This window comes from bacterium (assembly GCA_016703265.1).
In the GTDB taxonomy this organism is placed as follows: domain Bacteria; phylum Krumholzibacteriota; class Krumholzibacteriia; order LZORAL124-64-63; family LZORAL124-64-63; genus CAINDZ01.
This window is the reverse complement of sequence record JADJCK010000001.1, coordinates 230,687-287,155: the sequence shown is the minus strand read 5'-3', so window position 1 is coordinate 287,155 and position 56,469 is coordinate 230,687. Positions and strand designations below refer to the sequence as shown.

Sequence of the window (56,469 nt, the reverse complement as noted above, 5' to 3'; positions counted from 1 at the left end):
ACCCTGAAGCTGCCCGACGGCCAGTGCCTGACCCTCGAGGCCGGCCGCCCCTACGCCGACGCTGTTCGCCAGATCGGCGAAGGCCTGCTGCGCAACGCGCTGGCCGTTTCCGTGGACGGCGTCAACCACTCCCTGGCGGAGCCCGCGACCACCGGTGGCGCGCTGACGGTGATCACGCGTTCGGGCAAGGGCGGCGTCGAGACGCTGCGCCACTCGACGGCCCACCTGCTCGCGTGGGCGGTCCAGGACCTGTTTCCCGGCGTGAAGTTCGCGTTCGGGCCGGACATCGAGAACGGGTTCTACTACGACTTCGACCGCGACGAGGCGTTCTCGGAAGAGGACCTCGCGCGCATCGAGGAACGCATGCGCGAACTGGCTGCCGGCAAGGTGGCCATCGAACGCGCCGAGGTCAGCGCCGAAGAGGCGAGCGCGCTGTTCAGCGACCAGCCCTACAAACTGGAACAGATCGCCGAGCTGGGCGAGAAGCAGCTCTCGATCTACCGCATGGGCGGCTTCACCGACCTTTGCGAAGGCCCGCACGTGCCGGACACCACCGAACTGAAGGCGTTCAAGCTGCTGAACGTGGCCGGCGCCTACTGGCGCGGCGACAGCAAGCGGCCGATGCTGCAGCGCATCTACGGCACCAGCTTCTTCAAGAAGAAGGAGCTGGACGAGCACCTGGTGATGCTGGAAGAGGCTAAGAAGCGCGACCATCGCAAGCTGGGCCGCGAGCTCGACCTCTTCGGCATCATGGAGGAGGCCGGCCCCGGGTTGTCGTTCTGGTTCCCGCGCGGCGACCTGCTGCGGGAACAGATCATCGACTACTGGAAGGCCGTGCATCGTCGGCGCGGGTACCAGACCGTGACGACGCCGCACATCTCGCAGGCCGGCCTGTGGGAGACCTCCGGGCACATGCAGTTCTACAAGGAGAACATGTACGTGTTCGAGCAGGACGATCGGCCCTACGTAGTCAAGCCGATGAACTGCCCCGGACACATCCTGATGTACAAGCGGAAGACCCGCGGCTACCGCAACCTGCCGGTGCGCCTGGCGGAGCTGGGAACCGTCTACCGCGCCGAGCTGAAGGGCGCGCTGCACGGGCTCATGCGCGTGCGCGGCTTCACGCAGGACGACGGCCACATCTTCTGCACGCCCGAGCAGCTCGAGAGCGAGGTCAGCGACTGCCTGGACCTGGTCAAGGAGATCCTCGGCACGTTCGGCTTCGACGATTTCAAGGTCGAGCTGTCGGTGCGCGACCCGCTGAACAAGGACAAGTACGCCGGCACGGACGAGGAATGGGATGCCGCGGAGCGGTCGCTGGTCAATGCGCTCGAGAAGCACGGACTGGCCTACACCCGCGAGGAGGGCGAGGCCGTCTTCTACGGTCCGAAGATCGACGTCAAGCTGATCGACGCCATCGGCCGCCGCTGGCAGGCCAGCACGATCCAGTTCGACTTCAACCTGCCCCGGCGGTTCGACGTCCGGTACACCGACCACGACGGCCAGGAGCAGTACGTCTACATGGTGCACCGCGCGATCATGGGGTCGCTGGAGCGGTTCATCGGCATCCTGACCGAGCATTTCGCGGGCGACTTCCCGGTGTGGCTGGCGCCCGAGCAGGCCCGCGTGCTGTCGGTCAGCCGCGACCAGCACGCCTACGCCGAGGAAGTGGCCAACGCGTTGCGGGAAAAAGGCTTGCGTGTCGAATCGGATGTCCGGGAAGAGAAGATCGGGTTCAAGATCCGCGAGGCCGAGGTCATGCGCGTGCCCTGGATGCTGATCGTGGGCGGGCGTGAGGCGGAGACCGGACAGGTTTCGGTCCGGGTGCGGCACCAGGGCGACCTGGGCTCGCGTCCGGTGGCCGCGGTGGCGGACGATCTCCTTGACTTGGTCCGCAAACGGCAGTAGTTTTCACGATTGCAAAGCCGCCGCGGTACCGGTTGACCCCAGCCGGTACTTTGCGGAGGCACGCCAAGCAGAGGTCCGCCCTCTCACCGTTGCCGTCCTGTGAGCTGACCGCTGGTCCTTGCGACCAGAATGCGCCCCAAGGGGCGCCGGCCGGCCGGGAGCGGAGCGGTTGCCGAATCCGGATCCCCTTTCCAGGGGGGCCGGTGGCGGACCATTGTGTCCGCCTTTTTTTGTGTGTGATTCGCGGTGCTATTCTCGCCGCGAGGTTCACCGCAGGGCAGGTGGAAGCCAGGAGGTCAGGCTTATCAAGCAAGTCAAGGTGACCCGGGTCAACCGGATGATCAGGATCCCGCGTGTGATGGTCGTCGGTGAGGATGGGGAGCAGCTCGGTATCCTCGACACCACCGAAGCACTGACCATCGCCGAGGAGCGGGGTCTGGACCTGGTGGAAGTGGCGCCGGCCGCCCGCCCGCCCGTCTGCAAGATCATGGACTATGGCAAGTTCAAGTATGAGCAGGCGAAGAAGGCGAAGAAGGCGAAGCAGGCGTCGCACACGGTCAAGGTCAAGACGATCCAGTTCCGGCCCAAGACGGACGACCACGATTACGACTTCAAGAAGAAGCACATCGTGACCTTCCTGCAGGCCGGCAACAAGGTGAAGGTCGTCATGCGGTTCCGGGGACGCGAGATCTCCCACGTGGACCTGGCGCTGGATTTTCTCCGGCAGCTGGTCATTGAAGTTTCGGAATACGGGAGCCCCGAGTCCGAGCCGCAGCGCGAGGGGCGGCTGATCACGTTCGTGATGTCGCCCAAGCGGACGGTCACGCCTTCCTGACGGCGACGGTGCGGATCGAAGAGCCGGATTGCACACCGGAAAGAGAGAGTCGAGACATGGCCAAGGGCAACAAGATGAAGACCAACCGTTCGGCGGCAAAGCGTTTGCGGCTGACCGGCAACGGACGGGTCAAGCGGAGCAAGGCGTTCCAGGGTCACCTCTTCACCGCGAAGAGCCCCAAGCGCCTGCGCAACCTGCGCAAGGGAACCATGGTGGCCCCGAGCGACGAAGCGCGCGCCCGCCGGATGCTGGGCAAGGCATAAACGAACCTCCGCCTGCGGCCGGAACGGCCGGGCGGGGACCTGACGGGAGGCCGAACGATGCCAAGGGCAACAAATAATCCTGCCGCGAAACAGCGGCGGAAGAAGTATCTCAAGCGGGCGAAGGGCTTTGTCAGCGGGCGCCGCCGGCAGGCAATCACCGCCCGCGAGGCCGTGGACCGCGCTCTGGTCTACGCCTACCGCGACCGGCGCACGAAGAAGCGCGACTTCCGCAAGCTGTGGATCACGCGCATCAACGCGGCCGCGCGCATCAACGGGCTGAGCTACAGCCACTTCATCAACGGGCTGAAGAAGGCCCAGATCGACATCGACCGCAAGGTGCTCGCCGACCTGGCCGTCCACGACGCCGGGGCGTTCGCCAAGCTGGCCGAGGCTGCCAAGAGCGCTCTCTGACCGCCGTCGGGGTGCCCGGACCACATGTCTCCGGGCACCCGCTGACGCGCCGCAACTGCCGGCCTCGCCCGGCGAAGGGGACCTCCCATGCAGGAGACGATCGAACGCCTGCGCACCGAGGCGCTCGCCGCGATCCATGCTGCGGCAGACGATGCGGCGCTGGAGGCGGTGCGCGTCGGCGTGCTGGGACGCAAGGGCAGCCTGACCGGGCTGCTGCGCGGCCTGAAGGACCTGGACGCCGAAGCCCGGCGTGATGCCGGCGCGGCGCTCAACGCGGCCAAGGACGAGTTGACGGCGGCCCTCGAGGTTCGCCAGGCGTCGATCGGGAGCAGCCGGCCGGTTGTCTCGTCGGGTTACGACCTGACGCTGCCCGGGCGCGCACCGGCGCCGACCGGTTCGCGGCACCCGTTGCTGACCGTGCTCGAGAGCATCTGCGACATCTTCCATGGCATGGGCTTCAGCCGCGACGACGGTCCGGAGGTGGAGCTCGACTACTACAACTTCACCGCGCTGAACTTCCCGGACGACCACCCGGCCCGCGACATCCAGGACACGTTCTACATCAGCGACAAGGTGCTCCTGCGCACGCAGACCTCGCCGGTGCAGGTGCGCATGATGGAACGCAACGAGCCGCCTCTGGCGTGTGTGTTCCCCGGTCGCGTCTACCGCAACGAGAATGCGGACGCCTCGCACAGTTCCGAGTTCTTCCAGATCGAAGGCCTGGTTGTCGACCGCGCCGTGAGCATGTCCGACCTCAAGGACACCGTCGATACCTTCGTCATGAACTTCTTCGGCGGCTCGGCGGCCACGCGATTCCGCCCGCACTACTTCCCGTTCACCGAGCCTTCGGTGGAAGTGGACATGCAGTGCATCATGTGCGGCGGGAAGGGCTGCGGCGTCTGCAAGCAGAGCGGCTGGCTGGAGATCATGGGCGCCGGCATGGTGCACCCGAACGTGTTCCGCGCGGCAGGCTATCCTGACGACCGCTACACCGGCTTCGCCTTCGGCATGGGCATCGACCGTATCGCGATGCTCAAGTACGGCATCAGCGACATCCGCCTGCTGTACGAGAACGACCTGCGCTTCCTGAACCAGTTCCGAGGTGTGCAGTGAAGATCAGCCTCGATTGGCTCCGCGATTTCGTCACCTGGGACGACGAGCCGGCGCAGCTCGCAGCGCGCCTGACGGCGGCGGGTCTCAATGTCGAGGGCATCGAGACGATCAGCCGCACGTTCCCGGGCGTGGTCGTGGCCCGTGTGCTCGAACGCGAGAAGCATCCCGACGCCGACCGGCTCAGCCTGTGCCAGGTTGACGACGGTACGGGAGAACCGGTGCAGGTCGTCTGCGGAGCGCCGAACGTGCGCGCGGGCCTGGCGGTCCTCTTCGCGCGCGTGGGCGCGCAGCTGCCGGGCGATTTCCAGATCAAGAAGTCGAAGATCCGCGGCGTCGAGAGCTGCGGCATGATCTGTTCGGCGACCGAGCTCGGGCTGGGGTTGGACGGGTCCGGGATCATCGAACTGGACACGACCGAGCCGAACGGCACGCCGGCCGACGACCTGTACGGATTCCAGGACACGGTGCTCGAGGTCGAGGTCACGCCCAACCGGCCGGACTGGCTCAGCCATGTCGGCGTGGCGCGTGAAGTCGCGGCCATCTACGGCACGAAGATGTCGCTGCCTCCGCTGTGGAACGCCGTCGACGGCGGCGAGAACCTGGGCGTGAAGGTGCGCGTCGAGGACTACTCCGAGTGCGGGCGCTACACGGCGTGGGGCGTGCAGAACGTGAAGATCGGCCCGTCGCCGCGCTGGATGCAGGACCGCCTGCGCGCGATCGGCGCGAGGCCGATCAACAACGTCGTCGACATCACCAACTACGTGATGTTCGAGATGGGGCAGCCGCTGCATGCCTTCGATCGCGGGCAGCTGGCGGGCAGCGCCATCATCGTGCGACGCGCGCCCGAGAAGATGACCGTGACGACGCTCGACGGCCAGGAACGCGAGATCGAGGCCGGGACGCTGCTGATCTGCGACGAGAAGGGGCCGGTGGCGCTGGCCGGGGTCATGGGACTGGGCAACAGCGAGGTCACGGCGCAGACGACCGAGATCCTGCTCGAGAGCGCCTTCTTCAATCCGCAGCGCGTGCGCCGGGCCAGCCGGCGGCTGGGCCTCATCAGCGAGAGCTCGTACCGCTTCGAGCGTGGCGCCGACTGGGACATGGTCGAGCGGGCTGCCCTGCGCGCCCTGCACCTGTTGCAGGAGTATGCCGGCGCGCGGATCATCCCCGACTGGGCCGATCGCCACGACCCCGACCATCGCGCGGCCGATGCGCTGCCCCTTCGTGTCTGGCAGGTCAATCGCGTGCTCGGCACGTCGGTGACCACCGACCAGGTCGCTCAGATCCTGCAGCGCCTCGGGCTGAAGGTGCAGCCGATGGGCAATGCCGAGTCGATCAGTGCCGGCGCCGTCAACATGATGGTGCACGTGCCCAGCCACCGGCGCGACCTGGCGCTGGAGGTGGATCTGATCGAGGAGATCGCCCGCATCCACGGGCTGGACCAGCTGGCCGGGCGCGGCGGCTACCGGGTGCCCGGCGGCGCCGTGCGGCGGCCGCAGGACGTGGCCCGCGAGCGCCTGCGGGGCTGGCTCAGCGATTGCGGCTACGCGGAGATCGTCACGTCGAGCTTCATGGAAGTCACCGATCATGACCGGCTGGGGCTGCCGGCCGACGATGCGCGCCGCAAGACGCTGTCGGTGATCAATCCGCGGCACGGCGGCGACACCCAGCTGCGCACGCTCCTGGCGCCGTCGGCGTTGGACGTGGCCCGCCGCAACCTGAACGCGGGTGCGACGCCGCCCCTGCGGTTCTTCCAGGTGAACCGGGTGTTCCGGCCGGGCCTGCCGCTCGACCGCGAAGTCCGGCACGCCGATGAGGCGCTGCTGCCTGCCGAGCCCGAGTTCGTGCAGCTGGTGGTGGCCGGGTGGCGCGAGACCGGCCTGGGCGGCGTGCCCGCCGACCTGCTGGAATTGCGGGGCTCCGTCGAGGCGCTGGCCGCCCACCTGCGCGTGCCGCTGAGCCTGGAGCCGGGCTGCGATGAAGTCTGGCTGGACGCCGGAGCCTCGTGGCGCGTCCTGGACGGCGACGGGAAGGTGGTCGGTTCGGCCGGTCGCGTGTCGTCCGCCGTGCTGGAGGCGTTCGACGTGGACGCGCCGGTGGCCGTGGCCGAGGTGCGCCTGGATTGCCTGGACCTGAGGCCGGCACCGGCCCGGTTCGAGCCCTTCACCCGGTTCCCGGCCGTCAAGCGCGACCTGTCACTCCTGGTGCCCGCGGGCGTTGCCTTCGGGCAGGTCCAGGCGGTCGTCACCGAGGCGGGCGGGCCGCTGCTCGAATCGTCGGAACTCTTTGATATTTATCGTGGGAAGGGCATTCCGGAAGGTCTTGCGGCCTTTGGAATTCGCTTGAAGTTCCGCTCGGCCAAGGGTAGCCTGAAGGGCGAAGCGGTTGACGCGGCGATCGGCCGGATCTTAGGTGTCCTGAGGGACCGCCTGGCCATCGAACCGCGGGGTTGAACCGGCTGCCGAGGCGGCCGGACCGGCACCACAAGGAAGTGAGCGGGCGACCATGGATGACAACCTGCATCTCTTGGAAAGCAAGGTTCTCGAGGCAGTTGGCCTGATCAAGGAGCTGCGCGCCGAGAACGGTCGATTGACCGCCCGCTGTGACGAGCTGGCGGCCCAGGTCGCGGACCTGGAAGACAGCCGTGCGCGGCTGAGCGAGGAACTGGCGGGGGCAAAGGCCACCTCCGGTGATGTCGAAGGTTACGAGGAGAAGAGGAAAGAAGTCGAGGACAGGGTCGGTGGCCTCCTGCAGAAGCTCGCAGCCCTCGGATAGGGCTGCGGGTGGAGGACGACCCCGGCCGGCGCGCGCCGGCGGGGATGGACCCTGGATGACCGGGAGCACCGGCGTGCTGCGGAAAGCGGTCCATGCAGGAACCTGAGAGCGTGACGGTCAGCATTTTCGGCAAGGAGTACACCCTCAGGGGTGCCGCCGATGCCGATTATGTGCGGGAGGTGGCGGCATTCGTCGACCTGCGCATGAACGAGGTCGCGCGCGGCACACCCGTGGCGTCGACCGCGCGGGTGGCGATCCTGGCCGCCGTGAACATCGCCGACGAACTGCTGCGGGAACAGAAGCGGCGGCTCGAGGACCAGGTCACGCTCGAAGATAGATCCGAACAACTCACCCGTCTCCTGGTGCGGGAGATGGCGGGAGACCGTCCCTCAGAAACCGGTGGTGATTCCCTGCCCGGCGCGTGATGGGTCGTACAAGTGAGCCAACATTTCGACAGAGGGACCCCGGAGTTCCCGGTACAAGCCACAGCCCTTCGGGGATGAGCGAAGATCGGGACAGGGGACCCACCTGGAGCAACACGGTTCAGTTGCTCCGGCTCACACGACCGGGCGGGGTAACTACCGGCCTACCCGATTGTCGATCCTCGTTTCCCATGTGATAGGGAACAGGAGAGGCCATGGCTCAGATTCCGGTGTATGTACCGGCGGCGCTTGCGGCCGCAGTCTTCTATGCGCTGGGTTGGCAGGTGACCCGCCGTCGCGGTGACCGCTTGCACGGGCAGTCGCTGGCGGCGCGCGAGAAGCTGCTTGCCGATGCCCGTCAGGAGGCGGCCGCCGTCGTCAAGGCCGGCGAACTGGCGGCGCGCGAGGAAGCGTTCCAGGTCCGGGAGAAGTTCGAGGCCGAGACCGAGAAGGTCCGCCGCGAATCGCGGTCGCGTCAGGAGACGCTGGACCGTCGCGAGGACAGCCTCGACAAGAAGGCTGCGCTGGTGGACCAGAAGGAAGCGCGCCTGGCTCAGTTCGAGGACGACCTGCGCCGCCGCGGTGTGGAGGTCGATCGCGATCGCACCGCTGCCGCCGCGCTGGTCGAAGCCCGCACCCGAAAGCTGGAGGAAGTGGCCGGCATGACGGCCGAGGGCGCCCGCCAGACCCTGACCGAGAGCATGGTGTCCGAGGCGCGGCACGCCGCGGCGCGAACCGTACAGCAGGTTCGGGAAGAGACCGAGCGTTCGGCGCGTCGCGAGGCCGTGAAGATCCTGAGCCTGGCCGTGCAGCGCTACGCGGCCGAGCACGTGGCCGAGACCACGGTTTCGGTCGTCGACCTGCCGAGCGACGACATGAAGGGCCGCATCATCGGCCGCGACGGGCGCAACATCCGCGCCTTCGAGCAGGCCACCGGCATCGATGTCATCATCGACGACACGCCCGGCGCCGTCATCGTGTCCGGATTCGACCCGGTGCGGCGCGAGATCGCGCGGCAGTCGCTCGAACTGCTCGTGCGCGACGGTCGCATCCACCCGGCCCGCATCGAGGAAGTGGTGCAGAAGACCGGCGAGGAACTGCGCGAACGCATTCGCGAGATGGGCGAGCAGGCCTGCCTGGAACAGGGGCTGAAGGCCGTAAACCCTGAGCTGTTCCCCTATGTCGGGCGCCTGCACTACCGCACCAGCTACGGCCAGAACCTGTTGAAGCACTCGGCGGAAGTGGCCGCGGTGGCCGGCGTGATCGCCAGCGAACTGGGACTGGATCCGAAGCTGGCGCGCCGCTGCGGGTTCCTGCACGACGTCGGGAAGGCCGCCGACCACGAGTTCGAGGGGCCGCACGCGGTGATCGGCGCGCGCCTGTGCAAGAAGTTCGGCGAGGACGCGACGGTGGTCAATGCCGTGGGCGCCCATCACCAGGATGTCGAGGCGGCATCGCCGTACACCTACATCACCGCGGCCGCGGACGCGGTGTCCGCCTCGCGGCCCGGCGCCCGGCGCGAGAGCGTCGATTCGTATGTCGAGAGGCTCGAGCACCTCGAGCAGATCGCCGAGAGTTTCGACGGCGTCGAGAAGTCGTATGCGATCCAGGCCGGGCGCGAAGTGCGCGTGCTGGTCAACCATACGAAGGTCTCGGATGCCGAGGCGGCGCTGCTGGCCGAGGAAGTGAGCCGCCGCATCGAGGCGGAGCTGGAGTATCCGGGGCAGATCCGGATCATGGTCATTCGGGAAACGCGCGCAACGGCCGTGGCCCGCTAGGGCCCGTTGCGCAGAGCGGTGGCGGCACGTCCGGCGCCAGGCAGGGAGGCAGGGTGGAGACTCTGATGCTCAAGGGCGCCCCGGTGCGGGACGCCGTGTTCGCGGCCCTGAAGGTCAAGGTGGCGGCCGCGCGGCGGCGCCCTGGACTGGCCGTCGTGCTGGTGGGTGACGACCCGGCCTCGGCCGTGTATGTCAGCCACAAGGAGAAGGGCTGTGACGAGGTCGGTTTCCACCACGTCACGCACAGGTTGCCGGCGTCGACACCCCAGGACGATGTGCTGGCCCTGATCGCCCGCCTGAACGCCGACGCGGCGATCGACGGCATCCTCGTGCAGCTGCCGTTGCCCCGGGGCATCGACCAGGAGGCCGTGCTGCTGTCCGTGGACCCGCGCAAGGACGTGGACGGCTTCCACCCGGCAAATCTCGGCCGGCTCGTGGCGGGGCGGCCCCGTTTCGTGCCGTGCACTCCCAAGGGGATCCTGCGGCTGCTCGAGCACTACGACCTGCCCACGGCCGGCAAGCGGGTGGCGGTGGTCGGGCGCAGTGTCATCGTGGGGAGACCGGTCAGCCTGCTGCTGTCGCTCAAGGGTGCCTTCGGCGATGCCACGGTGACCATGTGCCACTCGGCGACGCGCGACCTGGCGGCGGTCACTTCGTCGTGCGAGGTGATCGTGGCAGCCATGGGCGTGCCGCGGGCCTTGGGCGCCGCGCACATCGCGCCCGGCGCCGTGGTCATCGACGTGGGCATCAACCGCATTGCCGATCCATCGCGGCCGTCGGGCGAGCGGCTGGTGGGCGACGTGGACGAGTCGGCCGCGCGCGGCCTGGCCGGGGCGCTGACGCCCGTGCCGGGCGGCATCGGGCCCATGACCATCGCCATGCTGCTGGAGAACACCTGGGAAGCCTACGCCCTGACGGAGGGCTGCGATGCCGGTCGCTGAGTCGCCGCCGGCGCCCGGGCTCAGGCACGCGCTGGCGCGCGAGCGCCGCGACGTGGAACGCTGCCTGTCGGCGGCACTGCGGGCCGAAGGCGGTGTGCCGGTCCTGCTGCGCCGCGCGATGGCCCACAGCCTGCTGGGCGGCGGCAAGCGGTTGCGGCCCGTCCTGCTGCTGTGGGCGTACGACGCGGCGGCGTCGCGGCGGCGGCCTGTGGTCGCCCGGGCCGACGCCATGCAGGCGGCGGCTGGGCTCGAGATGATCCACACCTATTCGCTGATCCATGACGACCTGCCGGCCATGGATGACGACGTGTTGCGGCGGGGCCGGCCGACCTGCCATGTGGTGTTCGGCGAAGCCACGGCGATCCTGGCCGGCGACGGCCTGCAGGCCCGCGGCTTCGGCCTGCTCGCGGAAGCCGGCGGGCCGCGCGGCGGGGCGCTGGTGGCGCGCGTGGCGGCGGCGGTGGGGCCGGCCGGCATGGTGGGCGGGCAGCAGTCCGACCTCGAAGCCGAAGGTCAACCTGTGACCGCGGCGATGGTCGGCCGTATCCATCTGGGAAAGACGGCGCGGCTCCTGGCGGCGGCGCTGGCGGCAGGTGCGGAACTCGGCGGTGCCACGCCGCGCACCGTCGGCCTGGTCGACGGCGCCGGCCTCAAGCTGGGCCTGGCCTTCCAGGGTGCCGACGACCTGCTCGACGTCGAAGGCACGGCCGCCGAGCTGGGCAAGACGGCCGGGAAGGACGCCGCTGCGGGCAAGGCCACCTGGGTGCGCGTGGAGGGGCTGGAGGCGGCCCGGAGGCGCACCGAAAGGCTGGGCGGGCAGGGCCTCGACGAACTGCGGCGCGCGCTGCCGGCGGGGCCGGCGCGCGATCGGCTGCTGGAACTGGGCGCCCTGATGTGGCGGCGCGACCGTTGACACCAGCGGCCGTGCCCGGGGAGGCCTGAGTGGGCGAGTGGCCGCTGTGGGCGCTGGTAGGCGCGTGCGCCGTCGCGGGACAGTCCGCGAAGTTCGTGCTGTATTCGGCGGTGGCGCGACGGGCCGAGCCGTCGGCGCTGTTCCAGGGGTACGGCGCCCCGAGCCTGCCGGCGGCCGTGCTGGCCTGCCTGCTGACGCTGGTCACGATCCAGCGCGGCTGGGCCTCCAGCGAGGCATCGTTCGCGCTGGTCCTGGCGGTGGTCGCGGTGCACGACACGGTCAAGCTGCGCCTGGCCGCAACGAGGCAGCGCGAGATCGTGCACGCGATCGTGACGACCGAACCGGCAGCCGGTCCCCTGCGCAGGCGGGTGGCCGGTTACCTGGACCCCTTGAGCCACCACCCGGCCCACGTCCTGGCGGGGCTCGTGTTCGGGGTGCTGTTCGCGGTGGCCACGGCCCCGGGGGCGCGCTAGTCTGGGTTCCGGGCCTGCGGGTTCTGAAGGTCGATTTGCAGGGTTACTTCGGCGAAAGAAGGCGAGATGGGCGGGATCCTGCCCGGCATCAGCGGTCCTCAGGACATCAAGCACCTGACGGGTGATGAACTGACGCGCCTGTGCTCGGAACTGCGCGAACAGATCATCTCGTCGGTCTCGCGCACGGGTGGGCACCTGGGCGCGAGCCTGGGTGTGGTGGAGCTGACCGTGGCCCTGCACAAGGTCTTCGAGTCGCCGCGCGACAAGATCGTCTGGGACGTCGGCCACCAGGCCTACGGCCACAAGCTGCTGACCGGTCGACTGGCCGGCTTCGATACGCTGCGCCGCCGGGGCGGAGTCTCCGGCTTCCCGAAGCGCAGCGAAAGCGAGCACGACACCTTCGGCGTCGGGCACGCCTCGACGGCGATCAGCGCCGCGGTCGGCTACGCCGCGGCGCGGGATGCGCGCGGGGATACCCATTCGGTCGTGGCCGTGGTCGGCGACGGCGCCCTGACCGGCGGGCTTGCCTACGAAGGCCTGAACAACGCCGGGCAGCTGGGCACGAACCTGATCGTCATCCTGAACGACAACAAGATGAGCATCTCGCCCAACGTGGGCGCCATCTCCAAGTACCTGACGCGCATCACCAGCGGTCGCCACTACGTGCGCCTGGAAGCCGACGTCTGGGACCTGCTCGGCAAGATGCCGCGCGGCGGCAAGGCGCAGAAGCTGGCCGGCCGCATCAAGGAGAGCCTGAAGCAACTGGTGGTGCCGACCATCCTGTTCGAGGAGCTCGGCTTCAAGTACTACGGCCCGCTCGACGGCCACGACCTGCCGGTGCTCATCGAGACGTTGCAGGCGGTGCGGCAGCTGAAGGGTCCCATCCTGATCCACCTGATCACGGAGAAGGGCAAGGGCTACCATTTCGCCGAGCAGGACGACCAGCGCTACCACGGAGTGGGCAAGTTCGACAAGTCCGAGGGCATCAAGGTCGTGACGCCGGCAGTGCCTTCGTACACCGATGTGTTCGGCGAGACGATGTGCGAGCTGGCGGCCGCCGACCCGCGCGTGCACGCGATCACCGCAGCCATGCCGTCGGGCACCGGCCTCGACCGCCTGCGTGAACTGGAGCCGAAGCGCTGCCACGACGTGGGCATTGCCGAGGGCCATGCCGTCACTTTCGCAGCCGGCCTGGCCTGCGACGGTGCGCGGCCGGTCGTCGCCATCTACTCGACGTTCCTCCAGCGCGCGGTGGACCAGATCATCCACGACGTGGCGCTGCAGCACCTGCCGGTGGTGTTCGCCGTGGATCGCGGTGGCGTCGTCGGCGAGGACGGCCCCACCCATCACGGCGTGTTCGACCTGACCTTCCTGCGCATGGTGCCCGGCATGATGGTCATGGCGCCGCGCGACGAAGACCAGTTGCGGCACATGCTGGCGACGGCGCTGGCGCGCGAGGACGGCCCCAGCGCGCTGCGCTATCCGCGCGGCGCCGGGCTGGGCGTGGCCCTCGACGGTCCGCCCGTGCCGCTGCCCGTGGGCCGCGGCGAGACGCTGCGCGGAGGCGGCGATGCCTGCCTTCTGGCCGTCGGCACCATGGTGCAGGCGGCCCTCGGTGCAGCGGAACTGCTGGCGCGTCGCGGCTGCGAAGTCGAAGTGGTGGACATGCGGTTCATCAAGCCGCTCGACGCGGCGCTGCTGGCCGACGTCTGGCGGCGGCATCGCGAGGTCTTCACGATCGAGGAGAACACCGTCGTGGGCGGGTTCGGGGCCGGGGTGCTGGAGTGGGCTGCCGAACACGACGAGGCCCATCCGCCGCATGTGAGTTGCCTGGGCATCCCCGACGCGTTCCAGGAACACGCGACCCGGGCCGAGCTCCTGGCGGGCATGGGGCTGGATGCCGCCTCGCTGGCCGACCGCGTCGTGGCGCGGCTGGCCGAGTCGCGCCTCGGCGATGCCGACGGCGCCGGGAAGCGCGCCGGGAGCGCTTCGTGATCGCGGACGCGGCCGCGGCCGCTCCCCGCGCCATCGGGCTGTTCGGTAACGCCTCTAAAGCCGACCTGCCGCCGGCGATCGACGCGGCGCTGGTGGCCTGCCGTTCGCACGGCGTGGAATTGCTCGCGGCCAGTGAGCTGGCCGGTGTGGTGCCGCCGGAGGTGAAGGTGCTCGACGCGGCTGCGCTGGTCGAGGCTGCCGACGTGATCGTCGCCTTCGGCGGCGACGGCACGATGCTGCGCGCGGCGCGGGCTGTCGGCGGGACGGAAGTGCCGCTCCTCGGCGTGAACCTGGGCTCGCTCGGCTACCTGACCGACATCCCGCTGCCCCAACTGGACCGGGCCTTCGCCCAGCTGGCGGCCGGCGACTTCCACCTCGAGGACCGCTCGCAGGTGAGCTGCCGCGTGGACCGTAACGGCCGCGAGCAGGGTCGCCTGACCGCGCTCAACGACCTCGTGATCAACATGGGCCCCATGCCCCGCGCGATCGAGATGGAGCTGCGGCTCGACGGGGACTCGCTCGGGCATTTCCTGGGCGATGGCGTTGTCGTGAGCACGCCCACCGGTTCGACCGCCTACAACCTCTCGGCCGGCGGTCCCATCTGCCAGTCTTCCGTGCCCTGCCTGCTGATCGCGCCGATCTGCCCGCACGCCCTGGGCATGCGCCCGCTGGTGGTGCCCGAGCCGACGCTGATCGAGATCATCCTGCTGCGCACCGGTGAAGGCGCCGTCCTGACCGCCGACGGCCAGGAGACCTGCGTGCTGGAGGACAACGACCACCTGGCGTTCGAGCTGGCGGAGGCCCGTGTGCGCCTGGTGAAGTTCCCGCAGAGCAGCTTCTACCGGGTGATGCGGCACAAGCTGAACTGGGGTGGCCCGCGGCGGCGGGAACGGAAGGGGCGCTGAATGCTGCGCGAGTTGAGGATCGCCCACCTGGCGCTCGTGGACGAGGCGGTGCTGCCGCTGGGTCACGGCCTGACGATGCTGACCGGCGAGACCGGCGCGGGCAAGTCGCTCGTCGCCGGCGCGCTTCGCTGCTGGCCGGCGGCAAGGCCGACCCGAAGCTGATCCGCGAGGGCGAGGAACTGGCGTGGGTCGAGGGCGTCTTCGACCTGGAACAGAACGAGGCGGCGCTGGCCGCCTGCGCGGGGCTCGGTGTGCGCGTGGGCAGCGACGGCGTCCTCGTACTGCGCCGTGAACTGCGGCGCGAGGGCCGCGGGCGCGTGCTCATCAACGGGCTGGTGTCCTCGCAGGCGCTGCTCGAGGACATCGGCGGCCGGCTTGTCGCGATCCAGAGCCAGGACCAGCAGCGTCAGTTGGCGCGGCCTGCTTTTGCGCGTGAGTTCCTCGATGCCGCGCTCGGCCTCGACAGCGAGCTGGCAGCGGTGCGCGCGGCGGTGGCGGCGCACCAGGCAGCGGCCGCGGCGCTGGCCGGCCGGCAGCGCGAGGTCGACTTCGCGCGCAGGCAGCAGGAGATCTGGAGCTACCAGCACCGCGAACTGGTGGAGATGCGGCTTCGCGAAGGCGAAGCGGAACAGCTCGACGAGGACCTGGCCGTGGGGCGCAACGCGCGTGGGCTGCTGGAGGCGGCGGGGCGCGCGCTGCAGGACCTGAGCGACGGCCAGCCGGCTGCCGATGCCTTGCTGGGCTCGGCGGAGAAGGCCCTGGCACCGCTCGAGCAGACGAGTGCGCGGCTGGGCGCTGCCCTGCGCCTGGTGCGGGACGCCGAAGAGGCGGTCGGCGAGGCCGCCGCGGACCTGCGCCGGTTCGTTGACGGGCTGGACATCGACCCCACGCGCCTGGACGAGTGGGAAGAGCGGCGCGCGCAGTACCAGTCGCTGTGCCGCAAGTACCAGCGGGACGTGCCGGGCCTGATCGCGCTGCGCGAGGAACTGGCACAACAGCTGGATCGGCAGCGCAGTTCGGTGGACGACCTGCGCGTCCTCGAGGACGGGCTGAAGGCGGCCGCGGTGGAAGCCGCGACGGCCGCCGCGGCGCTTCGCCAGAGCCGGCGCGACGGGGCGCCGAACGTGGCACGGAGGGCCGCCGAGTTGATCCGGCCGCTCGCCCTGCCCGACCTGGAACTGCGCTTCGAGATCGAACCCGACCTCTACGCGTCTGGGCCCATCGAGCTGGACGGCAGCCGTTGCCGGCTGACCGGCAATGGCGCCGACCTCGTGCGCCTGCGCGTGCGCACGAATCGCGGCGAGGCGCCCGGCGAGGTGGGGGCCATCGCCTCGGGCGGCGAGCGGTCCCGCATCTGGCTGGGGCTGTCGGTGCTGGCCGACCGGCAGGCGGAACGGCCGCTCCTGCTCTTCGACGAGATCGACTCGGGGCTGGGCATGGACAATGCGCGACCGGTGGCGGCGCTCCTGGCCCGGCTGGCGGAGGGACGCCAGGTGATCTGCATCACCCACCTGGCCACCGTCGCGGTGAAGGGTGAAAGGCACTGGGTGGTACGCAAGGCCGCTCGCGGCCGCCGGACCGTGCTGGCGGTCACCGAGGTGACGGCGGAAGAACGCGTGCAGGAAGTGGCGCGGCTGCTCGGAGGCAGCGTCACCAGCGCCGGCCCGCCGGCGGCGCAGGTTGCCTACGCGCGCGAATTGCTGGCCAAACCGGCCACGAGCCCGGCAACGGGCATTTGACTGTCGGGGCCGCAAGCCCCATTATACGGCACCAAGGTGCGCCCGTAGCTCAGTGGATAGAGCGTCTGCCTCCGGAGCAGAAGGCCGTGAGTTCGAGTCTCGCCGGGCGTACCACTCCAACCCTGCGTCGTGAGTCATGATCACCCTTCTGTTGCGCGTTTTCCTGTTCCTGGCCGTGCTGATGTTCGCCCGTGGCATTTACCGCGCCTGGCGCGTGGAATCGTCCCGCGGACGTGAGCGCCGGCAGGCGGCCGAGTCCGGCCGGTACACCAACCTGTCGGACCAGGATGTCAGCGATGCTGATTTCGAAGAGATCCCCAAGGACAAGTGAACGGTTCCCCGGTCGCTTCGGCGACGGTGCGCCGGGCGACTTCCCGTTGCGCCAGTACCTGCGCCTGCGCGAGGACCTCAGCGTGCGCACCGTGCACGCCGTCTTGACGGCCATGTTATTTATTTTGATTATCGTATTCGGCAAGACGTTCGACAGCCTGTTCCGCATCCACGGGGCCGGCCTTAACCCGTGGTACCGGCGTGGGGTGGTGGTCCTGGTCGTCATCTTCGCCCTTTCGGTCTCGCGCCGTTTATATTATAAATTGGTGGAAATGCGTCAGATACGACGAGAGATGAGCGAATTGCGAGCGGGCTTCCGTCATGCGGGGGATGACGACGGGACGCCCGACCCGGAAAGTCGTCACGGCGGTTAAGTCCGCACCGGAACTGCCGATAGATCGAGTCAGCAAAACAATCGCCCGGCCGACGCGGATCCCGCGGCGCCGGGCGGAACCGTGCCTTACCGTCCAAGAGGTGTCCCATGCAGCAGGCTCTTATCCAGAAACTGCAGAACCGCAAGGCGCGCCTGAGCGTGCTGGGCCTCGGCTATGTCGGCCTGCCCCTGGCCGTCGCCTACGCCAAGGCCGGATTTGAAGTTGTCGGCTTCGACCTGTCGGCCGAGAAGGTCGAACAGGTCAACCGGAAGCGCAGCTACATCATCGACATCAGCGATGCCGAGCTGGCCGAGACGGTCAAGCCGGGCGGGCTGCGCGCGACGACGGACTTCTCCGAGCTCGCGAACGTCGACGCCGTGAACATCTGCGTGCCGACACCGCTGAGCAAGACGCGCGACCCGGACATCTCGTACATCCAGTCCGCCGTGGCGTCCATTTCGGCCGGGATGCATCCGGGCATGCTCGTGATCCTGGAGAGCACGACTTACCCGGGCACCACCGAGGAAGTCATCCTGCCGATCCTCTCGAAGGACGGCCTGCAGGTGGGCAAGGACTTCTTCCTGGCGTTCTCGCCGGAGCGGGTCGACCCGGGCAACGCGCAGTACACGACGATCAACATCCCGAAGGTCGTGGGTGGCGTGACGCCGGCCTGCACCGAAGTGGCGAAGACGCTTTACAGCCAGGTGATGAACAAGGTCGTGCCCGTGTCGTCGGTGCGCGTGGCCGAGACGGTCAAGCTGCTGGAAAACACCTTCCGCAGCGTGAATATCGCCATGGTCAACGAGCTGGCGCTGATGTGCTCGGCCATGGACATCGACGTCTGGGAAGTGATCGCCGGCGCCTCGACCAAGCCCTTCGGCTTCATGCCGTTCTACCCGGGCCCGGGTCTCGGCGGCCATTGCATCCCCATCGACCCGTTCTACCTGTCCTGGAAGGCCAAGCAGTACGGGTCCGAGGCGCGCTTCATCGAGCTGGCCGGCCAGGTCAACGGCGCCATGCCGAAGCACGTCGTGAACCTGACTGCGCTCGCGCTCAACGGTCGCAAGAAGGCGATCAACGGCAGCCGCGTGCTGGTCGTGGGCGTAGCGTACAAGCCGGCCATCGACGACATCCGCGAGTCGCCCGCGCTCGACATCATCGAGCTGCTGAACAAGGCGGGCGCCGAGGTGTCGTGGTACGACCCGCACGTGCCGGCGCTGCCGGCGGGCATCCACGGCAAGCAGCTGACGGACTGGTCGAAGGCCGGCCTGGCCGGCTACGACGTGGCGGTCATCGTCACGCCGCACCCGTCCGTGGATCACAAGGTTCTGCTCGGCGCCGGGCCGCTGGTCGTCGACACCCGCAACGCCCTGAAGGGCGAGCGGCATCCCGACCTGACGCGGCTCTAGGCGAGCGGGAGGACACGCAATAATGACCCGATACCTGGTGACAGGCGGCGCGGGCTTCATCGGTTCGCATGTGGCCCGGGCGCTCGCCGCCGCCGGTCACGAGGTGGTGGTCCTCGACAACCTGTCGACGGGCCGGCGCGAGAACCTTGACGGCGCGACCGGCAATCTCGAGCTGGTGATCGGCAGCATCACCGACCTGGACACGGTCGAGCGCTGCTGCCGCGGCGTAGACTGCGTCTTCCACCAGGCGGCGTTGCCGAGCGTGCCGCGCAGCGTGGTCGATCCGCTGGCCAGCAACGAACACAACGTGGGCGGCACGCTGCGCGTGTTCTGGGGCGCGCATCGGCAGGGCGTGCGTCGCGTTGTGTTCGCGGCCAGCAGCTCGGTGTACGGCGACACTGTCGAACTGCCCAAGCACGAGGGAATGCCGCTGCGGCCGATGTCGCCGTACGCGGTGAACAAGTGCGTGGGCGAGATGTACGGCGCCGTCTTCAACAACCTCTATGGCCTGAGCACGATCGGCCTGCGCTACTTCAATGTCTTCGGGCCGCGCCAGGACCCGGAGAGCCAGTACGCAGCCATAATGCCGAAGTTCATCACCGCGTTTCTCGAGGACCGGGCGCCGGTGATCCACGGCGACGGCTCGCAGTCGCGCGACTTCACGTTCATCGACAACGTCGTCGAGGCGAACGTGGCGGCCTGCGCGGCGCCGGCCACCGCCGGCGGGCGTTCGTACAACATCGCGCTGGGTGGCCGCATCTCGGTGACCGACCTCTGCCTCAGGATCAGGGACCTGGTGGGCTCGCAGGTGGATCCCACCTACGACGCCGCGCGGGCCGGCGACGTCAAGCACTCCCAGGCCGATGTGAAGCTGGCGCGCGAGCATCTCGGCTATATTGGCCAGGTGGATCTGGAAGAGGGATTGCGCCGTACCGTGGAATGGTACCGTGCGCAGGCCCTCGGCGGCGGAAAGGCGTGACGATGAGGATGCGTACGACTGAGGGACGCCGGGCACTGGCGCTGGCCATGCTGGCGATGATGGCGCTGGCTGCGAGCGGTGCGGGCGCCCAGACGGCCGCGGCGGGAATCCGCCCGGGCGAAGTGCTGCAGATGGTGATCCCGGGACGCCCGGACCTGGACCGCGCCCTGGTGGTCGCGGGCGACGGCACCGTGGATATCCCGCAGGTGGGCGAAGTGCGGCTGACCGGGCTCACGCTCGGCGAGGCCGGCGTGCTGCTCAAGCAGCGCCTGCGGCTCATCGCACCGACGCTCGACTCCGTCGAACTGACCCGGACCGAGGCGGCGACCTTCCGTGTCTATGTCATCGGCCAGGTGGGCCACCCGGGCGTGCACGAGTTCACGACCCATCCCACGGTGTGGGACGTGATGCGGGCCGCGGGCGGGCCGCTGCGCGCAGCCGACCTGCGCGAAGCGCGCGTCATCCGCGAGGTGGACGGCACCCCCAGCACGATTCCCATGGACCTGTCCGGCATGCTCGAGGGCGAGGGCTTCCCGACCGGGACCCTGCAGGACGGGGACACGCTGGTGATCCCGACGTTGCCGGACGGCGTGTCGGGCGTGCCTTCGAACCGCGGCGTGAAGGTGTTCGGCGGCGTGGCGGTGCCTTCGGTGGTGCCCGTCGACGGTCCCACACGGCTGATGGACGTCCTCATGCTGGCCGGTGCGCCGGTCGTCGATGCAAACACCAAGAAGATCTGGTGGGTGCATTCCGGCAGCGGCAGCGACGAGGCCCAGCAGGTGAACCTGCGCCTGTTCCTGGAGAAGGGCGACCTGGCGGGCAACCCGCTGATCCATCCCGGGGACACGGTGCAGGTGATGATGTCGCGCCCGGGCAAGCTGCAGACGAGCCTGGCCTTCCTGCTGGGAACGGCCGCGACGGTCGCGGCGGTCTATGTGGCGCTGAACCAGGGTAACTAGACCGCGGCCATCGCGGGGAAAATCTGCGGGCGGCTCAGCGGACGGCTGGGCCGCCCGCCTCGTTTCGCGTCTCGAGCAGCAGGCGCCTCGACGGCCCCCAGAACGCCAGGCCGACCGCCACGGCCAGCCAGAGCGTGAAGATGCGGATGATCAGGGCCGCCGCCCCGGCCGTCGCACTGGGCACGGCGAGGCGTCCCAGCAGCCAGACGATGGTGGCCTCGGTGCCGCCCAGGCCGCCGGGCAGGAAGCTGAGCGAGCCCACCAGCGTACCGGCGGCGTAGACGAAGCAGGCCTGGCCGAGCGGCACGTCAAGGCCCAGGCCACTGCAGACTAGCCACAAACCTGCGCATTCGCAGGCCCAGGCCGCGGTCGACAGGGCAACGGCCCAGGCCGCCTCGGCTGGTCCCAGCAGGCGCCCCAGGGTATGGGTGGCGCCCTGCAGGCCTTCGCGGTGGCGGGCCAGCTGCGGTCGGGCGGCCAGCCGGGCCAGCAGGCGGTCACGCACGGGCCGCACCTGGAACAGCGCCAGCAGCACCGGCACGGCAGCGGCGGCGACCAGGCCGCCCGTCAGGCCGACCAGGGGCCCCGGCCAGAAGGTCAGCCCCACCGCGGCCAGGAGCAGCACCCCGAGGAAGTCGTAAATCCGCTCGGCCAGGACAATGGGCACGCCGCGGGCCAGGGGCACGGCGAAGCGCTCGCGCAGCAGGCCGGCCTTGAAAACCTCGCCGATCTTGCCGGGCGTGATCACCATCAGGTACGACGAGAAATAGAGAATGAGTGACGAAGGCAGGCCGATGCGGATGCCCAGGCGGCGCAGGAAGATCTCCCACCGCAGGAATCGCAGCAGATAGTTGCCCAGCGAGAGGCCGGCCAGCGGCGCCAGCAGGTGGCCGGGGAAGGCGCCCAGGTGGTCCCGAAGGTCGTCCCAGCCGATGATGGCGGCGCCGACCACGTAGATGACCGCGGTCGCTGCGACCACGAGGAAGGTGCGGGCGATCCATTGGCGGGGCGGACGCACGGGGCTGTCGCCTTTCCATTCCACAAAACCCATTGACGACACGTGACTTACAGAACCCGTCAATTATGTGGGATACCGTGCCCGGAAGCAACCGGTAAGCCAATTCGGGCCATCGGGACCCGGGATACAATAAATAAAATCATTGTTGCCAACCTGACTCCCAAGGTTTACAATGATCAAGTCGAGAAAAAGCGATCTGGTCCGGGACCGGGGGGCCCTGGCCGAAAGTTCGGGTCGCTTTCACACTATCCAGCTTCGGCATCCACGGATGGCGCCGAGAGCGCACAACGGTGAATACCATGTCAAACAGGCCGATGGGTGGAGGCGACGACATCGCACAGCTGGGGGCCACCGCAATGGTGGCGGGTCCCGGTGCTGCGGCGGCTCTGTCAGCTCCCTTGACCAGTGCGATGCCCGGCGAAGGACTCGCCGCGGTCCCCGCCTATTCCGGCACGCTGCGGCTGCCGAGTTCCGTGTTCCTGGTCGCCAAGCGCGGCTTCGATGTCAGCGTGGCCCTGCTGGGCCTGGGCGTCTTCGGCCTCGTGCTGCCGCTGCTGGCCCTGATCATCAAGCTCGATTCGCCCGGCCCGGTGTTCTTCGCGCAGGAGCGCGTGGGCATCAATCGCCGGCGCACGCGCGCGGCGCACGACGGGCCGGACCGCCGCAAGGTGCTGCAGCCCGGTCGCCCCTTCCGCGTGATCAAGTTGCGCTCGATGGGCGTGCAGGCCGAGGCCGGCGGTCCCCAGTGGGCCACCAAGAACGATGTGCGTGTCACGCGCGTCGGCAAGTTCCTGCGCAAGACGCGCCTCGATGAAGTGCCGCAGTTCCTGAACGTGCTGCGCGGCGAGATGAGCATCATCGGCCCGCGCCCGGAGCGCCTGGTGTTCGTGCGGCAGCTGGAGAAGGAGATTCCCTTCTACCGCGACCGCCTGCTGATGCTGCCCGGCATCACCGGCCTGGCGCAGGTCATCAACGGCTACGACGACGGGATCGAGTCGGTGCGGCGCAAGATCGAGCTGGACCGGCAGTACATCCACTCGGCGGGCTTCATCCAGGAATTCAAGATCCTCCTGGCGACCGTGAGCGTGGTGCTGAAGGGCGAGGGCGCGCGCTAAGCCAGGGTCGAGGCGGAAAATCAGGGACCGCGCTTCGGCGCGGTCCCTTTTTCATGCGCCGGCATCGCCGCAGTCCGATTTCCGTTGCCCTTGCCTGACCCGGGCGGCGGATGCATAATGCCCCTGTGCGGGCGCCCTGAGCGCGCCCCGGAATCCGACCCGTGAACTCCCGCAAGGACCGCATGAAGCCCCTCATCCTGGTCATCGATGACGAAGAGGCGATCCGCCTGTTCCTGGAGTCGACGCTCGAGGACGAGGGGTACGAGGTGCGCACGGCCGCCTCGGGCGGCGAGGGTCTGAGCGAGGCGTTCGCCCGCGTGCCGGACCTGGTCCTGCTGGACCTGATGCTGCCGGACATGAGCGGGCTGCAGGTGCTCGGCACGCTCAAGGAAAAGCTGCCCCACCTGTGCGTCATCATGCTGACCGCCTACCGCGAGGCGGACTCCGCCGTCAAGGCGATGAAGCTCGAGGCCTTCGATTACGCGACCAAGCCCATCCAGCTGAAGAGCCTGATCTCGGTCGTCAGCAAGGGGCTTGAGGCCACGGCCGATGCGCGCGACCGCTACCGTCGCCTGACGCAGAGCGACCTGTTCGGGGGCATCGACGACGTGGTGCCGAGCCAGTCGCCGGCGATGATCGACGTCTACGACACGGTGCGGCGGATCTCGGCGGGCGGCGGCAGCACGGTGCTCATCGACGGCGAGTCGGGCGTGGGCAAGGACGTGGTGGCCAACCTGATCCACCGCACGTCGCCCCGGCGCGATTTCCCGTTCCTGGACGTCAACTGCGCGGCCCTGCCCGAGAACCTGCTCGAGAGCGAGCTCTTCGGCCACGAGAAGGGCGCCTTCACCGACGCCGTGGCCCAGAAGCTGGGCCTGCTGGAACTGGCCAACGGTGGTACGCTGTTCCTGGACGAGATCGGTGAGATGGCGCTCACGGTGCAGGTGAAGCTGCTGCGGGTGCTGGAGAAGATGGTCTTCCGCCGGGTGGGTGGCCTGCAGGATGTCGGGGTCGACGTGCGCATCGTGGCGGCCACGAACCGCAACCTCGCATCGCAAGTGAAGGCAGGGACTTTCCGCGAAGATCTCTACTATCGCCTTAACGTGGTGCGGCTGTCCGTGCCGCCCCTTCGTGCGCGGTCCGAGGACATCCTGCCGCTGGCCGAGTTCTTCCTGGGCAAGTTCAGCAGTCGCTTCAAGAAGAACTTCAAGCGATTTGACGATGAGACGGCCCGGCAACTGGTTGCGTATCATTGGCCCGGCAATATCCGGGAGCTGCGCAACGTGATCGAGCGCGCGGTCCTGCTCGAAGAGGGGATCTCGCTGACGGCAGCGCAACTGCGCCTGGGCAGCGAGCCGGACGCCGGCGGCAACGACCTGCCGGCGGCATTGAACGATGTCCTGACCGGTCCCTGGCCGGAAGACGGTGTGGACCTGGAGCAGATCGTAGCGCAATTCGAGGAAGCGCTGGTGCGGCGGGCCTTTGCTGCCGCCAACGGCAACCAGAGCCTGGCCGCGCGCCTGTTGAGGCTGAATCGCGACAAGTTCCGCTATCGGCTGCGGCAGTACGGGATACGGTCATGAACGGCTATGCACACATCGCAAGGCGCAGCCTGCGGCCCGCGGTAATCATGGTCCTGCTCGCAGCCGCGCTGTGGGCTGTGGCCGGGTGCGGCGTCTACACCGCCAGCAGCGGGCGCGTCGAGGAAGACCGCAAGCGCGTGTTTGTGGCGTTCCTGGAGAACGACACGCCCGAGGCGAACATCGGCGTGGAATTGACCGATGCCATCGTGCGGTCGCTGCAGGAGGACAACACGCTGAAGGTGGTGGGCGAGGAGGTGGCCGATTCGGTCATCACCGGCAAGGTGACACGCTACCTGCTGCGCGAGATGGCCACCCGTCCCGACCTGACGGTGAACGAGTACCAGGTGCAGATCGCCGTGTCGCTGACGTTCACGATCAAGAAGACGAACGAGACCATCTTCGAACGGCGTACCTTCAACGGCTCGGGGAACTACGTCTTGAACGATCCGCAGGGCACCACCGAGCAGTCGGCGCGCGCCGAGGCGGCGGCCGAGATCGTGCGCGATATCCTCGCGCAGGTCGTGGAGGACTGGTAGATGGCGCAGCGCCCAGGACAGCGCTCAGGACAACGCTCAGGGCGCGGAGAAACGGCTGATCCCGGTTTCCAGGACCTCGTGCGCGAGGACCTGAAGACCGGGAAGTTCCGCCCGGTCTATCTCCTGGCCGGCGAGGACATCCTGCGCGTCGAGGGCGTGGTTGAGAAGATACGCAAGGATGCGCTCGGAGAGAGCGGCGCCGCCTTCAATTACCACGTCTTCCGCGGCGACCAGACCCCCATCGCCCGCGTCATCCAGCAGGCGCTCGCGCTGCCGATGCTCGGCAAGCTGCAGGTCATCTGGCTGAAGCACGCCGAGCAGTGCGTGGGCGATGCCGACGGCGCTGCCGCCGTCGAGAAGTACCTGGCGCGGCCGGTGCCCGAGACCATCCTCATCATGTCGTCGGACAAGGCGGACAAGCGCAAGCGTTGGGTGAAGCTGTGCCAGTCAGAAGGCTGGTACTTCGACTTTTCGCCGCCCACCGGCGACGCCCTCATGCAGTGGGTCCTGAAGGCCGCGCAGAAGGAAAGCCTGCCGCTGGCGCCGGACCAGGCGCGCCTGCTCGTCGAGCTGGTCGGCGGCGACCTGATGAGCCTCAAGAGCGAAATCGACAAGCTGGCCCTCATGTGCGAGGACCGCGGCCGCGCGCTGTCCGCCGACGAACTCGGCGAGATCATCATGGACCAGGCCGCGCTCGAGGGTTACGAGATCACCGCGGCGCTGGAGCCCGGGCGCGCCGCCGAGGTCCTCCGCACCTGGTTCCGGCTGGCGGAGTGGGGGCGCAGCGCCCATGAGATAGCCCCCCTGCTCCTGGCCCGTATCCGCAAGGGGGCCCTCCTGGCCGCCTGCCGCGACGAAGGGCTGCGCGACGGCGAAATAGCCTCGCTCAGCGCCCAGAACCCCTACAGTTTCCGCTTCCTGGAACCCATGGTCCGCGGAATGGGCCTCGAAGGCCTGTCGCGCGGACTGGAAATCGCCTTGGACGCCGATCGCCGGTTGAAGGGCTCGCCGCTCAAGCCGGAGCTCGTCGTCGAGAAAACCATCCTCGAGTTGTGCCGCGAACCGGACGGTCGACGCCCGGCGGCGGCACGTCCCCGAAAGGACTGAACGATGTCGACCACGCTGCGCGAATTCACCGACGCCGATTTCATGTCATCCGTGATGCACAACCCGCAGCCGGTGCTCGTCGATTTCTGGGCGCCGTGGTGCGGACCCTGCAAGGCGCTGACGCCGACCATCGAGAAACTCGCCGGCGAGTTCGCGGGCCGGGTCATCGTCGGCAAGATGGACATCCAGGCCCAGCCGCAGGCCGCCGGCGAACTGGGCATCCGGAGCATCCCGGCGCTGCTGTTCTTCAAGGGCGGGCGCGTGGTCGATTCGTTGATGGGCGTCGTGAACGAGGGCAAGATCCGCGACAAGCTGGAGGAACTGGCGGGCTGATCGCGGCGCTTTCCGCTTTGGGGCCCTTGATTGCTACTTAACATAATATACATTATGCGCAATTATTGAAGCGAGTCAGGCAAGGCGCTGGGAAACGGCGCCTTGCGTGCCTTCAGGCTGCGGCGGAAATTGCTGGTTCAGGACCCGAACGGGATCCGCTCGGCCAGCTCGTCGAGGTACGGCACGCGCCAGGTCTCCCCGAACAGCGCGCGCGTGAAGCCCATCACCGAGACGCCGAGGATGGCGACGAAGAACGCCAGCCTCAGGATGATGACGACCAGGAAGCCGAGCAGCGGGATGCGGCCGATGGTGCCGTCGATGATGAGGATGAAGAGGGCCCCCACGACCTCGACGAAGAGCAGGGCGAACCCCTGCCGGCAGTGGCGGTTGAGGAAGGGGCTGCGGCTGGTGCTGAGCATGGGCACCAGCACCAGGAACGACAGGTAGCAGATGGCGCTGAGCCAGCGGTCGCGGACCGGGATTTCCATGCGAGTCCCCCTGTGGTTCCGAGCGTCGCGACTCCAATGTAATGCGGCGCAGGCCGTACGCAAAGGCCCGGAGGTCGGCATGTTCGGCAGGAAAAGCAGCGCGGAACGATCGCGGAAGACCTCGGCCTGGGAAGGCGTGGATTACCTCGACCTGGTGCCGCGGCGGGTGGTGGAGGCCGCGCCCGCGGAGGCGGGCGGGACGGTGGCGCTGCTGGTCCCCCGCTATCGCGATGCGATCTGGGGGCGCCTCCTCCAGCCCCGTCTCGGTCCCGGCAAGCGGTTTGTGCGGGTGCCGCTTGAGGCGCGCGGCGCCGCCGTGTGGAACGCGACGGATGGCCGGCGGACGGTGCGCGACCTGGTTCCGTTCGTGAACGCCGTGGCGCCGGACGACAGCGAGGACCTGCCGCGCCGGGTCTGCCTGTTCGTTCAGGCCATGGTGGACAACGGTTTCATTGCCGTGGAGCTGCCGGGTGCCGGCGGTAGCGGCTCCCGCGACTGAGAATCGACCCGAATCGGATTTGGCATCCCCTTGTCGATATTTGATTTGCAATTAGGGCAATTGACTTCCCATTCCACTGTGTCATGATACCCCGTCATTCGCTGGCCGGGCTGCGGCCCAGGCGCGCGCGACCCCACACATGGTTGATGAGACGGTCCGCGGAGGCAATGCCGCGGCGTGCCAGGAGGTGAACGCCGAGCCGCCATGCTACAGTTCGCCTTGGATATCATCATCTTCTTTGCCCGGAACATGGTGGCCGCGTTTGCCCTGTTCTTCGGCGTGTGGCTGCTCGCCGGGCGGCGCCTGGACCTGTCGGGGCTGCGCCTGCGACCGGCCATCGTCTGGACGTTGTCGCTCGCCCTGGTGACGGTGTTCGCCGGCATCGCCGCCTGGTACGTGGGGCTGGAGGGCTTCGCGGGCGAGGTGGAGCCGGTGATCTCCACCCTGTCGTGGCTGGTCAGCCACGGTCACCCCCTCTACACGCCCTTCGACGCCGCCGAGCGCTACAGCGTCCTCTACGGTCCTTCCGTGTTCCTGACCAACGGCCTGTTCCTGAAGCTGCTCGGGCCGTCGCTGGTGTCGGTGAAGCTGGCTTCGGCGATCGCCGCGGTGGGCAGCCTGGTGCTGCTGTACGCGGCCATGGCGCGCCGCCGGCGCGACACCATGGCGGTGGCTCTGACGGCCGGCGCGGCGATGTATTTCTGGGCCCAGGGCTTCTCGGTGGCCGTGGTGCGCCCGGACGCGCTGATGTTGTTCGCACTGGCGCTGGGGCTGTACGGGGCGGCGCGCCTGCGGCTGCCGCTGGCGGTGCTGGTCGTCGCCGTGACCGCCGGCTTCGGCGTCAACCTGAAGCTGCACGGCATCCTCTATTTCGTGCCGGTGATGGCGGTGCTGGCGACGCGGTTCGGTCGCCGCGCCACCGTGACCTCGCTGCTCGGCGCCGGCCTGGTGGCGGCCCTGCCGTTCGCATTCAACGACCAGGTCTCGCTGGTGAACTACCTGGCCTGGGTGCGCAACGCCTCCCACCACGGCCTGTCCACCGAGTTCCTCTCGCTCGACCTCGGCTATGCCGCGGCGCTGGTGCTGCCGCTGGGCCTGGTGCTGGCGGTGGGCGGCTGGCGGCGCTGGCAGGGCACGCCCGAGGGCACGCTGCTGCTCTCGCTGGTGGCGGTGCTGCCGGCAACGCTGGTCCTGGCCTCGAAGCCGGGCGCCGGCATGGTGCACCTGATGCCGCTGGCCCTGCCGACGATCTACGTGCTGGGACGCCTGCTGCACCGCCTGCAGGACGTGGGCTTCGACTGGCGTCCGCGCACGCGCCAGGGCGCTCTGGTGGCCTTCGCGCTGACGCTGCTGCTGGCCGGCAGCGTGAACGAGTACCGCGCCGTGCGCCTGCTCGACTGGCAGTCGCGCCAGCTGCCCGACCTGGCCGACGACGTGCGTTCGATCATGAACGACTACGACGGCCTGTCCCTGGCCATGGCCTGCGGCGGCGAGAACAAGGCCTTCCTCAGCACGTGGCCGCGCGCCCTGCTCGCCTTCAGCGACAACCCGGTGCTGCTGGACCCGATCTCGGTGATGGATTCGTCGCTGTCGGGCCGCGACCTCTCCTCCTCCACCTACGACGCTATCCGCGAAGGCCGCATCTCGGTCTGGCTGGTCCCGCGTGGCCAGCGCCCGTTCCGCAAGGTGAACTGGTACGCCCCCACCTGCCGATCTTCCCCGACGACTTCGTCGAGCACTTCGAGAAGTACTATTCGCCGCGCGCGAAGTCGCGGTATTTCGATTTGTGGTTCTGGAACGGATTGCCGGGCGTGGCGGTGTTGCGCGGTGGCGGGGGTGCTGCGGAGGAATTGTTGGTGAGGTAGGAGCGGCGCCGGTACGAATGGTATGAATGTCTGCACATCGAAGCGCGAACTGTGACGAAACGACGATATTGAAAGCTGGGGCCAAGTGGCCCGATGGTGAGTGGTACCCCCGACAGGATTCGAACCTGCGGCCCCCAGATTAGGAATCTGGTGCTCTATCCAACTGAGCTACGGGGGCACCGAATCGATGGGCGCCGGCCCAATAATGGCCGGTCAGCCGAACCGCACAAGGGAAAACACCGGCGCCTCGACGAGCAGCTTTTCCCGCCCGGCCAGGAAATCCAACTCCACCAGGAACAGGAATCCGGCCACCGTGGCGCCCGCCTCGCGCACCAGTTGGGCGGCGGCCAGCGCGGTGCCGCCGGTGGCCAGCAGGTCGTCGACGATGACGATGCGTTCGCCGGCATGGAAGCTGTCGAGGTGGGCCTCGATGGTGGCGGTGCCGTACTCCAGGGCGTAGGTCACGGCGCGCGTGGCGGCGGGCAGCTTGCCGGCCTTGCGCACGAGCGACAGCGGCAGGCCCAGCTGCAGGGCCAGCGGGCCGCCGAACACGAAGCCGCGCGACTCGATGGCCGCCAGGCGATCGCAGGGCGCCGCTGCCAGCAGGCCGCGCAGGCCGTCGACGGCCGCAGCGTAGGCGGCCGGGTTCTCCAGCACGGGCGTGATGTCCTTGAACAGGATGCCGGGCTTGGGAAAGTCGGGCACGTCGCGAATCACCTGCCGCAGATCGATCGCCTTCATGCGCTGGCCTCCCCTGCCTACTTGAGCAGGCGGTCGGGAGCGACCGCCTTGTCGTTGCTCCGCAGCTCCACATGAAGGTGCGGTTCCTCGGATGCGGACTCGGGCGCGGCCGTGGCGCCGAGGACATCGCCCCGCAGCACGATCTGGCCGGGTTGCGCCGCGAGCGAGGCGGCGTCGAGCGGGGCCAGCACCGAGGTGTAGCTGCCGCCGTGCTCGAGAATGACCACGATGCCGACGCCGTCCATGGCCCCGGCGTGGCGCACGATGCCGCTGGCCGGCGCCGTGACCTTCGTGCCGGCGGCGCAGGCGATATCGGCGCCCGTGCTCGGCAGCACCAGCTTGCCCTGCTGGTAATTGCCGAAGGGGCGCACCGTGCGGCCGCCCTTGGGCAGCGGGCGGCTCCAGCGGACATCGCCGGGCTTGAGTCCCTTGAAGGCGTCGGGTACCGAGAGGTCCTGGCCGACATGGATCACGTCGCTCTTGAGGCCGTTGCTGCGCCTGAGGTGCGCCACGGTGGTGCCCAGCTTCCTGGCGACGAGCGACAGGCTGTCGCCCTTGCGCACCGTGTAGCGGGGCGTCTCCTGCGCGAGGGCCACAGCGACGCAGCAAGTGATGGCCAGGGCGAGGACAACCGCGCCCGGCTTCAAGTGCAATCTCGGCAAACGGGATGAAGTGGTCGGGGCGGAGAGATTTGAACTCTCGACCTCCTGCTCCCGAAGCAGGCGCGCTAACCGGGCTGCGCTACGCCCCGACCGAGGCAAACGGCTCTGATCTGCGCTCGTATGTCCTAGTGCCATAACGAGATGACCCCTGCGGACACGAGGCTGACCACGACGCCGGCGATCAGGACGCCAAGAATGATACACGGCAGGGCCAACCGCAAGGGGAGTTTGAACAGGTAGGCGGCAATGGCCCCGGTCCAGGCGCCGGTCATGGGCAGGGGAATCGCCACGAACAGGGTCAGCCCGATGCTTTCGTAGCGGCGGATGAGGTCGCTCTTGGCCTCGGTGCGCCTGAACAGCCAGGTGAAGAAACGGTCCATGGTGCGGAAGCGGCGCAGGCGGCGCTCGGCCGGGCCCAGCAGGACCAGGATGGGCAGGACGGGCACGCAGTTGCCGGCCACGGCCAGCAGCCAGATGGTCAGGCCATTGGTCATTCCCAGCGCGTAGCCGGCTGGGATGGCCCCGCGCAGCTCGAAGATGGGCAGCATCGCGATCAGGAAGACGGCCAGCGGTGGCGGCAGGCTGCCGAGGGCGGCAAGGATGTCTTCACGCATGGGAGCTCCCGTGGTCGTGGCCTGGGTTGGTGTCGGTGTCGGTGCCTGTTTCGGTGACAGCGTCGGGCGGCGTCTCTTCAGCCGGCGTCTCTTCAGTTGGCGTCTCTTGCACGCCCGGCAGCAGCGGCACGAAGCGGCACGAGACCGAGCGCTCGATCACCACTTCCTGCCCGCGGCGCTGGTACCGGTAGAGGATCTGCTCGCGGCCCTTGTCGACCGGCAGCAGAAGGTAGCCTCCTTCGGCCAGCTGGGCCACCAGCGCCGAAGGCAGGTGCGGCGCGCAGGCCGTCACGACGATGGCGTCGTACGGCGCCAGGTCGGGCGCGCCCTCGCGGCCGTCGGCGGCGCGCACCTCGACATTCGCATAGCCGAGGTCGGCCAGCAACTGTCCGGCGCGGCGCGCCAGCGGGGCCACGCGCTCGACGGTGACCACTTCGCGGCACAGCGTGCCCAGCACCGCGGCCTGGTACCCGGAGCCGGTGCCGATCTCGAGCACGCGCTCGTGCCCCTGCAGGCCGAGCAGGCAGCTCATGAGGCCGACGGTGAACGGCTTGCTGATGGTCTGGCCGAACCCGATCGGCAGGGCGCAGTCCTGGTGCGCGCGGTGGTGCAGCAACGCCGGCACGAAGCGGTGACGCGGCACGGCCTCCATGGCGCGCAGCACCCGGCGGTCGTCGAGGCCCGCGTCGGCCAGCTGCTCGCGCACCATGCGGCGGCGGGCGACGGCGAAGTCGTTCATCGGGCGCCGTCCCCCGGGGCCGGCGGCAGGCCGTCGCGCTCGAGGCCTTTCATCTCCTGGTGCAGCCCGTAGTGCGTCAGGTCGACGATGAGCGGCGTCAGCGAGACGAACCCCTCCTCCACCGCCGCGTAGTCGGTGCCCTGGTCGCGGCTCCAGGTGGGGCCCTGGCCCCCGATCCAGAAGTACGGCTTGCCGTGCGGGTCCACCTGGTCGGTGATCACGTTCTGGTAGACGCGATTGCCCAGGCGCGTGACGCGGATGCCGCGGATGCCTTCGATGGGCCCGTCGGGAATGTTTACGTTCAGCAGCGAGCCGCGCCGGAGCGGAAACGCGATGATCTCCGGCAGGCAGCGTCGCAGGAACTCGCGCGCGCCGCTGAAGTCGGTCGGGTGCCAGGCCGCGAGCGAGAACGCATAGCTGGGGATGCCGAACATGGTGCCTTCCATCGCTGCCGCGACGGTGCCCGAGTAGATCACGTCCTCGCCCATGTTCGGCCCGTGGTTGATGCCGCTCATCACGTAGTCGGGCGGGTCGGCGCGCAGGATCTTCTCCATGGCCACGAGCACCGTGTCGGTGGGCGTGCCGGTGACGGCGTAGCGGCCCGGCCCGTGCTCGATGATGCGCAGCGGCGACGTCAGCGTCAGGCTGTGGCTGCTGGCGCTCTGCTGGTCGTGCGGCGCCACCACGGTGATGCGGAAGCAGCCGAGCGAACGCACCGCGTCCTCGAGCACGCCGATGCCGTGGGCGTTGATGCCGTCGTCGTTGGAGATCAGGATGTGCTTCTGCTCAGCCATGGTTGCCCGTTCGCGTTGGTTCATCGATGGCGGAGCCGCGCGCGCGATCCCGCGTGAAGGCCAGCAGCGCCACCAGGCGCAGGAAGCGGCCCGTGTCCACCAGCGGCCGGATCGAACTGACCTGGTCGCCGTACACCGTGCTGATGGGCACGGCCCCGATGCGCGCGCCGCCGCGCGCCAGGCGCACCAGGATCTCGCTCTCGGCGTCGTAGCGCGTGGTCCGCAGGCGCAGGCCGCGCAGCTTCGCCACACGATACAGCCGGTAGCCGCTCTGCGAATCGGGAATCGTGCAGCCGGCCAGCCCGCTGATCACCCGGCTCGTGGTGATGTTCGTCCACTTGCGCAGCCAGGGCATGTTCGAGGTACTGGCCATGCGCGTGCCGACCAGCGCGTCCCACTCTTCGGTAGCTGCGGCGTCGAGGAACGCCTGCATCTCCCCCGGCAGGTGCTGGCCGTCGCTGTCGAGGGTGAAGACCCAGTCGAGGCCCTGCTCCTCCGCCCAGGCATATCCCGTTCGTAACGCCATCCCCTTGCCGAGGTTCCGGGGGTGGGCGATGACGTGGGCGCCCTCAAGCCGCGCGGTCTCGGCGGTGGTGTCGGAACTGCCGTCATCGACCACCAGGACGCTGACCTGCGGCTGGGCCCGGCGGATGTCGCCGATGACCTGCGGCAGGAAGCGCGCGGCGTTGAGCGCGGGAAGGATGGCGCCGACTTTCATGGGGCGTGTGCTGCTTCCAGGCCTGTCAGGGGTTCGATAGGACGTGAACGCAGAGACTAGCCTGCCGGGGCGGCGGGCGCAAGGGTGGCCGGCATGGGGCCTGCGGCCGGGCGGCCGGCTACCTCCAGGTGGCCTTCAGGCTGCCCCAGCTGATGGGCCCGGTGCCGACGACGCCGGTCCAGGACACGAGGTCATTGACGGGGCCGAGCTGGTGATGCAGCCACAGGGTGCGCGTCCAGTCGCGCCAGGGCTCGTCGGCACAGGTCAGCGTCAGGCGGACCACGATGACGTCGAAGACGCCGGCCGGTACCGTGCAGGTTTCCGGTCCGATCACCTCGCCTGCGAGCGTGACCTGAACCGGCGTCGCCTGCGGATCCCACGGAACGATGCCGGCGCTGCTGCTCCACTGGCGGCCGGTCTCCAGCGGGAAATCGAGATACTTCAGGGGAGCATCATAGGTCGTGATATCGGGGTCGGGCATGGCCGGCCCGCTGATGCCGAGGGACAGGTAACCGACATCGCCTTCGGCATCGACCTGGAAGACCTGCGACTCGCAGCCCCACGGTGCGCCGCCCATGCACAAGCTCCGGCTGAAGGCGGACGCCGTCGGCCCGTCGCCGATGACCACCGTGCCGTACGTGTATGCGAACGTGGGCCCGGCCTCGGACGGGAACCAGGGAACGGCGCGCACCGAACCCGGCGCAGCGGCCATTCCGACACACAGCAATGCGGTTATCGCGAAACGGGACGACATGGCGACCATTCTCCTTGTTGGGCGGGGTTACCGGGAACCGCCGGCCTCCGCTGTCTGCACCATCCTGAAGCCCGCGGAACCCGAGCCCCAGGCCCGTGCTGCCGAACGACAGGTGCGGGCGTAGCTGTACCAGTTGCCTCCGCGCACGACGTGTGCGGCCGCCGCCGGCACGCCCACCGGATCGCTGACATCGCCCTCATAGGGACCCATCCAGTCGTGGCACATCTCGGCCACGTTGCCGTGCATGTCATACAGTCCCCAGGCGTTCGGATGCTTCCGCGCCACCGACGTGATGTACGAACCGTTGCCACAGTACCAGCCCAGGGCATCCAGGCCCGTGTCGAGCGGCGCACAGTCGGGTTGCGTGAGTGGCCCGTTCGCCAGTGCGGTGGTGCTTCCCGCACGACAGGCGTACTCCCATTCCGCCTCGGTCGGCAGGCGGTAACCGGCGGCGCCGTAGGGACCAGTGCCGATGCACTGCCAGGTGGCGTGGTCGTAGGTGCGCGGCAGGCCCTGCCGGAGATTGAGCCAGTCGCAGCTGGCGGCGGCGGCCCTCCAGGTCAGGTACGTGACAGGGTGCTCCGGATACGGGCATGTGAAGACGCCATCGTTGAGCGTGAAGCCGAAGTGCTCGATGGGAAGCAGAACCGACCCGGAATCGTCGAGATTGTCGATCAGTCCGTCGGCGGTTTCCGATACATGGCCCTGATCAAAGGCCCACTGCAACAGGTCACGGTACTGCCGCGAGGTCATTTCGGTGGCTTGCATCCGGTAGTCGCGGGTCAACGTGACGAGGTGTTCCGTCTCGAAGGCCTCGCGGCCTGGTTCGTCGTCGGGACTTCCCATGCGGAACGTACCGGCAGGTATGTCCACGAACAGGCCCTGGGCGAACGTGTCGGTGGTTGCCGCGACCAGAGCCGACAACCCCGACCAGTTCCCGGCCTCGTCGCGCGTCCGCAGGGCGAAGTGGTGGGTGCTCGCCTCCCCCAGGCCGGCAACCTGGCAGGTCTGGACGGTGCCGCTGACGGCGGGAACAGGCACCGTGGCGACGGACACGGCGGCATCCCAGTTATCCGCAGTGATGGGTTGCACGGCGCGGCGCAGGTCATACGCCGTGGCGGTGCCGGCGGAGCCGTCGTCGCCGGGCGCGGTCCAGGCGATGGTGATGCTGACGGTGGTCGTCGCAGCCGCCACAAGTTCGCTGACCGCCGCGGGCGCCATGGTGTCGGGCGCCGCCACCGTGGCCGCCGCGAGCGCGTCCGAGAGCGCGGACCAGTTGCCGGCTTCGTCGCATGTGCGCAGCGCGAAATGGTAGGTGGTGCCGATGGTCAGCCCCGTGACGTTGCACGACTCGACCGTGCCGGCGATGCCCGGCACCGGCTCGCCCTCGACGCGTGTGGCTGCGTCCCAGTTGGAGGTCAGCACCGGCTGGGTCGCATATCGCAGGTCATAGGCGGCCGATGTGCCGAGGAGACCGTCGTCGCCGGGGGCCGACCAGGTCAGCGCGACGCTCGTCGTGGTGGTGGCGCCCAGGACCAGCGTACTGGCCGCAGGGGGCACGATGTCGCGCGCCGGATCGGTCGGCGCACTGTCCTGGCAGCCCCCCATGGCGGCAGCCAGAAACGAGGCCACGGCCAGGGCCAGGGCCGGGTTCACCTGTCGGATTGCCACGTCTCTCCACATGCCTTGCAGATCCGGAATACCGATGCCCGCATGACAATATGATACGATCATGAGGATGGAAGTTCAATGGAGTCGGCCATCCACCGCCTGCGGGTCACGGGCGCGGCTGGACGGCAAAAACGAAAACGAGCTGCCCGGCAAGGCAACCCGTTGCATCCGTGAGAAAAGTGGTCGGGACGGCGAGATTTGAACTCGCGACCCCTTGCCCCCCATGCAAGTGCGCTACCGGGCTGCGCTACGTCCCGACCGAGAGGTTCCGCGTGCCGGCCCGAAGCCGGCGGGGGTTCGCAGGAGGGGACAATCTAATACGGCGTCCGGGCGCGGACAAGGACCAATCCCCCGTGCGCGCACGGCCCCGCGACTCAGGCCTTGCCGGCCATCTTCTTGAGCGGCGCGGCCTTGGGCTGCTTCAATTGGCGCACGACTTCCAGGATCTCCTGCAACTCCGCGCGCACGAAGGCCAGGCGCTGCTCGGCGTCCATGGCCTCGAAGCCCATGGCCATCTGGGCCGGCTGGTTCGGGGCCGCTTCGGCGGCCTTCTCCTGGCGCAGGGCCTTGCGGGCGCCGGCGATCTTGAAGCCCTGGACGTAGAGCAGTTCCTTGATCGCCAGGACGCTCTCGATGTCCGACTGGCGGTACCGGCGGCTGCCGGCACGGGTCTTCTTGGGGTGCAGCGAGGGGAATTCCGATTCCCAGTAGCGCAGCACGTGCGCCTTGACGCCGCTGATGGCGGCGACCTCGCTGATCGAGTAGTAGAGTTTCTTCGGATAGTCCATCGGCGCGGCCATGTCCCGGATCTCCCCTGTCCGCAGATCCGCCAGGCGGTCGTACGCCCGCGCGGATCTAGTCCGTCTCGGCCCGCAGCTCCCGTTCCATCAACTCCCGCATCGCCTGCCGGGGCGGTTTTCCGGAAAATAGCACATCGTGAACCTGTTTGGTAATAGGAAGTTCGACATTGTGCTTCTCACCCAGCTTCAAGGCGGCCTTGGCCATTTCCACGCCCTCGACGACCTGCACCCACGAGGCCAGGATCTGGTCCGGGCTCTGCTCGCCGCCGGTGACGGCCTCGCCGAAATTGCGGTTACGGCTGTGGTGGCTGATGCAGGTGGTGATCATGTCGCCGATGCCTGCCAGGCCCGCAAACGTCTCCTGGCGGCCGCCCAGCGCGCGTCCGAGCCGGGACAGCTCCACCATGCCGCGGGTCATCAGGGTGCCCCGGGTGTTGTCGCCGGCGCCCAGGCCGTCGGCCATGCCCACCGCCAGGGCGATGATGTTCTTGAACGCCGAGGCGAACTCGACGCCGGGCATGTCGGTGTTCGTGTAGACCCGGAAGAAGGGCCCCGAAATCCAGGCCTGCCAATGGGCCCAGTCGACGCCCTCGTGCCCCGAGAGCACGACCGCCGTGGGCAGCTCGAGCGCCACTTCCTCGGCATGGCTCGGCCCCAGCAGTACGGCCACCGGGTGCGGGCCGGCCGGCGTGGCGGCGGCCAGCTCCTCCTCGATGATCACGCTCAGGCGCTTCAGCGAGCTGACCTCGAAGCCCTTGGCCAGGTTCACCACGGGCACGCCGGGCGGCAGCGCGCCGCTGAGGGCCACCTTGCCCATCACCTGACGGACAACCTGGCTGGGCACCACCACGAAGACGATGTCCGCGCGCACCAGCGCATCGTTCAGGTCCAGCGTGGCGCGAAGGTTCGGCGGCAGCACGATGCTGCCCAGGTAGTCCGGGTTGGTGCCCGTCTGGTTGATGCTGCGGACCTGCTTCTCGTCGATGCCCCACAGCACCACGCGTTCCCACTTGTGGCACAGGTGGCGGCCGAAGGCGCTGGCCCAGCTGCCGGTGCCCAGGATGGCGGCCTTGCGCGGCATGCATTCCATGACGGTCCTCCGATCAGGCGGCCGGCGGCGGGGGCGACGCGCCATCGCCCTTGTGGTGCCGGAGCTTGCCTTCAGTGCCCGCGCGCAGGCGGACCAGGTTGGCGCGGTGCCGCCAGATGACCCAGCCACAGACGCAGAAGGTGAACCAGATGATCGTCTTCGAGGTGTCCGGGCTCTGGCGCTCGAAGAACAGCACCGCCAGCGGCAGCACGCAGGCCGCGGCGATGCTGGCCAGCGACACGATGTGCGAGGCGAAGGCGACGATCGCGAAGACGATGACGGTGACGAGGATCGCGTACGGCTCCAGCACGGCGAAGGCGCCGCCGGTCGTGGCCACGCCCTTGCCGCCGTGGAAGCTGACGAACGGGCTGAACGTGTGGCCCAGCGAGGCGAACGCACCGGCAAAGATGCGGAACAGGTCGGGCGTGATGTTGAACGGCGTGGGTTCGCCGGCCTGCCAGCCATCGACCAGCATCGTCATCAGCCAGACCGCGGCCGCGCCCTTCGCCATGTCCAGCAGCAGGCAGGCCACGCCCCAGCGCGGTCCCAGCGTGCGGAATACGTTCGTGGCTCCGAGATTGCCTGAACCGTGATGGCGCAGGTCGATGCCCTTGACACTCTTGGCGATGATGAAACTGAACGGGATGGCCCCCAGGGCGAAGGCCAGAAGAAGGAACAGGATGAGCAGCATGGGTCCGTTTCCGGTCGGGGTCGGGAACGTCGTGACGGATGCTTCAGGAACGTCTTCCGAGCGTGCTTCCTAGTGCTTCTTCATCTTCACAAAAATCCGGTTGCCGGTAAAGCCGAATTCCTCGCGCAGCTTGTTATTGATGAACCGCAGGTAGTTCCGCGCAAAGAACTTGGGCTCGTTGACCGACAGGAGGAACGTGGGCGGCGCGCTCTCGATCTGGGTGCCGTAGTAGATCTTGCCGACCCCGCCGCCGTGCGCCCGCGGACCCTGGATCGCGACCACCTTCTCGAGGAATTCGTTGAGCTGGCCGGTGCTGACGCGTTTCTGCCGGCCCTCGTGCACTTCCCACACCGTCTCCATGATGCGGCCGGTGCGCTGGCGCGACTCGGCACTGACGGTGAACCAGGGCGCGTAGGTGAGGAACGGCACTTCGGTGCAGAACTTCTCCCAGTGCGCCAGGTGCGTGTTGGCGCCCTTGTCGCCGATCAGGTCCCACTTGTTGAAGATCACGATGCAGCCCTTGCCCGCGTCGTGGATCATGCCGGCGATCTTGGAGTCCTGCGTGACGGCGCCGGCCTCGGCGTCGACCACGAACACCGCCACGTCGCACTGCTCGAGCGCGCGCACCGTGCGCATGTTGCTGAAGACCTCGATGGCCTCCTGCACCTTCGACTTGCGCCTGAGCCCCGCGGTGTCGATCAGGCGGATGGTCTTGCCGTGCCACTTCAGGTCCGTGTTGATCGAGTCGCGGGTGGTGCCGGAAATCTCGCTGACGAGCGCCTCTTCACGGCCCACCAGGATGTTCAGCAGCGACGACTTGCCCACGTTCGGCCGGCCGAGGATCGCCACCTTGCAGTCGCAGGGGATCTCGAGTTCCTGCTTGGGGAAGCCCTCGACGACGATGTCCAGGAGGTCGCCCACGCCGCGACCGTGCAGCGCGCTGATGCCGAACGGTTCGCCCAGGCCCAGGGAGTGGAACTCGTAGAGGGCCAGGCGCTCGCCGTCGGTCTCCACCTTGTTGACGCACAGCACGACGGCCTTGCCCGCCTTGCGCAGGTCGCGCGCGATCGACTCGTCCCAGGCCATGGGGCCGACCTTGCCGTCCACCAGGAACAGCACCAGGTCCGCCTCTTCGATGGCTTCGCGGGCGATCTGGGTGACCTTCTCGTCGAAATCGCCGGTGGTCTCGCCGAACGGGATGATGCCGCCGGTGTCCAGCAACTGGAACGGGTGGCCCGCCCAGTCGGTGATCTCGGCGATGCGGTCGCGGGTCACGCCGGCCGTCTCGTGGACGACCGAGCGGCGCTCACCGAGGACGCGGTTGAAGAGCGTGGACTTGCCCACATTGGGGCGGCCGACGATAGCGACGGTGCGCAGGGGCAAGAGCGGACTCCCGGTCTGGAGGGACACCGACAGGGCCGCCGGGTCTGGTGGCGGCCAATGGGCCGCAGGCGCACAAGTTAGCCCAATTGGCGCCAGAAATCAATGAAGCCGTCCTCTTCGCCGACGTGCAGCCGGTGGGGCTGTCCGACCGCCAGGTCGTCGAGTGTGAGGCCGTCGAGCGTCAGTCCGTCGGCGTTCAGCACGCGCGGGGACAGCACCACGTCGCGCACCGGGTTCGACGGCAGGGTCAGCAGCGCCCGGCGCAGGTCGCCGCCCGAAAGCAGCCCGGCCACCGTCACCGAGGCCCCGTAGAACGTGTTGGCCACCCCCACCACCTCGACCGGCGGGGCGCCCGCCGCCTCCATCACGGGCGTGAACTCGCGGCGCCAGGCGGTGGCCGCCAGCTCGCCCGTCAGCACCGTCAGGGGCCGGGTCGGCATGTCGCCGTCGGTGACGGCCCAGCCCAGCTCCTCGGCCCAGGTGTCACGCAGGCGGCAGGTCAGGCCGATGGCGTTGTCGATCTGCCAGAACTCGTCGTAGTCGGCGGCCGGCGGGAAGGGCTGCCCGGTCTGCAGGTAGAACTCGTCGCTCAGGTAGACGAAGCCGTAGCCCAGCTTTGCGCGCGCCTCCTGTTGCCAGCCGGCCACCTGGTCGATGGTGGCCGTGGCCACCGCCGGGGTGACCGGGTCGAGCTTCGTCAGGCCGTCGCGGTGGTTGCTCAGGCCCACCGGCACGATGGCCAGGGAACGGATGCCGCCGGCGCGGGCGGTGACGCCGGGTTCATCGTCTGGAGAGCCGACTTGCGCCGGCGCAAGTCCGCTGAGGTCGTCCTCGTCGTCATCCGGATTCGCGAACACGGGCTCGCCGCAGGGCAGCTTCGCGGGGGCCAGCACGTCGAAGTCGGCCGCTTCCTGCACCGGCGCCAGCGGCGGCTCGTCGCCATCCCCCATCCCGCTTTCCTCGTAGCCGTGCCCACGCCGACTGACCGCCTCGAAGGCCGCCTCGTCCTCATCCTTGGGCGCAGCCAGGGTCACCAGGTCGCGGAACGTCTTCTCCAGGATGAGGCCCTCGTTCCAGCCCGGGCAGAGCACGACCTGCGTGTGGATCTCGATGCCGGCGGCGACCAGCTGCCGCAGGATGAGCATCACGTCGTAGCGGCGCTTGATGCCCAGCATGCGGGTGCGCACGTCGATGTCGGTGGCGTGCACCGAGACGTAGAGCGGCGACAGGCGCTGGCGGATGATGCGTTCGAGGCCGCGACGGCCGAGGCTGGTGAGCGTTATGTAGTTGCCGTACAGGAAGCTGAACCGGTAATCCTCATCCTTCACGTATATCGGTGCGCGCATCCCCTTGGGATTCTGGTCGATGAAGCAGAAGACGCAGTCGCAGGCGCAGGTCTTGAACTCCATCGGCGCGAAGCACTCGGTCACGGCGTGGATGTCGCCCGGGTCCAGGCGCACGATGAGCTCGCCGCCGTCGGCGCGGCGGATGCCCAGCGCGGTGGTGCTCTCCTCGGGCGCGTAGTAGTAGAGATCGAGGATGTCCTCGAGGGGGCGGCCGTCGAGTTCGAACACGGCGTCGCCTTCGCGCCAGTCGTGCAGGCGGTCGAGCGGGGCAGGGAAAGGTCGGATGAGTGGGATCATGGTCCGGCCAAGTAAGCACAGGCAGGGCCGGCGGGCAACCGTGCTGCGTGGAGCGCCGACGGCCGGGCGGGGTTGACAGGTGCCCGCGGGGGCGCTAATTTGGTCCCGTTCAAGCGGATATCCGGAGCGGGCTTAGCTCAGTTGGTAGAGCATCAGCTTCCCAAGCTGAGGGTCGCGAGTTCGAGCCTCGTAGCCCGCTCCATCTTCCCTTCCGCGGCAGCAGTCCGGGCGATGACCGGAAGGAGCAGGCCGTGCATCCATCGCGCAGCGCAGTTGTCGTCCTGCTGCCCGCCCTCGTTCTCGCGGCGTTATTGGCCGGTTGCAGCGCCGAATCCGACCCCGCCCCGCCTGCCGTGCCTCCCGTGGGGCCGGTGACGCCGGACAGGCTCGTTCAGGATTTCCAGACGGTCTACGAGACGATGTCCGCTGAGGAGCACGCGCGCCTTCTGGACGCGGCGTTCATCATGCCGTTGCAGTCACGGGCCATGGCGACCTTCCCGATCTCGGCCCGGCCATCGAGCTGGCCGAAGCCCTGCGCATCCACGAGCGGCTCTTCTCGCAGCAGGACGTGGTCGATCCGGACCAGCAGGCAGTCGAGGCCGTTCAGGCCATCGCGTTCCAGACCTTCGAGCGGCGGGGCGACTGGGCGGAGGCTATCCAGGGTTCAGCCTACCCGGGCACCGTGAATGCCCTGTTCGATGTCATCATGCTGTTCGATCGCGGCGGGCTGCCGTCGATGCTCAAGGTGCAGGGCACGCTCCAGTTCCACGTTGCCCGGCGGGATACGGTGGTCAACGGCGTCTCCGGGACGTACTGCCGGCTGCGCGCGATCTCCGACCTGACGGACGACACCAAGCTGGCTGCTGGCAGCGCAGACAATTCGGGCGCAGACAAGTCGGTCGAAACCGTCAGCCTGAGCCGGCTGCTGGGGCTGTGGCGCTAGCCCGCTGCGCACGTCGAGCCCGGCGACCGGGCGCATCCGCCCATTCGCGTTCAGCGCTGCCCGGTCCCGTTGCACCAGTGGCACACCTTCGTGTACCCCGACGCGTATTCGGTCGTGTCGACCCTCTCCTTGGTGACCTCGCTGTAGACCCAGCCCTGCGTGACGTTCGGGGCCACGTACAGGCTCCCGGTGCCCTTGCAGCGGATGCACCTGCCGTCGCGCACCTTCTCCAGGAACTGGAAGGCCTGCGTCCGCGCCGCCGCGGACCCGGCGGCTTCGGCGCGCGCCAGGGCGCGCTCGGCCTCCTCCAGTTCGGCCTGCTCCGCCTCGAACCGGGCGGTGGCGTCCACGTCGGCGTGGATGCGTTGCAACACCTCATGGCCGACGCGCACGCGCGCATCGATGCGGGCGGCCGGTTCGCGGGGGGTCAACTGGCCCTGCGCATCGACGATGAGGTCGTCCTTGTAGAACCCGAGCGAGTCCGGCTGCTTGAAGGCCGTGCCCGACATCTGGGCCTCGAGCCGGGCGCTGACGTCGGCCCATGCGTCGAAGAGCGGCGGACGGTTGTGGACCTCGTCGCGGATGTCCTTCGTCATGTCGATGTGGGCCGTCAACTCGTGAGCGGCCGGACCGGGACGGTTCATCGCCAGCAGCACGCGGGCCTGGTCCACCGCGCCCATCAGGCCATGCAGGCGGCAGTACGCGAACGGGCTGGGACCGTCGACGCCCGCCAGGCCCAGGTAGCGGGAGTTGACCTGGTCGAAGTCAGACCAGGTGAGGCGGTGGTACCACGACAGGGCGCCCCGCAGGTCGCCCTTCTGTTCGCAGATCTTCCCGGCCAGCGCCATGGCCAGGCAGCGGTCGTGGTTCGGGCTCGTGGCGTTCTCGCCATGGGGCGCCGCCGCCGCCACGGCGAGGTCGGCCAGCGCGCCGGCGTCGTCGCCGTCGAGGTGGCGGGCCCAGCCCGCCGCCACCGGGGGGATGTCCTTCGTGAGGTGATTGCGGTAGGCAACCTCGCCCGCCTTCTCGGCCAGGTGCGGCAGGCCCCTCGTGTCGAAGGGCTCGCCGGGATTGCCCCACGCGAAGACGTCGGCCCAGGCGCGCCGCACGGCTGCGGCGGGATCGCCGACCTTTTCGAAAGCGGCCACGAGCACGGGGCGCCACCGCTCCGGCATGTCGTCCTTCTCGGTGATGGCGGGCAGCACCTGGCGCAGGAACTCCACGTCGCCCCTAGCTACGGCCGTTCCGATCGCCGGGCACAGGTAGGTCTCGATCGCCTTGGTGAACAGGCCGTGCATCGGTCCCCGGTAATGGGGCAGTTCCGCCAGGTAGGGAACGAAGGCACCGAGCGTATCCCCGCTCTCGGCCGCGAACAGGCACTTGCAGATGGAGTACCACTTCACCGTTATGTTGTGCTCGATCGCGTAGCGCGTGTTGGCCTGCAGTTCGCTGAAGGTCTCGCCGGCGCGGGCGTAGGTCATCCGATCTTCGTTCAAGGTGACCGAGGTGCGGAAGTCCAGCGCCCACTCGTGCTCGCCGGCGTAGTCACAGGCCTCGGCCATGCGTTGCAGCTGTTCGATCCCCAGGGGATTGGTGATTCCCCGGGACTGGTAGGCCTCGATGGCCAGGGGGCCGGCCTTCTTCCAGTCGGACTTGGCGTAGGCGCGCTCGAATTGCTCGACCGGGTCCTTCCCGGCATGGGCGAGGCCCGGGGAGCACACGAACAGCAGTAGCGTCAGGGCGGCGAGGCGACGAAGCATGCGGGTCCTCCCGGGTCGGGGTGTTGATCCATTCAGGTCTGCGTCATTGTCCTGGTGAAGGCGCTCCCGGCGCAGCGGCGCCGCTCGCCGGCCGCCGCGCGGCCTCCATGATCGCCGCCGCCAGCGCCGGCGCGTCCGGCAAGCCCCGCCCCTGGGCCTCGACCTTGCGGAACCAGGTTCGCTGGCGCTTGGCATACTGGCGGGTCACGCGCACGATCGCCTCTTCCAGCTGCGCCGGCGCCAGTGATCCGCCGAGATGGGCCACGATCTCGCGATACCCCAGCGAGCCGAGGCCCGGGCACTGCGGATCATGCCGGGCCAGCAGCGCCCGCGTCTCCTCGATCCAGCCGCCCGCCAGCATCGCCCGCGTGCGCGCCGCGATGCGCGCATCCAGTACCTTGACGGGACGCTCCAGCACGAAGACCGGGAACTCGAGTCCCAGCGCCGGGTCCGGCTTCTGCGCCGCGGCCAGCTCGCTCATCGGCCGGCCGGCGACCTCGCCGATCTCCAGTGCGCGCTGGCTGCGGTAGCGGTCGTTGCCGTGGATGCGGCTCCAGGCAGCGGGGTCCTTCGCCAGCAGGCGGCGGCGGATCTCGTCGTCGCCCAGTTGGTCGAGCTCGGCGCGCACTTCAGGCAGGGGCCGGCCGCCCTCGCCCAGGTCGAAGAATCCTTCGCGAATCGCCGTCAGGTAGAGCCCGGCGCCCCCCACGACGACCGGTCGCCCGCCGCGTGCCGTGACCTGGCCGTACACGCGGCAGAAATCGGCGCGATAACGCGCCGCGTCATACGTCTCTTCGGGGGGCAGGAAGTCGATCAGGTGGTGCGGGCAGATTGCCAGCTCCTCGGCGCTCGGCTGCGCCGTGCCGATGCGCAGGCCATGATAGACCTGCCGGCTGTCGAGGCTGATGATCTCGACGGGGAGTTCACGCGCAAGCCGGGTGATCAGTGCCGTCTTGCCGACTGCCGTCGGCCCGACGATGACCGGGCAGATGCCTGCGGCTCGGCCAGCTTCCATCTCAGGCGCGCCCGAAGCGCTTTTCCAGGTCCGCCAGCGTGAACTGGATCAGCGTGGGCCGACCGTGCGGGCAGCTAAGCGGCTGGTCGGTGGCGAACAGCTGGTCGACCAGGTTCTGCATCTCGGGGATGGTCAGCGGCTCGCCCGCGCGCACGGCGGCATGGCAGGCGTAGCTGGCCAGCAGGTCGACCTGATTCTCCTGGCTCGGCTTGTCGTCCCAGGCCAGGTCGTCGAGGATGTCGAGCAGCAGCCGTCCCTCGTTCCAGTTCTTGAGGCTGGCCGGCACGCCCTGCACAAGGATGCTGTGGCCGCCGAAGGGCTCGATGGTGAAGCCCATCGCCTTCAGCTGGCCGGCGTGGGCCTGCCAGGCCTGCACCTGTCCGGGCGTCAGTTCGAGGTGCGCCGGGAACAGCAGCTGCTGGGTGGGCACGCCGCCGCCGGTCAGCGATTTGCGCGCCTCGTTGTAGAGAATGCGTTCGTGGCTGTTGTGCTGGTCGATGAGCACGAGGCCGCCGCGGATCTGCGTGACGATGTAGGTGCGATGCAGCTGCCAGAACGGCGCCGCGTGCAGGGGCAGGTCGCCGGTCGGGTACGACTCGCCGGTCGGCGCGCCGTAGGTCGTCTCGGCGCCATCGCTGCCGGCGGTCGCGGGCGCGACCCTCAATGCCGAGGCGCCGAAGAGCTCGGCCTGGCCGCGCGGTACGCCGCGGAACTCGAAGCCGGCCGAGCCGCCGCGCTGGAAGTGGCGGCGCAGGTAGTCGTCCTGGGCTTTCGCGAGCCGCTCGGCCGCCTCGTGCGGCGGCAGGTTGCGGAACTCGGGCGCCTCGGGATCGGGCGCCGGCTCGCCGGTCCAGGGACGCATGTCGTCGGCGCGGCGCAGGCCCAGGCCGTCCACCAGCGCGCCCTTGAGCAGGCCGAAGATCTCGCGTTCGAGCAGCAGGCGCACCTCGGTCTTGGCCGGGTGCACGTTCACGTCGACCTCGCCGGTGGGCACCTGCAGGAAGGCGATCACCACGGCGTGGCGGCCGGCCGGGATCGACTCGCGGAACGCCTGCGCGATGGCCTGCGACAGCGCGGGGCTGTCGACCGGGCGGCGGTTGACGAAGATGAACTGCTGTTCACGGTTGCCGCGCGTCCAGGTCGGGCGCGACGCGAGGCCGCTGACGCTGAAGCCGCCCTTGGCGTTCTCGAAGCGCGCCATGTGCGCCACGACCGAGGCGCCCAGCAGGTCGCGCGCGCGGTCGGTCAGCGATGAGGCCGGCCGCAGGTCGAGCAGCGTCTCGTTCTCGGCGCGCACCAGCCAGCGCGTGTCCGGGTTGGCCAGCGCCAGTTGCGTAAGCAGGCGCATCACCGCGCGCTTCTCTGCCTGACCGGTCTTCATGAACTTGCGGCGGGCGGGCGTGTTGTAGAAGAGGTCGCTGACGGTGATGGTGGTGCCGCGGTTGCGCGGCGCCGGCTCGCGGCGGATGATCTCGCCGCCCTCGATCTCCAGCATGCCGCCCATGTCCGCGTCGACGGTGCGGCTCACGCAGCGCACGCGGGCCACCGAGGCGATGCTCGCGAGGGCCTCGCCGCGGAAGCCGAAGGTGCCGACGCTCATGATGTCGGCAGCCGTCGTGATCTTGCTCGTGGCGTGACGCTCGAAGGCCAGCGGCAGGTCGCGGAACGCGACACCGTGACCGTCGTCGTCGACGGTGAGCGAGGTCAGGCCGCCGTCCTCGAGCGTGATCGAGATCTGGCGTGCGCCCGCATCGAGGCTGTTCTCGACCAGTTCCTTGACGACGGACGCCGGCCGTTCGACGACCTCGCCGGCGGCGATGCGGTCGATGGTGGCTCCGTCGAGCACCCTGATCCTGCCCGGTTCCTCTGCCATCTTGCCCTTCATGCCGTCCCTGGCCCGCGAATGGACCCGCAGATGTGATGGCGGCTCGCCGTACGCGGCGTCCGCGATCCGGAAGGGTAACCGTGGCGGGCAGGGGCGTCAACCGGCGCGGAAGCGCCGCTCAGGCAAGGGCCGCGAGCACGGCCTGCAGCAGCTTTTCGGGCGTGTCGCCGCCGCCGGGGTACACCCGCGAGGCGTTGCGCACGTCAAGCGCGGGCTGGCCGGCGAGGTTCCGCATCAGCTCGCAGACGCGCTTCATCAGGCGCGGCAGCGACTGGATGTCTTCCGGCACGATGACCAGCACGGTGCCGTCCTCCAGGCAGGCGATGTGGTCGCTGCTGCGCAGGTGGCGCTCGATGGCCGAGACCAGTTCGGCCGGCTCGGCATGGCGCGTGACGCCCGGGCCGTTCGGCCGGAACGCCGCGAGGCCGAGCATGGTGTGGTAGCGGTCGCAGCGATCCATTTCGCGGCGCAGGATCTCCGCCAGCGCGCCGCGCGTGGCCGCCGCCGCGATGACCGTGCTCGCCAGGTCGGGCATCACCGGCTCGAGGCAGTCGGCCAGCGCCTCGGTGTCACCTGGGTCGAACTCGGGACGGCGGCGCATGCGGTCCGCCAGAAGCGGCAGCAGGCGACGCGCGAAGAGGGCGTCGAACTCGGTGAACGAGGCGCCGTCGAGCGGGTGCAGCCGGCGCTTGTCCAGCAGCACCAGGCCGGGGAAGGCGTCGCTGCCGCCAAGGGGCACGGCCAGGACCGAGCGCGGCGCCGGGTCGGAGGTGCCGAGCGTCGCCTCCAGCACCGTGGTCTGCCAGCCGCCGCGGCCGGCGTCGTTCAGCAGCCGCGCCGCCTCGCGCCGCAGTTCCTGTTCGGGCGTCTCGGTCTCGCCCGGGCCCGGGGCCAGCATCTCCTCGCCGGTCAGCAGCAGGGCCTGGCCGGCGCCGGTCAGGCGCCGGGCCGCGGCCAGCACGCGTTCGCCGGTGGCCGCGCCGCCGGGCGCCGCGCCCAGTTCGGAAAGCGCAGCGGCCAGCGTGGTCAGACGGTCGAGCTGGTCGGCCGTGGCGGCGCGATCGAGGAACCCGGTCAGGTGGCGGTTCAGCAGCAGCAGGATCTCGGAACTCACGCCGTGGAAGTGATGCGCACGCGAGGCCGACGAAAACGTCAGGCTGAGCAGCGCCCGCAGCGGATCGCGCCCCACCGGCAGGTGGAACACGGTCGTCTCGCGGCCGTCGTTGCCGTGGAGCGCGAATGCCTCGCCGCCGTGCAGCACGCGCGGGCGGCCGCGGCTGAGCACCTCGCCCTTGATGTCGCCCGGCGGCGCCTCGTACTGCGTGCCCTCGGGCGTGGCGCAGAACAGGTCGCCGTCCGAGGTGAGGATGTCGAGCCTCACCTGGTCGGCGCCCGCCACTTCGCGGATGTCCGTCGCCCAGGCGCACAGCGTGCTGGCCAGCGTCTCGGGCAGCCCGGTGTCGCGGGTGAAGCGCTCCTCCACCTCGCGCAGCAGCAGGCGGTCGCCCGTGCTCTGGATGTGCAGGAAGCGGTCGAGGATGAGCCCGAAGCGGTGCGTCAGGCTCTCGAGCGTGGTGACGGCGTCGCGGTCGAGCGAAGGTTCGCCCTCGGCCGTGCAGACGTTGATGACGCCGAGCACGCTGCCGTCCCAGAGGATCGGGGCGCACACGGCCGACTGCAGGTCGGCGCGGTCGCGATCGGCCCCGGGGTGGATCGGACCGCAGACCAGCTCGGCCTGGCGCGTACGGGCGACGCGGCCAGCCACGGCCTCGCCCAGGCGCACGCGCGTGCGGTGCATCGTGCTCTGGCTCAGCCCGTAGGCGAACGCCACGTACAGTTCGTCGGCCTCGTGGTCGAGCAGCATGATCGAGCCGCTGGTGGCGCCGGTGGCGCGCGTGGCCAGGCCGAGCAGCCAGCGCAGCAGGGCCTCGCGGTCGAGCGCCTCCTCGATGCGGCTGAGCGTGCGGTGGATGGCCGCCGTCTCCAGCTCGAGGAATTCCAGGTCGGCCGCCTGGCCCGTGCGGGCCGCAGCACGCGTCAGGCCGGAGAGCGCCTCTTCGAAGTCCGTCTCGGTCGCCTCGAGCGGCGCTGCTGCCAGCCGCGGGCCCGAGACCTGGTCGGCGAAATCGCGGGCCAGCACCGGCTCCAGCCCCAGCGCGGCTGCTTCGTCGACCAGAGAGGCCACGAGGTCGTTCAGCGGCGGGTGCACCAGCCAGCGCGCGCCGCCCGGCGGCAGCTCGGCCAGCGTGGCGATCACGGGCAGCCCCATGATCTCGGCCAGGCCCGCGCCGATGGACGTGCCGACCGGATCGAGCACGGCGACGATCCGCGCATCGCGACGCGCGGACAGCTCCGCCAGCAGGGGCAGTTCATCCTCCCCCGGCGTGACCAGGACGACCGGCCATTTGATGATCTCGGCCAAGGCACCTCTCGAGGCAGGCGCGGGCGCCCGCCGGCAGGCGGTTCCGGGCGCGAAGGAGGCAAGCCCTCCGTCACGCGTGGCTGTCGACTCAGGTGGATATTCGGCAGACGGGCGCGCGGGTTGAAAAAAATTACAGGTCGGCGAGGCTGTTCTTCAAGCGGGCCAACCACATGAAAGCGTCAACCGGACTGATTCGCTCCAGGTCCAGGTCCCGGAGGGCCTTCAGGGCGTCGCGTTCCGGCTCGTGGAACAGGGTCGCCTGGATGGCGGCCCCCCGCCCCTGGCGGCCGGAGGGCCCGCCGGGGCCGCCCGGGCCGTCGGCGGCCAGCGAGGCCCCGCCGGGCCGGCGGGCGTCGTGGTCCCGTTCGTCGCCGGCCGTGAGGGTCGCCAGCAGGTCCTGGGCGCGCCGCAGCACGCCCTCCGGCAGGCCGGCCAGCCTCGCCACGTGGATGCCGTAGCTCTTGTCCGAGCGGCCCGGGACCACCGCGTGCATGAAGACGATGCGCCCCTCCCATTCCTTCACATCGAGCCGGAAGTTCACCAGGCCGGGCAGGTCGCGCTCGAGGTCGGTCAGTTCGTGGTAGTGGGTGGCGAAGATCGCGCGCGGTCGCGGGCCGTCCGGCGCGGACAGGTGCTCGGTAATGGCCCAGGCCAGCGACAGCCCGTCGTAGGTGGCCGTGCCGCGGCCGATCTCGTCGAGGATGACCAAGCTGCGCCGCGTCATCTGGTGCAGGATGTGGGCGGTTTCGCTCATCTCCACGTAGAAGGTCGACTCGCCGCGGGCGAGGTTGTCCGAGGCGCCGACCCGGGTGAAGATGCGGTCGGTGATGCCGATGCGCGCGCCGTCGGCCGGCACGAACGAGCCGGCCTGCGCCATCAGCGTGATGAGCGCGACCTGCCGCAGGTAGGTCGACTTGCCGCCCATGTTGGGGCCGGTCAGCAGCACGATCTGGTGGCCCTCGCCGTCGAGCGCGGTGTTGTTGGCGATGAAGTCCGAGCCCAGCAGCTGCTCGACCACCGGGTGCCGCCCCGCGGTGATGCGCAGCTCGAGCGAGTCGTCGCAGGCGGGCCGGCAGTAGCGGTGGCGTTCGGCCGTCTCCGCGAAGCCGAGCATGAGGTCGGCCTGCGCGACGAGGGCGGCGGCCGTGCGCAACGCGGGCAGCAGCTCGGCCACCTGCCGCACCAGTCCCTGGAAGAGCTCGGTCTCGAGGCGCTCGGCGGTTTCCTCGGCTTCGAGGATGGTGCGCTCGGCGTCCTTCAACTCGTCGGTCACGAATCGGCCGGCGTTGACCAGGGTCTGGCGCTGCTGGTAGTGCGCGGGAACTTTTTCCAGGTGCTTGTTCGTGACCTCGAAGTAATACCCGAAGACGCGGTTGTAACCTATTTTCAGGCTTGAGATTCCGGATGTCTCGCGCTCGCGGGCCTGCAGCCCGGCAAGGAAGCTGCGGCTGTCGGCGGCCACGGCCCGGCAGCTGTCGAGTTCCGGGTCGGCACCCGCCGCAATGAAGCCCGGCTTGCGCGTGGTGGCCGGCGCATCCTCGGCGATGGTCGCGGTGATGGCCACACCCAGCGGGCCGAACTCGCCGACACCGCCCAGCCAGCGGGCCACGGCGTGGTCGGGCGGGCCGTCGCGCAGGGCCAGGTCCTTCAGCCCGACCAGTGCCCCGAGCGCCGTGCCCAGCTGCCGGAGACCCGCCGGCCCCAGGCGGCCGGCCGCCGCGCGCGCCGCATGACGCTCCATGTCGCCCAGGCGTCGCAGGCCCGCGCGCAGGTCGGCCCGCCACGCCCGGGCCTCGAGCGCCGAGGCGACACCGGCATGCCAGCCGTTCAACTCGTCGAGGTCGGTCAATGCTTCAGCCAGGCGCTGCTCGAGCAGGCGCCTTCCCATCGGCGTGACGGTGCCGTCGATGTGGTGCACGAGCGTGCCGGGGCCGCGCTCGCCGCGGAAGGTGCGGAAGACCTCGAGGTTCCGCAGCGTCTCTTCGTCGAGCACCAGGCGGTCGCCGGGCGCGTTGAACTGCAGGCTGGTGACCTGGGCCGGGCGCTTCAACGTGAGCGCCGACAGGTAGCGCAGCACGGCCCCGGCCGCCGTCGCAGCGGGCTCGCGCGCGGCCTCCTCCACGCCGTACGGCGTCAGCGTGGCCACCTGGAAATGATCGAGCAGCGTGCGGCGCGCGAAGGCCGGGTGGAACCAGGCGGTGTTGACCGGATTGATGACCACACCCGGCAGCGCGGCGCGCCAGATGTGCAGGCGCTCGGGGTCGGTGTCCTCGCCGACGATGACCTCGCGCACCGGGTGGCGCTGGCACAGGCTGGCCAGCGTGGCGCGCTCCAGGCCGCAGCGGAACTCGCCGGTGGTGGCGTCCAGGAGCGCCCAGCCGCTCGCAGGCGCGCCCGGACCCAGTTCCCCCTTGCCGCCGCCGGTCGGCCGCCAGGCCAGGCAGAAACGCCCCGAGGCGCCGTCCAGCAGCTCCGGCGTCGTGGCCGTGCCCGGGCTGATGACCTCCACCACCTCGCGCTTGACCAGAGGCCCTTGGCCTGGGCCGGGTCCTCGGTCTGCTCGCAGATGGCAACGGTGAGGCCGGCGTTGAGCAGCCGGATCAGGTAGGTATCGAGCGCGTGGTGCGGCACACCGGCCAGCGGGATCGGGTTGTCGCTCTTGCTGTCGCGGCTGGTCAGGGTGACACCGGCTACCCGGGCCAGGGTCTGGGCATCTTCGAAGAACGTCTCGAAGAAGTCGCCCATGCGGAACAGCAGCAGGGCGCCCGGGTGCTGCGCCTTGATCTCGAGGTACTGCGCAAGCATCGGGGTCAGCCGCGCCGCGGCCTGTTCGGGCGCCTGGCGGCCGGCGCGGGTCGGGCGATCGCCGGCCACGGCGCTCAGCCGCCCGGGCGGGCGGGAGCCTGCCGGTCGACGACGATCACGTCCAGGCCCAGCTTGCGGCCCAGTTCGACGGCAGCCTCGCCGGCCGATGCCGGGTCAGGCCAGGCGCCGACGCGGGCGCGGTAGACGGACTGGCCGCGGGGGTCGCGTCCTTCCTCGATCGCCAGGCCGGGCACACTGCCGGCATGACGCTGGCGGAACTCGAGGGCGCGGCCGCGATCGGTGAAGGCACCCAATTGCAGGGTGTAGCGCCCTTCCTCGGCGGGCCGGGCATCTTCGGGAGTCGGTGCCGGCGGCTCCGGCGCCTCGCGCTCAGGGGCGGTGACTTCGGGCTCCGGTGCCCGCTCCGACGCGGAGGCCTCGGAGAGCGGGCGCGACGCGGCGCCGGATACCGAAGGCGACTGCAGCGATGCGGCCTGCTCCGACTGTTCGCGCAGCGCACGCCGGATCTCGACCAGGGCCAGGGAGCCGTCATCCAGCGCCGCCAGCTGCGCCTCGGCGGCCTCGACGTCGAGGATGCGGCCGCTGCGCAGCAGCGCACGGCAGCGCCCGGCCACGGTGCGGCGGCGCAACCCGTTGTCGGCCTGGTCGGCGGCGTCGTACCAGCGCAGCGCGCCGGCGCCATCGCCCTGCAGCATGGCGATGTCGCCGAGCAGCGCGCGCGACTCCGCGTAGGCCGGGTCGGCGGGCCTGACGGCCGCCAGCAGTTCGCGGGCGCGCGGGCCGCGGCCGAGGGCCACGAGCGCGCGCGAGGCGACCAGCTGGACGTGGCCCGGCAGGTCATCGCCCCCGTCGTCCAGGAGCGGCGACAGCGCCGTCAGCGCCTCGGCGGGGTGGCCACGGCCCAGTTCGAGATCGGCGATCTCGAGGGCCAGGCGCGCGCGCACCGGCTTGCCCAGGCGCTTCTGCTTCAGACCTTCGCGCAGCAGTTCCAGTGCGGCGGCGGGATCCTTCGCCAGGCGCGAACGCCAGAGCAGGGCTTCGGCCGGCCGCGCGCCCGAATCGTCGCCGGCCGCCTGTGCGCGGGCCTGTTCCCAGGATCCGGCGGCGAAGAGGTCGGCCACCTGGGTGATGTCGGCTGCAGCCGCCGTTGTGAATGCCGCGCCCAGCACGAGCACGAACGCGGCGAGGACCGCGCGGCAGGCGGCGGCGTACGCCAATGGCAGCGCCTTCCGGCGTGCGGGCCGGGCTGTCGGCAGGGGGCGCATGGCTACGAATCCTCGCGACGGCGCCAGCCGCGGCGGTGCGAGCCGAAGCTGCGGCAGTCGGGGCAGAACCAGCGCACGCGAGGGTCCGAACGCCCGCACTGGCCGCACACCCAGTCGACGGGCGGACGCGGCATCTGCAGCATCTTCCACACGCGGGCGAACTGGGTTTCCGGGTTCTCGCGCACGAGCATGCGCAGGTACGGCGCCGCCACGTCGGGCGTCAGGTCGGCCTGCCCGGTCTTGATGGTCAGCACGCGCATGGCCTTGTCGCGCTGGTCGAGCTTCTCGTAGAGGATCGCCAGGTTGATCGCGAATGAAGCCGGCGCGTTCTCGCTCAGGCAGGCCGTTTCCAGCAGAGGGATGGTGCGCGTGAACTGTCCGCCGCGCAGCAGTGCGTCCTGCAGCAGGGGCAGGAAGATGTCGAGTTCCTCGGGATGGTCGAGCAGGTTGTCGGTGGCCTCGGTCAGGGCGCCGGCGGCGTCGTCGGCGCGCGCGGCGAGGATGGCCCGCACCAGCGCGGCACGCGTGCCGCTCTCGGGCATGTTCTCGACATCGCGCAGGCGCGCCTTCGCCTCCCCGGCCTCGCCGGCGAGCGCGTGACCGACGGCGCGATCGAGCTGGAAGCTGGCGTAGGCTTCGCGGAACCAGGCGGCGTCGTGTTCGGGCAACTGCTTGGCAGCCTGCTTGAGCACGCGGGCGGCATCGGGCAGTTCCTTGGCGCCCTGGTGTTGGGCGAAGCGTGCCCGCCAGTACCGCTTGTTGCCAAGCGAGTGGCGCTGAAGCGTGTCGAGCACCTGCCCCGCCTCGGTGAACTGTTGCAGCGCCAGGAGGTCCTCGGCCAGCGCCAGGCCCGAGGCGATCTTCTGCCCCGGCGTCAGTTCGCCGCGCATGGTCAGGCCGCGGTGCAGTACCACGGCGCGCCCGGCGTCGCCCATCTCGCGCAGCAGGTTGCCCAGGTAGAGGAACGGCTCGAAGGCCTCGGGCTGCTTCTGCACGACGCGGCGGAGGATGGCCGCGGCGTCCTCGCGCTCACCCTCGATCCACAGCTGCAGCGCCTGCTGGTAGTCGTCGGCATTGGCTTCCGGGCGCGGGCGCACCCAGATGCGCCAGAGCACAACGGCGGCGGCAACAGCGGCGCTGCCGACGACCAGCCAGGTCAGGAAGTCACTCAAGGTCGCCTTCCTTCACCACGAGCGCGGCGGTCCCGTCCTCGCGCAGCGGCAGCGTGCGGAGGTCGGCCAGTTCGCGGTCCTTGTCACGGGTCAGCTTGCGCAGGCGGGCCATGTCGCGCTGCAGGCGCACTTCACGGATGAGGGCCAGGACCAGGGCGGTGCCGAAGCCCAGCATGAAGCTGACGACGACGACCCAGTACATGGACACGCCCAGGTACGACTTGCCGAAGAGGTTGATGTCCACCGACTGCCCGCTGTTGGTCACGAAGAAGTAGACCAGCGAGAACAGCAGCGCCAGGAAGAACAACCCTTTGACGATCCACACGTCGGCACCTCTTTTTCACGGTATCGCGGCCGGCTCAGGCGGTCCGGCGCTCCCCGAAGAACGTTGTCCCTTCCCATCCCGTCAACCGCACGTCGAACGTGTCGCCGGCCGGAAGTTCCGGCCCGTTCACGACCACCTTGCGGTTGTTCGCCGTCCGCAGGCGCCAGGCGCCGGCCGGCCGGCGGGCGGGCCCTTCGCAGACGGCCGCCACCACGGCGCCGACCTGGGCGTCGGCCAGGGTGGACCAGATCCCCTGCTGCACGTCCATCAGCTCGGCCAGGCGGTCCTTCTTGGCCTCCAGCGGCACGTCATCGGCCAGGCGGGCCGCCGGCACACCCGGGCGTTCGCTGTACTTGAACGAGAAGATCTGGTCGTACTGTACCCTGCGAACCAGTTCCAGGGTAGCCCGGAAATCGGCGTCCGTCTCGCCCGGGAACCCGACGATGAAATCCGACGAGAACGTGACCCCGGGGATCACCCGGCGGGCGTAGTCGACCATGTCCAGGTACTCGCCGGCCGTGTACAGGCGCTTCATGCGCCGCAGGACGGTGTCCGAGCCGCTCTGGGCCGGCACGTGCAGCCAGGGGCAGACCTTGGCGCCCAGGGCGCCGATGGCGTCGATCAGGTGCCGGTGCATGTCGCGCGGGTGCCCGGTCAGGAAGCGGATCCGCTCCAGCCCGTCGATGGCCGCGACCCGGGACAGCAGCCCCGCGAAGTCCAGTTCGTCGTCCCAGCGGTAGGCGGTCACGTTCTGGCCCAGCAGGGTGACCTCGCGCCCGCCGCGGGCGACGATGCCCTCGATCTCGGCGACGATTACGTCGGGCGCCTTCTCGCTCTGCGGCCCGCGCGTCATCGGCACGATGCAGTACGTGCACTTGTAGTCGCAGCCCTTGTGGATGGTCACGAGGTGGCTGTTGTTGACCGGGTACAGGTCGGGCGGGGCCACGTAGTGGGCGTCGAGCCGGTGGCCGGTGATCGTGGAGCCGCCCTTCTTCATGCGGCGCGGGGCGCCGTCGCGGTTCCTGTCGTCGTCGTCGGCGGCAGGGCCGACCAGCCCCTGCAGCAGGCCCGGCAACGCGTCGTAGTTGTCCACGCCGACGACCAGGTCGACGGCGCGCGTCCCTTTGCGGAGGTCGTCGCCCAGCCGCTCGGCCATGCAGCCGCAGATGCCGATCACAGCCGGTGGCAGGTCGGCCTCGCGCCGGCGCAAGCGCAACTCGCCGACGCGGCTGATCACCTTGTGCTCGGCGTGTTCACGCACGCTGCAGGTGTTGAGCAGCACGGCGTCGGCGGCCAGTTCGTTGTCGACGAGCCGGAAGCCGGCGCCCTCGAGCAACCCGCCGATGGCGTGGCTGTCGTAGGTGTTCATCTGGCAGCCGTAGGTCTCGATGTAGACCGCGGCGCCCGTCGCGGCGGCCGGGGCCGGTCGCGTGAGGTCGGGCAGGGAATCCTGGAACGAAGCCATCGGCGGTATCCTCAAACGGCACGGG

At 69.4% G+C, this 56,469-nt stretch carries 53 protein-coding genes, 5 tRNA genes, 1 other RNA gene and 1 pseudogene (2 of these 60 only partly in view); 32 read left to right on the top strand and 28 right to left on the bottom strand.

What is annotated here, in order from left to right:
* The 23 genes and pseudogenes from thrS to IPG61_01245 all read left to right on the top strand — a co-directional run.
* Positions 1-1,908: the 3' portion of a threonine--tRNA ligase gene (gene thrS, locus IPG61_01355; protein MBK6732743.1), read on the top strand. 12 nt of this gene lie to the left of the window's left edge; only the last 1,908 of its 1,920 coding nucleotides appear in the window; its start codon lies beyond the left edge, outside the window; its stop codon occupies positions 1,906-1,908.
* A gap of 337 nt (positions 1,909-2,245) precedes the next feature.
* On the top strand, positions 2,246-2,743 hold the full coding sequence (locus IPG61_01350) for a translation initiation factor IF-3 (protein MBK6732742.1): 498 nt from the start codon (positions 2,246-2,248) through the stop codon (positions 2,741-2,743).
* A gap of 56 nt (positions 2,744-2,799) precedes the next feature.
* The gene (gene rpmI / locus IPG61_01345) at positions 2,800-3,006 is read left to right on the top strand and encodes a 50S ribosomal protein L35 (protein MBK6732741.1); all 207 of its coding nucleotides are present in this window, start codon (positions 2,800-2,802) and stop codon (positions 3,004-3,006) included.
* A 57-nt stretch (positions 3,007-3,063) separates the two neighbouring features.
* Positions 3,064-3,417: a 50S ribosomal protein L20 gene (gene rplT, locus IPG61_01340; protein ID MBK6732740.1), complete on the top strand. Its 354-nt coding sequence runs from the start codon at positions 3,064-3,066 to the stop codon at positions 3,415-3,417.
* Between the two features lie 87 nt (positions 3,418-3,504).
* Complete coding sequence (gene pheS, locus IPG61_01335; protein MBK6732739.1) at positions 3,505-4,530, top strand: phenylalanine--tRNA ligase subunit alpha; 1,026 nt, start codon at positions 3,505-3,507, stop codon at positions 4,528-4,530.
* Positions 4,527-6,983: a phenylalanine--tRNA ligase subunit beta gene (locus tag IPG61_01330; protein ID MBK6732738.1), complete on the top strand. Its 2,457-nt coding sequence runs from the start codon at positions 4,527-4,529 to the stop codon at positions 6,981-6,983. Before pheS ends, IPG61_01330 begins: the two co-directional genes overlap by 4 nt.
* Positions 6,984-7,035: 52 nt before the next feature.
* A complete protein-coding gene (gene zapB, locus IPG61_01325) occupies positions 7,036-7,305 on the top strand; it encodes a cell division protein ZapB (protein MBK6732737.1) in 270 nt (89 codons plus the stop codon).
* 92 nt (positions 7,306-7,397) lie between these two features.
* Positions 7,398-7,661: pseudogene (locus IPG61_01320) on the top strand (cell division protein ZapA).
* A 48-nt stretch (positions 7,662-7,709) separates the two neighbouring features.
* Positions 7,710-7,885, top strand: a non-coding RNA gene (gene ssrS, locus IPG61_01315) — 6S RNA.
* A gap of 57 nt (positions 7,886-7,942) precedes the next feature.
* Complete coding sequence (gene rny / locus IPG61_01310) at positions 7,943-9,505, top strand: ribonuclease Y (protein MBK6732736.1); 1,563 nt, start codon at positions 7,943-7,945, stop codon at positions 9,503-9,505.
* Positions 9,506-9,570: 65 nt separating this feature from the next.
* A complete protein-coding gene (locus IPG61_01305; protein MBK6732735.1) occupies positions 9,571-10,446 on the top strand; it encodes a bifunctional 5,10-methylenetetrahydrofolate dehydrogenase/5,10-methenyltetrahydrofolate cyclohydrolase in 876 nt (291 codons plus the stop codon).
* Entirely contained in the window at positions 10,433-11,359 is a 927-nt protein-coding gene (locus IPG61_01300; GenBank protein ID MBK6732734.1) for a polyprenyl synthetase family protein, read from the top strand. The genes IPG61_01305 and IPG61_01300 overlap by 14 nt, the downstream gene beginning before the upstream one ends.
* 29 nt (positions 11,360-11,388) lie before the next feature.
* A complete protein-coding gene (locus IPG61_01295) occupies positions 11,389-11,832 on the top strand; it encodes a divergent PAP2 family protein (GenBank protein MBK6732733.1) in 444 nt (147 codons plus the stop codon).
* A 66-nt stretch (positions 11,833-11,898) separates the two neighbouring features.
* Complete coding sequence (locus tag IPG61_01290; protein MBK6732732.1) at positions 11,899-13,827, top strand: 1-deoxy-D-xylulose-5-phosphate synthase; 1,929 nt, start codon at positions 11,899-11,901, stop codon at positions 13,825-13,827.
* Positions 13,824-14,732, top strand: coding sequence for an NAD(+)/NADH kinase (locus tag IPG61_01285; protein MBK6732731.1), 909 nt, complete (start codon positions 13,824-13,826; stop codon positions 14,730-14,732). Before IPG61_01290 ends, IPG61_01285 begins: the two co-directional genes overlap by 4 nt.
* Entirely contained in the window at positions 14,733-14,894 is a 162-nt protein-coding gene (locus IPG61_01280) for a hypothetical protein (GenBank protein ID MBK6732730.1), read from the top strand.
* 95 nt (positions 14,895-14,989) lie between these two features.
* Positions 14,990-16,471, top strand: coding sequence for a hypothetical protein (locus tag IPG61_01275; GenBank protein MBK6732729.1), 1,482 nt, complete (start codon positions 14,990-14,992; stop codon positions 16,469-16,471).
* A 38-nt stretch (positions 16,472-16,509) separates the two neighbouring features.
* A tRNA-Arg gene (locus tag IPG61_01270) sits at positions 16,510-16,585 on the top strand.
* A gap of 22 nt (positions 16,586-16,607) precedes the next feature.
* Complete coding sequence (locus tag IPG61_01265) at positions 16,608-16,802, top strand: hypothetical protein (GenBank protein MBK6732728.1); 195 nt, start codon at positions 16,608-16,610, stop codon at positions 16,800-16,802.
* Positions 16,768-17,175, top strand: coding sequence for a hypothetical protein (locus IPG61_01260; protein MBK6732727.1), 408 nt, complete (start codon positions 16,768-16,770; stop codon positions 17,173-17,175). The genes IPG61_01265 and IPG61_01260 overlap by 35 nt, the downstream gene beginning before the upstream one ends.
* Before the next feature lie 107 nt (positions 17,176-17,282).
* The gene (locus IPG61_01255; GenBank protein ID MBK6732726.1) at positions 17,283-18,584 is read left to right on the top strand and encodes a nucleotide sugar dehydrogenase; all 1,302 of its coding nucleotides are present in this window, start codon (positions 17,283-17,285) and stop codon (positions 18,582-18,584) included.
* 22 nt (positions 18,585-18,606) lie between these two features.
* Positions 18,607-19,563 (top strand): NAD-dependent epimerase/dehydratase family protein, encoded by a 957-nt coding sequence (locus IPG61_01250; GenBank protein MBK6732725.1) that lies wholly within the window; start codon positions 18,607-18,609, stop codon positions 19,561-19,563.
* Between the two features lie 2 nt (positions 19,564-19,565).
* Positions 19,566-20,522 carry an SLBB domain-containing protein gene (locus IPG61_01245; GenBank protein MBK6732724.1) on the top strand — a complete coding sequence of 319 codons (957 nt, stop codon included), beginning with the start codon at positions 19,566-19,568 and terminating at the stop codon, positions 20,520-20,522.
* Positions 20,523-20,556: 34 nt separating this feature from the next.
* Here the strand turns inward: IPG61_01245 and IPG61_01240 are convergent, their stop codons facing one another.
* Entirely contained in the window at positions 20,557-21,540 is a 984-nt protein-coding gene (locus tag IPG61_01240; protein MBK6732723.1) for a flippase-like domain-containing protein, read from the bottom strand.
* 410 nt (positions 21,541-21,950) lie between these two features.
* Between IPG61_01240 and IPG61_01235 the strand changes: the two genes are divergently transcribed.
* The 5 genes from IPG61_01235 to trxA all read left to right on the top strand — a co-directional run bounded on the left by IPG61_01235 (position 21,951) and on the right by trxA (position 26,214).
* Entirely contained in the window at positions 21,951-22,655 is a 705-nt protein-coding gene (locus IPG61_01235; GenBank protein MBK6732722.1) for a sugar transferase, read from the top strand.
* A 182-nt stretch (positions 22,656-22,837) separates the two neighbouring features.
* Positions 22,838-24,238, top strand: a complete 1,401-nt coding sequence (locus tag IPG61_01230; GenBank protein MBK6732721.1) for a sigma-54-dependent Fis family transcriptional regulator — start codon at positions 22,838-22,840, stop codon at positions 24,236-24,238.
* The gene (locus IPG61_01225; protein ID MBK6732720.1) at positions 24,235-24,774 is read left to right on the top strand and encodes a hypothetical protein; all 540 of its coding nucleotides are present in this window, start codon (positions 24,235-24,237) and stop codon (positions 24,772-24,774) included. Before IPG61_01230 ends, IPG61_01225 begins: the two co-directional genes overlap by 4 nt.
* The gene (gene holA, locus IPG61_01220) at positions 24,775-25,881 is read left to right on the top strand and encodes a DNA polymerase III subunit delta (GenBank protein ID MBK6732719.1); all 1,107 of its coding nucleotides are present in this window, start codon (positions 24,775-24,777) and stop codon (positions 25,879-25,881) included.
* A gap of 3 nt (positions 25,882-25,884) precedes the next feature.
* Entirely contained in the window at positions 25,885-26,214 is a 330-nt protein-coding gene (gene trxA, locus IPG61_01215) for a thioredoxin (protein MBK6732718.1), read from the top strand.
* A 137-nt stretch (positions 26,215-26,351) separates the two neighbouring features.
* On the opposite strand, the gene IPG61_01210 is transcribed toward trxA, so the two are convergent.
* Positions 26,352-26,702, bottom strand: a complete 351-nt coding sequence (locus tag IPG61_01210) for a hypothetical protein (protein MBK6732717.1) — start codon at positions 26,700-26,702, stop codon at positions 26,352-26,354.
* Between the two features lie 79 nt (positions 26,703-26,781).
* On the opposite strand from IPG61_01210, the gene IPG61_01205 reads away from it, so the two are divergent.
* Positions 26,782-27,201, top strand: coding sequence for a hypothetical protein (locus IPG61_01205; GenBank protein ID MBK6732716.1), 420 nt, complete (start codon positions 26,782-26,784; stop codon positions 27,199-27,201).
* A gap of 204 nt (positions 27,202-27,405) precedes the next feature.
* Entirely contained in the window at positions 27,406-29,061 is a 1,656-nt protein-coding gene (locus IPG61_01200; GenBank protein ID MBK6732715.1) for a glycosyltransferase family 39 protein, read from the top strand.
* A 106-nt stretch (positions 29,062-29,167) separates the two neighbouring features.
* Here IPG61_01200 and IPG61_01195 read toward each other — a convergent pair.
* From IPG61_01195 to IPG61_01120, 16 genes are all read right to left on the bottom strand, one after another.
* Positions 29,168-29,244: transfer RNA gene (locus IPG61_01195), tRNA-Arg, on the bottom strand.
* A 35-nt stretch (positions 29,245-29,279) separates the two neighbouring features.
* Positions 29,280-29,807 (bottom strand): adenine phosphoribosyltransferase, encoded by a 528-nt coding sequence (locus IPG61_01190; GenBank protein ID MBK6732714.1) that lies wholly within the window; start codon positions 29,805-29,807, stop codon positions 29,280-29,282.
* Between the two features lie 17 nt (positions 29,808-29,824).
* Positions 29,825-30,454 (bottom strand): LysM peptidoglycan-binding domain-containing M23 family metallopeptidase, encoded by a 630-nt coding sequence (locus IPG61_01185; protein MBK6732713.1) that lies wholly within the window; start codon positions 30,452-30,454, stop codon positions 29,825-29,827.
* 26 nt (positions 30,455-30,480) lie between these two features.
* Positions 30,481-30,558, bottom strand: a tRNA-Pro gene (locus IPG61_01180).
* Between the two features lie 36 nt (positions 30,559-30,594).
* Complete coding sequence (locus IPG61_01175; GenBank protein ID MBK6732712.1) at positions 30,595-31,083, bottom strand: small multi-drug export protein; 489 nt, start codon at positions 31,081-31,083, stop codon at positions 30,595-30,597.
* Positions 31,076-31,822, bottom strand: a complete 747-nt coding sequence (locus tag IPG61_01170; GenBank protein MBK6732711.1) for a protein-L-isoaspartate(D-aspartate) O-methyltransferase — start codon at positions 31,820-31,822, stop codon at positions 31,076-31,078. The genes IPG61_01175 and IPG61_01170 overlap by 8 nt, the downstream gene beginning before the upstream one ends.
* Positions 31,819-32,616, bottom strand: coding sequence for a 5'/3'-nucleotidase SurE (gene surE / locus IPG61_01165; GenBank protein ID MBK6732710.1), 798 nt, complete (start codon positions 32,614-32,616; stop codon positions 31,819-31,821). The genes IPG61_01170 and surE overlap by 4 nt, the downstream gene beginning before the upstream one ends.
* Positions 32,609-33,334, bottom strand: a complete 726-nt coding sequence (locus tag IPG61_01160; protein ID MBK6732709.1) for a glycosyltransferase family 2 protein — start codon at positions 33,332-33,334, stop codon at positions 32,609-32,611. The genes surE and IPG61_01160 overlap by 8 nt, the downstream gene beginning before the upstream one ends.
* Before the next feature lie 118 nt (positions 33,335-33,452).
* Positions 33,453-34,088 (bottom strand): hypothetical protein, encoded by a 636-nt coding sequence (locus IPG61_01155; GenBank protein MBK6732708.1) that lies wholly within the window; start codon positions 34,086-34,088, stop codon positions 33,453-33,455.
* 27 nt (positions 34,089-34,115) lie between these two features.
* Positions 34,116-35,759, bottom strand: a complete 1,644-nt coding sequence (locus IPG61_01150; protein MBK6732707.1) for an SUMF1/EgtB/PvdO family nonheme iron enzyme — start codon at positions 35,757-35,759, stop codon at positions 34,116-34,118.
* A gap of 180 nt (positions 35,760-35,939) precedes the next feature.
* Positions 35,940-36,016: transfer RNA gene (locus IPG61_01145), tRNA-Pro, on the bottom strand.
* A gap of 117 nt (positions 36,017-36,133) precedes the next feature.
* On the bottom strand, positions 36,134-36,559 hold the full coding sequence (locus tag IPG61_01140; GenBank protein MBK6732706.1) for a MerR family transcriptional regulator: 426 nt from the start codon (positions 36,557-36,559) through the stop codon (positions 36,134-36,136).
* Positions 36,560-36,614: 55 nt separating this feature from the next.
* A complete protein-coding gene (locus IPG61_01135) occupies positions 36,615-37,649 on the bottom strand; it encodes an NAD(P)-dependent glycerol-3-phosphate dehydrogenase (GenBank protein ID MBK6732705.1) in 1,035 nt (344 codons plus the stop codon).
* 13 nt (positions 37,650-37,662) lie between these two features.
* Complete coding sequence (plsY, locus tag IPG61_01130; GenBank protein MBK6732704.1) at positions 37,663-38,340, bottom strand: glycerol-3-phosphate 1-O-acyltransferase PlsY; 678 nt, start codon at positions 38,338-38,340, stop codon at positions 37,663-37,665.
* Between the two features lie 69 nt (positions 38,341-38,409).
* Positions 38,410-39,723 (bottom strand): ribosome biogenesis GTPase Der, encoded by a 1,314-nt coding sequence (gene der, locus IPG61_01125; GenBank protein ID MBK6732703.1) that lies wholly within the window; start codon positions 39,721-39,723, stop codon positions 38,410-38,412.
* Between the two features lie 77 nt (positions 39,724-39,800).
* Positions 39,801-41,366, bottom strand: a complete 1,566-nt coding sequence (locus IPG61_01120) for a DUF512 domain-containing protein (GenBank protein MBK6732702.1) — start codon at positions 41,364-41,366, stop codon at positions 39,801-39,803.
* A gap of 126 nt (positions 41,367-41,492) precedes the next feature.
* On the opposite strand from IPG61_01120, the gene IPG61_01115 reads away from it, so the two are divergent.
* Both IPG61_01115 and IPG61_01110 read left to right on the top strand, forming a co-directional pair.
* Positions 41,493-41,568, top strand: a tRNA-Gly gene (locus tag IPG61_01115).
* Between the two features lie 366 nt (positions 41,569-41,934).
* Positions 41,935-42,309, top strand: coding sequence for a hypothetical protein (locus tag IPG61_01110; GenBank protein ID MBK6732701.1), 375 nt, complete (start codon positions 41,935-41,937; stop codon positions 42,307-42,309).
* Positions 42,310-42,359: 50 nt separating this feature from the next.
* On the opposite strand, the gene IPG61_01105 is transcribed toward IPG61_01110, so the two are convergent.
* From IPG61_01105 to mtaB, 10 genes are all read right to left on the bottom strand, one after another.
* Positions 42,360-44,069, bottom strand: a complete 1,710-nt coding sequence (locus tag IPG61_01105) for a hypothetical protein (protein MBK6732700.1) — start codon at positions 44,067-44,069, stop codon at positions 42,360-42,362.
* 43 nt (positions 44,070-44,112) lie between these two features.
* The gene (gene miaA / locus IPG61_01100; protein MBK6732699.1) at positions 44,113-45,084 is read right to left on the bottom strand and encodes a tRNA (adenosine(37)-N6)-dimethylallyltransferase MiaA; all 972 of its coding nucleotides are present in this window, start codon (positions 45,082-45,084) and stop codon (positions 44,113-44,115) included.
* A gap of 1 nt (position 45,085) precedes the next feature.
* The gene (mutL, locus tag IPG61_01095; protein MBK6732698.1) at positions 45,086-46,957 is read right to left on the bottom strand and encodes a DNA mismatch repair endonuclease MutL; all 1,872 of its coding nucleotides are present in this window, start codon (positions 46,955-46,957) and stop codon (positions 45,086-45,088) included.
* Positions 46,958-47,087: 130 nt separating this feature from the next.
* The gene (locus IPG61_01090; GenBank protein ID MBK6732697.1) at positions 47,088-49,391 is read right to left on the bottom strand and encodes a GAF domain-containing protein; all 2,304 of its coding nucleotides are present in this window, start codon (positions 49,389-49,391) and stop codon (positions 47,088-47,090) included.
* A 130-nt stretch (positions 49,392-49,521) separates the two neighbouring features.
* The gene (mutS, locus tag IPG61_01085; protein ID MBK6732696.1) at positions 49,522-51,900 is read right to left on the bottom strand and encodes a DNA mismatch repair protein MutS; all 2,379 of its coding nucleotides are present in this window, start codon (positions 51,898-51,900) and stop codon (positions 49,522-49,524) included.
* Between the two features lie 370 nt (positions 51,901-52,270).
* Positions 52,271-53,434 carry an SPOR domain-containing protein gene (locus tag IPG61_01080; GenBank protein ID MBK6732695.1) on the bottom strand — a complete coding sequence of 388 codons (1,164 nt, stop codon included), beginning with the start codon at positions 53,432-53,434 and terminating at the stop codon, positions 52,271-52,273.
* A 50-nt stretch (positions 53,435-53,484) separates the two neighbouring features.
* The gene (locus IPG61_01075) at positions 53,485-54,654 is read right to left on the bottom strand and encodes a hypothetical protein (GenBank protein ID MBK6732694.1); all 1,170 of its coding nucleotides are present in this window, start codon (positions 54,652-54,654) and stop codon (positions 53,485-53,487) included.
* Entirely contained in the window at positions 54,647-54,979 is a 333-nt protein-coding gene (locus IPG61_01070; protein ID MBK6732693.1) for a LapA family protein, read from the bottom strand. Before IPG61_01070 ends, IPG61_01075 begins: the two co-directional genes overlap by 8 nt.
* 34 nt (positions 54,980-55,013) lie before the next feature.
* Positions 55,014-56,444 (bottom strand): tRNA (N6-isopentenyl adenosine(37)-C2)-methylthiotransferase MiaB, encoded by a 1,431-nt coding sequence (gene miaB, locus IPG61_01065; GenBank protein ID MBK6732692.1) that lies wholly within the window; start codon positions 56,442-56,444, stop codon positions 55,014-55,016.
* An 11-nt stretch (positions 56,445-56,455) separates the two neighbouring features.
* Positions 56,456-56,469: the 3' portion of a tRNA (N(6)-L-threonylcarbamoyladenosine(37)-C(2))-methylthiotransferase MtaB gene (gene mtaB, locus IPG61_01060; protein ID MBK6732691.1), read on the bottom strand. It continues 1,396 nt past the right edge of the window; only the last 14 of its 1,410 coding nucleotides appear in the window; its start codon lies off the right edge, out of view — the gene reads right to left on this strand; it ends in the stop codon at positions 56,456-56,458.

Excerpts from the sequence above, each read along its gene's own strand:
- IPG61_01350 (MBK6732742.1), top strand. The coding sequence starts at position 2,246 with ATGATCAGGATCCCGCGTGTGATGGTCGTCGGTGAGGATGGGGAGCAG.
- rpmI (MBK6732741.1), top strand. The coding sequence starts at position 2,800 with ATGGCCAAGGGCAACAAGATGAAGACCAACCGTTCGGCGGCAAAGCGT.
- rplT (MBK6732740.1), top strand. The coding sequence starts at position 3,064 with ATGCCAAGGGCAACAAATAATCCTGCCGCGAAACAGCGGCGGAAGAAG.
- pheS (MBK6732739.1), top strand. The coding sequence starts at position 3,505 with ATGCAGGAGACGATCGAACGCCTGCGCACCGAGGCGCTCGCCGCGATC.
- zapB (MBK6732737.1), top strand. The coding sequence starts at position 7,036 with ATGGATGACAACCTGCATCTCTTGGAAAGCAAGGTTCTCGAGGCAGTT.
- rny (MBK6732736.1), top strand. The coding sequence starts at position 7,943 with ATGGCTCAGATTCCGGTGTATGTACCGGCGGCGCTTGCGGCCGCAGTC.
- IPG61_01305 (MBK6732735.1), top strand. The coding sequence starts at position 9,571 with ATGCTCAAGGGCGCCCCGGTGCGGGACGCCGTGTTCGCGGCCCTGAAG.
- IPG61_01300 (MBK6732734.1), top strand. The coding sequence starts at position 10,433 with ATGCCGGTCGCTGAGTCGCCGCCGGCGCCCGGGCTCAGGCACGCGCTG.
- IPG61_01290 (MBK6732732.1), top strand. The coding sequence starts at position 11,899 with ATGGGCGGGATCCTGCCCGGCATCAGCGGTCCTCAGGACATCAAGCAC.
- IPG61_01280 (MBK6732730.1), top strand. The coding sequence starts at position 14,733 with ATGCTGCGCGAGTTGAGGATCGCCCACCTGGCGCTCGTGGACGAGGCG.
- IPG61_01265 (MBK6732728.1), top strand. The coding sequence starts at position 16,608 with ATGATCACCCTTCTGTTGCGCGTTTTCCTGTTCCTGGCCGTGCTGATG.
- IPG61_01260 (MBK6732727.1), top strand. The coding sequence starts at position 16,768 with ATGCTGATTTCGAAGAGATCCCCAAGGACAAGTGAACGGTTCCCCGGT.
- IPG61_01255 (MBK6732726.1), top strand. The coding sequence starts at position 17,283 with ATGCAGCAGGCTCTTATCCAGAAACTGCAGAACCGCAAGGCGCGCCTG.
- IPG61_01250 (MBK6732725.1), top strand. The coding sequence starts at position 18,607 with ATGACCCGATACCTGGTGACAGGCGGCGCGGGCTTCATCGGTTCGCAT.
- IPG61_01245 (MBK6732724.1), top strand. The coding sequence starts at position 19,566 with ATGAGGATGCGTACGACTGAGGGACGCCGGGCACTGGCGCTGGCCATG.
- IPG61_01235 (MBK6732722.1), top strand. The coding sequence starts at position 21,951 with ATGCCCGGCGAAGGACTCGCCGCGGTCCCCGCCTATTCCGGCACGCTG.
- IPG61_01230 (MBK6732721.1), top strand. The coding sequence starts at position 22,838 with ATGAAGCCCCTCATCCTGGTCATCGATGACGAAGAGGCGATCCGCCTG.
- IPG61_01225 (MBK6732720.1), top strand. The coding sequence starts at position 24,235 with ATGAACGGCTATGCACACATCGCAAGGCGCAGCCTGCGGCCCGCGGTA.
- holA (MBK6732719.1), top strand. The coding sequence starts at position 24,775 with ATGGCGCAGCGCCCAGGACAGCGCTCAGGACAACGCTCAGGGCGCGGA.
- trxA (MBK6732718.1), top strand. The coding sequence starts at position 25,885 with ATGTCGACCACGCTGCGCGAATTCACCGACGCCGATTTCATGTCATCC.
- IPG61_01210 (MBK6732717.1), bottom strand. The coding sequence starts at position 26,702 with ATGGAAATCCCGGTCCGCGACCGCTGGCTCAGCGCCATCTGCTACCTG.
- IPG61_01205 (MBK6732716.1), top strand. The coding sequence starts at position 26,782 with ATGTTCGGCAGGAAAAGCAGCGCGGAACGATCGCGGAAGACCTCGGCC.
- IPG61_01200 (MBK6732715.1), top strand. The coding sequence starts at position 27,406 with ATGCTACAGTTCGCCTTGGATATCATCATCTTCTTTGCCCGGAACATG.
- IPG61_01190 (MBK6732714.1), bottom strand. The coding sequence starts at position 29,807 with ATGAAGGCGATCGATCTGCGGCAGGTGATTCGCGACGTGCCCGACTTT.
- IPG61_01175 (MBK6732712.1), bottom strand. The coding sequence starts at position 31,083 with ATGCGTGAAGACATCCTTGCCGCCCTCGGCAGCCTGCCGCCACCGCTG.
- IPG61_01170 (MBK6732711.1), bottom strand. The coding sequence starts at position 31,822 with ATGAACGACTTCGCCGTCGCCCGCCGCCGCATGGTGCGCGAGCAGCTG.
- surE (MBK6732710.1), bottom strand. The coding sequence starts at position 32,616 with ATGGCTGAGCAGAAGCACATCCTGATCTCCAACGACGACGGCATCAAC.
- IPG61_01160 (MBK6732709.1), bottom strand. The coding sequence starts at position 33,334 with ATGAAAGTCGGCGCCATCCTTCCCGCGCTCAACGCCGCGCGCTTCCTG.
- IPG61_01155 (MBK6732708.1), bottom strand. The coding sequence starts at position 34,088 with ATGTCGTCCCGTTTCGCGATAACCGCATTGCTGTGTGTCGGAATGGCC.
- IPG61_01140 (MBK6732706.1), bottom strand. The coding sequence starts at position 36,559 with ATGGCCGCGCCGATGGACTATCCGAAGAAACTCTACTACTCGATCAGC.
- IPG61_01135 (MBK6732705.1), bottom strand. The coding sequence starts at position 37,649 with ATGGAATGCATGCCGCGCAAGGCCGCCATCCTGGGCACCGGCAGCTGG.
- plsY (MBK6732704.1), bottom strand. The coding sequence starts at position 38,340 with ATGCTGCTCATCCTGTTCCTTCTTCTGGCCTTCGCCCTGGGGGCCATC.
- IPG61_01120 (MBK6732702.1), bottom strand. The coding sequence starts at position 41,366 with ATGATCCCACTCATCCGACCTTTCCCTGCCCCGCTCGACCGCCTGCAC.
- IPG61_01105 (MBK6732700.1), bottom strand. The coding sequence starts at position 44,069 with ATGCTTCGTCGCCTCGCCGCCCTGACGCTACTGCTGTTCGTGTGCTCC.
- miaA (MBK6732699.1), bottom strand. The coding sequence starts at position 45,084 with ATGGAAGCTGGCCGAGCCGCAGGCATCTGCCCGGTCATCGTCGGGCCG.
- mutL (MBK6732698.1), bottom strand. The coding sequence starts at position 46,957 with ATGGCAGAGGAACCGGGCAGGATCAGGGTGCTCGACGGAGCCACCATC.
- miaB (MBK6732692.1), bottom strand. The coding sequence starts at position 56,444 with ATGGCTTCGTTCCAGGATTCCCTGCCCGACCTCACGCGACCGGCCCCG.